Source organism: Tumebacillus flagellatus, from assembly GCF_000714935.1.
Taxonomy (GTDB): Bacteria; Bacillota; Bacilli; order Tumebacillales; family Tumebacillaceae; genus Tumebacillus; species Tumebacillus flagellatus.
Genome location: NZ_JMIR01000028.1, coordinates 1 through 54,680 on the forward strand (window position 1 = coordinate 1; position 54,680 = coordinate 54,680).

Genomic DNA, 54,680 nt, shown 5'->3' on the forward strand with positions numbered 1-54,680 from the left:
CCCCCTAAAATAGATTACCATTGAGGGGTCTTTTCTCAATGTCTATTTTAAGGGGTGCACATCATCGTGACGAGAGAGCTTTTTTGTTCAATTTTCGTTACGATGCAGAACTGGTTTTGCGTTTGTCGTCGAGCCACGCCGATTCGATGACGGCGCGCACTTCGGTGAGCGGGAGGTCTTGCATCCCGTACTTGGCTCCGGTGTCGAGCAGGTACTTGATCGCTTCGTTCATCTTCGCCGGGCCGTCGTAGTCGCGGTAGACCGTCTCCGCGTACGCGAACGCCTCGCGCCCAAACTGCGCCAACATCTGCCGCTCTTGCGCGCTGGTGTGCGTGGTATAGTACGTTTCGAGGCGTGTTTTCAGGTTTTTGAGGAACAGCAAAGCGGCGAGGACGGCAATTTGCAGCAGCACGGCAGCTCCTTGGTCGACAAGTTGCAGCCAGGCATCACTCATCCGGTCGCGCCTCCTCTGCGAATGAACTCATAGAGCTTCTCCAGCGCGACGGCCATCTCGGCGCGCGTGACCGCTCCATCCGGCTTCCACGTGCCGTCCGGGAATCCGATCATGATCCCGTTGTCGATCATGAACCGGATCGCCGTTCGCGCCCATTGCGGCCACGGTTCGGCGGGCGTGGGAGCATGCGGCGGCGTCGGTGCCGGAGTCGGCACGGGCGTGCCGGGTTGCCCGGACGGCACCGGAGCGTTGTACGGGATGTTGAAGATCCCGCAGATCGCCCGTGCCGCTCCTTCCGCCTCGCGCATCTGGAAGCTCGTGTCGGCGAGGTTCGCGGCTTCCGTGGGGTTCGTGATAAACCCGGACTCCACCAGCACGGCATCCATCGCGGTGTCGCGCAAAACAGCGAAGTCGCCGAGGTAGACGCCGCGGTTTTTCTGCCCCGTGTTGGCGGCGATCCCGTTTGCGATCGCCTGCGCCCACTGCTCGGTGCGCGTCCCCCGCGTGGACGGGTGAATCCACACCGCCACGCCATTGACGTCAGATGACGATGCCGAATCGACGTGCCATGCGACAAACAAGTCGGCTTTGTTTTGGTTCGCCAGTTGCGCCCGGTAGGCAAGATCGTCGGCGATCGAACCGCCCGGCAGCGGCAGCGTGTCGGACTCACGGGTCATGATCACTTGAAACCCGCAGCGGCGCAAGGCATCGCGCAGCAGCAAACTCGTCTGCAGCACGAGCATTTTTTCTTGATACCCGTTGCCGGCGGTACCGGGGTCGATCCCGCCGTGGCCGGGGTCAAGAACGACAATCGGCATACTCATCCCTCCTCGTGCTTCGTCTGAGGTTAAGATATGCACCAAGTGCCCAGTACGTGTAAAAAAGCGACCTCCCTCCGCAGAGGACAGGTCGCTTTTTGGTAAGGACGGAACCGAATGGTTGTTAGATCGACTGGACGACCGGGGTGACATGGAAGACGCGCACGCCGATGTGCTTGAGATCTTCCGTCAACGCCTCGATGTCAGTTTCCGGCGCCACTTTGAACGAGACGCGACGGTAGCCGAAATTGGTGTTGTCGTCGAGGACGAGCATCCCGAAGATGTTGGAGTAATCCTTGACCACTTCGGAGAATTTGCCGAGCACGCCCTTCATCTCCGGCATGGAGACGGTCAAGCGGATGCCCGGTTTGTGCATGCCCAGCGCGTCGCGCAGCATGTCAAACAGGGTGGATTTGAGCAGGATGCCGTTGAAGTGGCTCTCCCCGTCCAGCACCGCGAGGAACGGCACGTAGTCGATCTTCTTGAAGATCTCTTCCATGTTGCCCTCTTCGGAGATGGTCGCGTTCTTGTTGATGGTCACGGATTCGACTTTGGTTCCGGCCAGAAACGCCTGCTTGTCGAGCGCGGAGTCAAAAAACGCTTTGTAGACTTCGCTGTACCCGGCCATGCCGTAGAAAACACCGTCAGCTACGACGGGGATATGTTGATAGCCGCAACGCTCCAGAACTTCCAGCAGTTCCTTGAGGCTCGCTGTCGGTTCGATGGTGATGACTTTGTGTTCTTCCAATTTCAGCTGTTGAACGATCACGATAGACGCCCCTTTCTTCGTACCCTCTTCTACATATTCAACGGATAACAAAAGATTTCCTTTTTTCCGAGAACAGATACAAAGAAAAAGCCCCCGTCGTAAGGACAGAGGCTTTCTGCGGCAGCTCTTTTTATAAGAAACAGCTTACGCGCGTTCGGAGATCGGCACGAATTTCAAGTCGACCGGACCGACGTAATCGGCAACCGGACGGATGATGCGGTTGTTTGCGTACTGTTCGAGGATGTGCGCGGTCCAACCGGAGACGCGGGACATCACGAACAGCGGGGTGAACAGTTCGACCGGGATGTCCATCGCGTTGTAAAGCGAACCGGAGTAGAGGTCGACGTTGTATTTCAGGTCTTTGCCTTTGGCAGCGAAGTATTCGAGAACGACGCGTTCTGCGATCTCGGTCATCTCGTACCACTTGGTGTTGCCCTTCTTGGCGGTCAGATCCTTCGCGTAACGCTTCAGCACGAGGCCGCGCGGGTCGTAGGAACGGTACACGCGGTGACCGAAGCCCGGAACTTTCACGCCGTTTGCGAGCAGGTCTTTGATGCCTGCTTCTGCGCCTTCGACCGAGTCGATCTTCATCAGCATGCGCAGAACGTCTTCGTTCGCGCCGCCGTGCAGCGGGCCTTTGAGAGCGCCGATTGCGGAAGTGACGCCGGAGTAGACGTCGGAGAGCGTTGCCACGGTGCAGCGGGCGGTGAAGGTGGAAGCGTTGAACTCGTGGTCCGCATGGAGGATGAGCGCCACGTCAAACGCTTCGACAGCCAATTCGTCCGCTTCTTGGCCGTTGAGCATATAGAGGAAGTTCGCCGCATGGCCGAGGTCGGTGCGCGGTGCGACGTAGTCCTTGCCTGCTTTGAGGCGGCCGTACGCAGCGGTTGCCGACGCCATCAGCGAAACGAGTTTCGCGGATTGCTTGAGGTGAGTGTCGCGGTTCATGGATTTGTCTGCGTCGACAGCGCCCGCGTAAGAAGCGACCGTGCGCAGAACTTCCATGCCGGACGGGTTCGCCGGGTTGTTGACGAGGCCTTGGATGAGCGCCATCACGTCAGCCGGGATCTCGCGGTTTTTCTTCAGTTCCGCGTCGAGTTCGTTCAGTTCGGATTGGTTCGGCAGTTTGCCGTGCCAGAGCAGGTAGATCACTTCTTCAAAAGAAGCTTTGCCCACCAGATCGTTGATATCATATCCGTGATAGACCAAACGGCCTTGCTTGCCGTCGACCAGGCAAATCGAAGACTCGCCGGCTACGATGTCTTGCAGACCAGCTTTTGCTTTCGTTTCAGACATTGAAGACACCTCCAAGATGTATATCGCATGAAATATGCAACTAACTTGTCAATATTATGTCGATGTTACTTATTATACAGGAATTAGTCTGGTCGGTCGAACGCTTCTGAATGGTTTCTCATTCATTTTCTCCGCATATACTCCGATATCCGGTACACTTTCACGGGATAGGTCACGAAAACGCTTGCTTGAAGTCAGTTTCGCTATGGATTAGGGTGTGACAGACGTTGATTTTTATGTCCTCGTCTGTCGAAAAATATTTTTTTCCAGTGGAAGAAGTCGAATCGTGGAAAATGTGGATAAGTTTATACCCAGTATTCCACGGGGCTGTGAGTGGGGTAGGAAGCATTTTCCACAGTTCGTCCACAAGGTACCCACAAGCTATACACAGGGTAGTGTGGATAAGTAGAACGCTTGTTCGCTTCTGCTTCTCATGTTATAGTCAGTACACAACCAAACTCGCGCGAGGATTGGTAGAGTACGAGACTAGACTGTGGGGTGAACCGATATGCATTTGCTTAACGATGAATATCTTCTCGAGGCCTATCAGAATGCGGTGAAGCAGAAACTTGACAAGCAGTTTATCGAGCTGCTGCATCAAGAGCTTCACGCTCGCGGCCTCGCAGTCTCCGTCACGATTGCATCGTAACCTACCGTCCGCAACCCTTTTGAATTCAGTCGTTCCTAGCACAGAGAAGACCCGTCCTCCGGAAGACGGGTCTTTTCTCTTTATCTTTTGCGAAGGTGGAGCGTGAGTTCTTCGCGGTTGTGGAAGAGTTGTTTCGCTTGGATGAGCTCCAGTTTGCCCTCGAAGGTTTGCATCGTTTCTTTCACCGTTTGGAACGGTTTGCCGTGCATGAGTTTGACGGTGATGACCGCCGTGCCCGAGGGCTTCAAGCTGTAGAGCAGATCGGCGACGAGTTTGCTCATCTGTTTCGGGCTCCAGCTCATGTCGCACACCAGCAAGTCGAACTCCTCCTCGCCAAACTGCACGTCGCCGGCGTTTTTTTTCAGATGGGTCAACTTCGGATGCTTCGCCAACTCCGCGTCCATGTGGCCGGGGTCGACCGCCGTCACCTGCAGCCCGCGCTCCAAGAGCAACGAACTCCACCCGCCGGGCGCCGCCCCGATATCAAGCGCCCGCTCAAACGACGCGAAATCCAACCCGAACCGCTCCTCCGCTTCGAGCAGCTTGAACTTCGCCCGCGACACTTGCCCTTCCTCCTGCTTGTAGCGCACCGCGCCTCCCGACCAATCCGACAGGTTGTCCTCCGGCCGCGAGATCCCCCAATACAGCGCCTCTTTGCCCAAGTAGATCGAAATCACGCGGTCCTCGCCGCGCACGACCGGCTCCACCCCGTGCGCTTGCACGAGAATCGGGTCGAGCGCTTCCTTGACCCCGTACGGCGTGTACTCCGGCTTCACCCCCGCCGTCTTGCGCACTTGCACGGCGATCTTCTCACCCGGCGCAAACACGCCGCCAAGACCCTGCACAAACTCGATCAGTTCCTCCAAATCGGCGCGCGTCTTCGTGATCGGAAACTCCTCCGTCACCGGCTGCACATGCCGCAGGAAGATCGGTTCCTGCCCGCGCAGCTTCTCCTGCATTTCTACTATAGAAATATCCGTATGTATCAAAAACACTTCCCCCGGCTCCAAAACACTGAATTTCACGCCGGGAACCAAGCGTCGAATCTCCTCTTGCGCGTACTGCGCGAACCCGTGATTCGTGGTGCCGATCAAGCGATTCGTCATGTCGTCCTCCTGTGCGGTAGTTGTTCATTCCTCCTAGTATAACAAATTCGGAAGAAAAAGGTTGCAACGCGCCCCTTCCTCCGCTATGCTTTTTTCGAAGGAGTGTTGCGAATGCAACGTTACGTATTGGAACCGGTGCTGTTCGCGATCTTCGTCGAGCTGTTGTACCCGAGCGAACCTGTCGAATACCTCATCCCGTATTCGACGGTCATGGAACTCTACGAACTGCTCGAATCTGACCAGATCGTCACCGACCCCCTGCAGAACGAACTGGTCAAACAGAACGTTCGCGGGTTGATCGAGTTTTTCGAACAGCCGCTAGTCAAGAAGAAAATGGAAAAAATCCTCCGCGTGCCGTGGACCAAGTCCTCGCCGATCCTTTTTTCTGAACATGTCACCTTCACAGTGGTCTTCTCGATCGACAACGCCGAGTACGGCGAGACGTTCGATCCGGTCGAAACCGAGCTGCTGTTGCTCGCCCGCCGCGAAGGGGTGCCGATCATCTCCGACCAGTTGGAATTTGAACAGCGCGTGGTCTCGTCGAAGGCTCCCGTGACGGTCGTCGATGTGGCGGACTTCGGTTTTTTGATCGAGGACGCTCCGGAATTGGACGGCTTGGGAGGCGGCTTTGACAGCGAAGCACTGCCGGACGCAGAGCCGCTGCGGATCGCAGAAGAGCCGGTGCAGAGCTATGAAGCCGAGGAGGGCGCGGCCGCCCAATCCGCTCCGCCTGAGAAGAAAAAAGAGAACAGCTTGCTTCCCTACATCTTGGGCGGCCTGCTCGTCATCTTGGCAGGCTCTTTGCTCTCGTTGCTCTGGCGCTAGGGAGACACCCCGCTCACGGGGTGTTTTTTTCATGGGCTTGTGTTACAATAACCCACAAACAACTGAGAACCCGTACATAGGGAGGAGTATCCTCAATGGCACAAACCCGAGATCGAATTCTGTTCAGCCGGGAACAAATCCAACAGCGCGTGGCGGAACTTGGCAAGCAGTTGTCTGCCGAATACAAGGACGGCGAAGTCGTCGTCGTATCGCTTCTGCGCGGCAGCTTTATCTTCACCGCAGACTTGGTGCGCGAAATGGACATGCCGGTCAACGTCGACTTCATGACGACTTCCAGCTACGGTCATGATGAAACTTCTTCCGGCCGCGTCGAGATCGTTCACGATGTCCGCACCGACATCGAAGGCAAGGATGTGCTCGTCGTCGACGACATCCTCGACACCGGGATCACGATGCGCGGCGTCGTGGAGCACTTGAAGCAGAAGAACCCGCGCACGCTGAAAACCTGCACCTTCCTCGACAAGCCGTCGCGCCGCAAAGTGGACGTGCAACTCGACTACACGGGCTACACCATCGAAGACCTGTTCGTGGCCGGCTACGGCCTTAACCTCGGGGACTACGCCCGCAACCTCCCCTACATCTTCGTCCGCGAAACAGTTGAAGAGTAGTCGCCAAGCAAAACAACCCCTCCGCCGCCGCGGGGGGTTTCTTCGTAGTTCTCGTACTTCGGCGCTTTGAAAAAACATCCCCTCGCCATCGGCGGGGGGATTCGTTCGTTAGTCGGCCTCTTGTTCCGAGATCAAGCCTTTGCCTTCCAGCCCGCGTCCGTACGAGTCGCGGTTGACGGTGGCGTTTTGGACCATGCCGTCGTTGCCGGGCTCTTGGATGTTCACCGTCATCGGCAGTTCGGCGAGCGAGTCGTACCCTTCATCCTCGCGGCTGGCGGTCAGACGGTCGAGCTCGTAGTCATCCACGCTGCCACGGGTGGTGGCGTCGATGGCGTCGCCGCGCAGGAAGTTGTGCTCGAAGTCCTCGTGAGTCAGTTCGCGGACTTCGTTGTAGTGAACGTCCTTCGCCATGACTTTCAACTGGTTCTCGCGGTTCTGGTTGTCTCGGTTCTGGTTGTCCATGTGCATCCCTCCCTCTCGCTAGTGTCCGACGAGAGAGCGCGCCCTATGCTGGAAATGCTCAGGGCGCGTAGAGCTTCTTGTACTTCTCATAGTTGAAGAACACGCGCTGCACGTAATGGCGCGTCTCGCCTACGGGGATCTTGTCCGACGTGTCGAGAGTTCCGTCCCACTCACCGTCTTGCATCCACCCCTGCACGCGCGCGGGACCGCCGTTATACGCTGCCACAGCGGCGACCCAGTTGCCGTCGAACTGCTTCTTGAGATACGCCAGGTACCACGACCCCAGTTCGATGTTGCGCTGCGGATCGGCGAGGTCTGTCGGCCCGTCATAGGGCAAACCGCTCTGCTCGGCTGCCCACGTCGCCGTCTCCGGCATCAACTGCATCAAGCCGACCGCCCCCACGTGCGAGACGTTCTCCGTTTTAAACTTGCTTTCCACGTTAATGAGCGCCGCGACCATCAACGGGTCCACCCCGTTCTTCGCCGCTGCCGTCCGAATGTACTCCTCATGGTGCAACGGGTAGAGAAACCGCCAGAACGTGTTCGAACTGACCACCACGACCACGAGAAGCAACAGCAAGCCCAAGATGCTGATCTTCCTCTTCGCTTTCGGTGTCAACGCCCACGAGATGCGCGGCCAGATCACTCTGCCAACTCCTCCCAGATCTTGCGGACTTGCTCTTCCGTTTCCGCCAGCGTCCCCCGGTTGTCGATCAAGTAGTCGGCGTACTGCTTCTTCTCCTCGATCGGCATCTGAGAGGCGATCCGCTGTTTCGCCGCTTCTTCGGAAAGCTCGTCCCGCGACAAGAGACGCGAGAACTGCGTCTCTGCGTCCACGTACACCACGATGACTTTGTCCACTTGGTTGTGCATCCCCGTCTCGATCAGCAGCGGAATGTCCCAGATGATCACGGCACGGGGGTTTTGCTTCAGAGCTTCCTGCGTTTGGCGGTCGCGTTCTTCGCGAACGCGCGGGTGTACAATCCCGTTGAGCTTCTGGCGGTTGGCATCGTTGCCGAACACCAACGCGCCCAACTTCGCGCGGTCCAAAGCCCCGTCGGGAAGCAAAATCTCCTCCCCAAACGCTTCTACAATATCTTCATAGGCCCGTTGCCCCGGTTGTTGCACCTGACGCACGATCTTATCAGCATCGATGATCACGGCGCCAAGTGCTTCAAAGAGGGCGGAGACGGTGCTTTTGCCCGTTGCTATCGATCCGGTCAACCCTGCGATCATCACGTAACGTTCCTCCAAGCAGCTGCAAGTATAGTGGCTAGAAAAATTTGCTGATGCCGATCACAATCAACATCACCCCCGGCAGAAACGCCATCCGCTGCAAAAAACGCACATCGGCGTACCGGGTGCCGATCTTGATCCCCGAGTAGATGAACAGCAAGCCCATGCCCGCGATCGTCAGCGCCGTCGAAGTCGATTGAAACCCGACCAGCGACGCGCCGATCCCCGCGCCGAATCCGTCCATCGACAGGGCGAATCCCAGCACCAGCGCTTCCTTCACAGAAATGTCCCCCGAACGGTCCACGTCGGCTGAAGAAGGAGTGCGCAAGATCTGAATGACCAAGCCGAGCTTCTTCAACTCCAGACGAAGCACCGTCTTTTTCTCCGGTATTTCACCTTCAGCGGGAGAGACGACACTGACTCCATTCTCCTCCACGGGTTCTTTTTCCTTCTGTGTCACAAGGTTGTAAATTGCGAACGAGCCGACCCCGATCAAAATCACGGCGCCGAGGTCTTTGGCAACCTGCGGCGAGACGTACTGCAACAGCACGCCGCCGACCTGCATCGCAATCAAAATCATCGTGGCGGAGCACGCCGTCACGATGAGCAAGGACCACAGAGGAAACCGAATCTTGCGCAATCCATACGTCACGCCGACGCCAAAGCCGTCCAGCGAGACCGCAAACGCGAGAACCAACAGGGAAACCACGTGAAACACGCTGTCTCCTCCTTCCCTCGACTTATGCAACCACGATATGCATCCGAGAGAGAAAGGGTGTTCCACCTTCGGGGGACAACAACCGGGGAATCAGTCCGGTTGCGGCTGGCACGTCGGGCAGAAGTGCGTGCCCCGGCCCGCCACACGGGATTTCACAATCTCCGTGCCGCAGACCGGGCACGGCTCTCCCTCATGTCCGTACACGCGCAGTTCGTGCTGCATCTGCCCTTCGCTTCCGTAGCCGTTCACGTAGGACTTGATCGACGACCCGCCGAGGTTGACCGAATGGGTCAACACATCAACGATCGCCCGTTGCAGCTTGCCGATCTGTTCGTCCGTAAGTCTCGTCACGTTCGCCTCCGGATGGATGCCCGAAACAAAAAGCACCTCATCCACATAGATATTGCCAAGGCCCGCCACAAATGTCTGGTCGAGCAGCAGCGCTTTGATCTTGCCGCTGCGCCTCTTGTGCACCTGCTTGCGAAGCACGTCCGGCGTAAACGACTCGTCGAGCGGCTCCGGTCCCAACTCATGCAAACCGGGCAGTTCGGAAAAATCTTCGCGCGGCAGGACGTCCATCGTACCGAATTGGCGGACGTCCTTGTACCGCAGCTCCGTGCCGTCGGTGAAGTGGAAGATCACGTGCGTGTGCTTCTCCACCTCTTCATCCGCCCTGTAGAGCCCGTAGCGGCCCTCCATGCGCAGGTGCGAGACCAGCGTGTAGGGGCCGACGCCAAACAGCAGGTATTTGCCGCGGCGCTTGACTTCCTCGATCGTCAAGCCTTGCAGGATCAGTTTGAACTCCTCGATGTCATCCGGCTTGCGGATGATGCGTCCGAGCGTGACGGTCACGCGCTCGATCGTCTTGCCGACGACGAGCGCTTCCAAGCCGCGCCGAACGGTTTCGACTTCTGGCAATTCCGGCATGGTGCTGACTTCCTTTCCAGGTGACTGACTCTGCTTGGTCTTTACTTGGCTTCATACCACGTGTCGCCGACGTTGAGGTCCGCTTTAAGCGGGACTTTGAGATCGGGCAGCACGCTTTCCATTTCGCGGCGCACCAGCGCCGAGAGCGCTTCGATCTCTTCTTCCGGCACTTCAAAAATCAATTCGTCGTGCACCTGCAAGAGCATCGTTGCCGAGAGCTGTTCCCGTTTCAGAGCTTCGTCGACGGAGACCATCGCTTTTTTGATGATGTCGGCGGCGGTGCCTTGGATCGGGGTGTTCATCGCCGTGCGTTCCGCAAACGAGCGGACGTTGAAGTTCGACGCGTTGATGTCGGGCAGTTGGCGAATGCGGCCCAGTTTGGTTTTTACATAGCCGTCTTGGCGCGCTTGCTCGACGATCTCGTCCATCCAGCGTTTCACGCCGGAGAATTTCGCGAAGTAGTTCTCGATGAACTGGCCCGCGTCTTTGCGCGAGATGTTCAAATTCTGCGAGAGGCCGAAATCGGAGATGCCGTAGACGATCCCGAAGTTGACCGCTTTCGCTGCCCGGCGCATGTTCGCGTCAACTTCCTCCGGCGCCACTTCAAATACGTCGGACGCCGTGCGGGTGTGGATGTCCATGTCCTTGACGAACGCGTCGATCATGTTTTCATCGCCCGCGATGTCCGCGAGGATGCGCAGTTCGATCTGCGAGTAGTCGGCGGCGAGGATCTTCCAGCCGGGCTTCGACGGCACGAACACATGGCGCAGACGACGGCCCTCTTCCGTGCGGATCGGAATGTTTTGCAAGTTCGGCTCCGTGGAGGAGAGGCGGCCCGTTGCGGTCAGCGCTTGGTTGAACTGCGTGTGCACGCGGTAATGGCTCTCTCCCTGCTGGCGAGCGGCGTTCAGCAGGCCCTCTACATAGGTGGAGTTCAACTTGCCGAGATGGCGGAACTCGAGAATCTTCGCGACGACCGGAGAGAACGGCGCGAGTTTTTCCAGCACGTCGGCTGCGGTGGAGTAGCCGGTCTTGGTTTTCTTGGAACCTTTGAGGCCGAGTTTTTCAAACAGGATTTCGCCGAGTTGCTTCGGAGAGTTCAAGTTGAACTCTTCCCCTGCGAGCTCCCAGATTTCCGCTTGCAGGAGTTCGATGCGCTGCTTCAAATCGTCGCCGATGGCGCGCAACTCGTCGGTGTCGATGCGCACGCCGACCGCTTCCATGCCGGCGAGAACATACGTGAGCGGCAGTTCGAGATCTTGATAGAGCGGGAGCAGTTCTTTGTCGCGCAGAGCTTCGACGAGGCGATCTTGCATCAGCGCGTTGGCGGCGGCCGCAGCTCCTGCGTGCGCGGCGCGGTCAGCTGTGCTTACTTCGATTTTTTTCTTCGCGGTGCCGGTCGGGAGCGCCGAGAGCTTCCAGCCGACATGGCGGTCGATGATGTCATAGAGGTCCGGTGCCCCGTCAGACGGGTTCAGCAGATAGGAGCCGAGCAACGTGCAGAACGCTTTGCAGTTCAACTCCACACCATGCGAACGCAGCGCGACAAGTGCCGCTTTCAGGTCAAAAAACACCAACTGCTTGTCCGTATTCGCCAAAAAATCACGAACGGCCGTCGGGATGATGGAGCGCACTTCGCCCGTACGGTCGGTGGAAGGTTCAACAGACGTCCCCGCTCCGTCCGCTTCAGCGAGCGGCAAGTACCACGCTTTCTCCTTCGTGGCAAACGCGATGCCGTGAAGATCGCCCAATTGGTAGTTGCCGGTGAGATCAAGCCACACGCCGACTTCGCTCGGCAGTTCCGCGAGCACTTGTCCCACGCGTTCTTCCGTGATCACTTCCGCTTCCACGAGCGGTTGCGCCTGTACCGCCGGTTCGTCCGACTCGCTTTCCGCACCGCCTGCGGGCAGACGATCCAGCAGGGACTTGAATTCAAGCGCTTTGAACTTGTCGCGAACTTTGCCCGCGTCATAGCCGCTGAACGCATAGCTCTCCAGATCGACGTCCCCAAGCGGGGCTTCGCGCAGAATCGTCGCGAGTTTCTTGGAAAGAAGCGCCGAGTCGGCATGCTCTTTCAACTTCTCTTGCAGTTTCTTGCCCGGCGCTTCGTCGGCATGAGCGAGCACTTCTTCGACCGACGGGTACTGGGCCAACAGTTTGAGCGCGGTCTTCTCGCCAACGCCCGGAATCCCCGGAATGTTGTCGGACGTATCCCCCATCAACCCTTTGAGGTCGATGATCTGCTGCGGCGTCAAACCGTAGCGTTCATGGACTTGCGGGATGCCGTACTTCTCCGTTTCGGTGATCCCTTTGCGCGTAAGCATCGTGGTGACGTGATCGGAGACGATCTGAAGCAAGTCTTTATCGCCCGTGACCACCAGCGAATCGTACCCTTCCGCTTCCGCTTGTTTGGTCAGCGTACCGATGATGTCGTCCGCTTCGTATCCATCAATTTCAACATACGGGATGTCGAAGGATTGCAATATTTCCCGGACAATAGGAAATTGCTCACGGAGTTCACCCGGTGTTTTTTCACGGGTGCCTTTGTATTCTGAGAACACTTCATGTCGGAAATTCGCTTTGCCTTTGTCAAATGCGACGACCAAGTGTGTCGGTTTTTCGTCTTGCAACAGACGCAACAACATCTGCGTAAAACCAAACGCTGCATTGGTGAACTGCCCTTTGCTGTTGGAAAGCGGCGGGAGTGCAAAAAACGCGCGGTATGTAATCGAATTGCCGTCGATCAAGATCAGTTTTTTCTCTTGGCTCATGATTCCACCTCGTCCAGTCCATAGATAATAACTATTGTAACATAAAAAAAAGCACACCGCTGTGGGTGTGCTTTCTTCCGGTCTTCACTTTGACTTAGTTGTTGTACAACAAGCAAGCAACGAAGTGGTTCGGTTCTACTTCCTTGAGTTCCGGGGTCACGTTTGCGCATTCCGGCATTGCCTTCGGGCAACGGGTACGGAAACGGCAACCGGACGGCGGGTTCACCGGAGACGGAACGTCGCCTTCGAGGATGATGCGCTCACGGGTACGCTCAATTTCCGGGTCCGGAATCGGAATCGCAGAAAGCAGAGCTTCGGTGTACGGATGCATCGGCTTACGATACAGTTCGTTCGCTTCCGCAACTTCCACCAGAGCGCCGAGGTACATAACCCCGATGCGGTCGGAGATGTGCTTGACCATCGCCAAGTCATGGGCGATGAACAGGTAGGTCAGACCGCGTTCGTCTTGCAGGCGTTTCATCAAGTTGACGACCTGTGCTTGGATGGATACGTCCAGCGCAGAGATCGGTTCGTCGGCGATGATGAATTCCGGCTCGATCGCGAGGGAACGCGCGATGCCGATACGTTGACGCTGACCGCCGGAGAATTCGTGCGGGAAGCGGGACGCATGCTCGGAGTTCAGACCAACGGTTTCGAGCAGTTCGTAGATGCGCTCTTGGCGTTGACGACCGGACATCAGGTTGTGGATGTCGATGCCTTCGCCGATGATGTCGCCGACCGTCATACGCGGGTTGAGGGACGCGTACGGGTCTTGGAAGATCATCTGCATCTTGCGGTTGAATTGCTTCAGATCACGGCCTTGCAACTTGTGCACGTTCTTGCCGTTGAAGAGGACTTCGCCTTCGGTCGCGTTGTACAGGTTGATGATCGTACGACCGGTGGTGGACTTGCCGCAACCGGACTCGCCAACCAGACCGAACGTTTCACCGCGCTTGATCGAGAAGGAGACGTTGTCGACTGCCTTCAGAATTGCACCACGGCCGAGGTCGAAGTATTTTTTGAGGTTTTTAACTTCAAGAATTGTATCTGCGTTCGGGATATTAGCCATTGTGGTGCCCCCCCACTTCTACAGGACGTTCAACTTTCGGAGCGTTCGGGTGGAGAAGCCAGCACGATGCGCTGTGCCCAGAGTTGATCTTGGTAATGTCCGGATCTGCTTCCAGGCAAACTTCCATCGCGTACGGGCAACGCGCTGCGAACGCGCAACCTTTCGGCGGTGCAATCAGGTCCGGCGGGGTACCTTCGATCGGGATCAGCTCTTGCTTCTCATCGTTGTCGAGACGCGGAACCGAACGCATCAGACCCCAGGTGTACGGATGTTGCGGGTTGTAGAAGATATCATCTACAGAACCCTGTTCCACAACTTTGCCGGCGTACATAACGACGACGCGTTGTGCCAAGTCTGCCACGACGCCAAGGTCATGGGTGATCAAGATGATCGATGCGCCGGTTTTTTCTTGCAGGTCGCGCATCAAGTCGAGAATCTGCGCCTGAATCGTAACGTCGAGCGCGGTGGTCGGCTCGTCGGCGATCAGGAGCTTCGGGTTACAAGCCAGTGCGATTGCGATCATGACGCGCTGACGCATACCGCCGGAGAATTGGTGCGGGTATTGATCCACACGGCCTTCCGGGTTCGGGATGCCGACCAGACGCAGCATTTCGATGGCGCGCTCGCGAGCCGCTTGCTTGGAGAGACCTTGGTGCTTGATCAGACCTTCGGCGATTTGCTTGCCGATCTTCATGGTCGGGTTCAAGGAGGTCATCGGGTCTTGGAAGATCATCCCCATCTCGGAACCGCGGAGATTCTCCATTTCTTTGTCGCTCAGTTTGACGATGTCGGTCTTGCCGTCAAACAGGATGGACGAGGTGGACTTGATCTCGCCCGGCGGGGTTGCGATCAAACGCATGATCGCTTGGGAGGTTACGGATTTCCCGCAACCGGATTCCCCTACGATCGCCAGTGCTTCACCTTTTTTCAGGTTGAAGGTTACGCCGCGAACCGCGTGTACCTCACCTGCATAGGTGTGGAACGAGACCTTGAGGTCTTTGACTTCAAGAATGTTGTTCGACATGTGCGTACCTCCTTACTATTTACGAAGTCTCGGGTCGAGTGCGTCGCGCAGGCCGTCGCCGAGCAGGTTGAACGACAACATGATAAGCGAGAAGACGATGGACGGGCAGAGCAGACGCCACGGGAAGTTACGCATGACTGCTACGCCGTCGGATACGAGCGAACCGAGGGATGCCATCGGCGGCTTGATCCCCAAACCGATAAAGGAAAGGAAGGACTCCGCGAAGATCGCGCCCGGAACGGTGAAGGTTACGTTGATGATGATGATCCCGAGTGCGTTCGGCACCAAGTGACGCAGGATGATGCGCCAAGAGGAAGCACCGAGGGTGCGCGCTGCGAGAACGTATTCTTGTTCTTTCAGAGAGAGCATCTGACCGCGAACGAGACGAGCCATACCGACCCAACCGGTTGCTGCCAGCGCGATGATGATCGAGAAAATCCCCGGCCCCATTACCATCATCAAGAGGATGACGATGATCATGAAGGGCAAGCCGTAGATGATTTCGATGATACGCTGCATGATATCGTCGACGCGGCCGCCGAAGTATGCGGAGATGCCGCCGTACAGGACGCCGATGGTGAAGTCGAGCACCGCTGCGATGATACCGATGAACAGCGAGATCCGAACGCCCCACCAGACGCGAACCCATTGGTCGCGGCCGAGGTCGTCGGTGCCGAACCAGTGCGAGCCGGACGGCGCGAAGTTACGAGCTGCGTAGTCTTGCGTTTGGTAATCGTACGGTTGAAGGAACGGCCCGATGAGCGCGAGGATCGTCAGGGCGGCAAGAACGATCAAACCGAACATTGCAAGTTTGTTTTTCTTGAGTCGGCGCCACGCGTCAGCCCAGTAGGAGAGGGATTGACGAACGACGCGCTCGTTGTTGCCGGTTTTGACAACGGGTTTGAATTTGTCTTGGGTAACGGTTTGCATCGTTACTTCCCTCCTTTCGCCAGACGGATACGCGGGTCAACCACACCGTACATAACGTCGGTGACCATGATCGCGACAATCAAGAGGGCTGCATAGAAGATCGTCATCCCCATGATCATCGTGTAGTCATTGGTAGAGATGGACTGGACGAAGAACTTACCCATCCCCGGAACTGCGAATATTTGCTCGACCACGAAAGCGCCGGTGGTGATGTTGACGAGAGCGACGCCGAGGATCGTAATAATCGGGAGCATAGCGTTACGGATGGTGTGCTTGACAACAACCGCAAAACGCGAGAGACCTTTGGATTTAGCAGTTTTGACGTAGTCTTGCGAGACGACGTCAAGCATTGAGGTACGCATCATCCGCGCCATTGTGGCCAGCGTACCAAACGCCAGTGTGATGGTCGGAAGAATTTTGTACTCAGGGCTTTTCCACAGTGCCGGCGGCAACCAGCCGAGCTTAACGCCGATGAAGTAGGAGAGCAACGGCCCAATTACGAAGGCCGGAGCGGATACCCCGATGATAGCGGTCAGCATGGCGACATAGTCCCAACCTTTGTTGTGGTTCAGAGCAGCTACGATCCCGAGAGTGAGACCGATGATTACAGCGATGATAATCGCGTACATCCCGAGTTCAGCAGAGGTCGGGAAGGTTTGCTTCAGAACATCATTGACGGAACGGGTCGGATAGTTAAACGATACACCGAAATCGAACGTTGCGATTTTCTTCAGGTAAGAACCGTACTGAACCCAGATCGGTTGGTCAAGACCATAGGTTTTCATGAGGGTCGCTTTCGCCTCAGGGCTCAACTTTTGCGAGTTTGCGAACGGATCTCCCGGAAGGTTATGCATCAGGATGAAGGTCAGGGTGATCAAAACCCACAGGGTGATGATCCCGTAGATCAATCGACGGAGGATAAACCTAAGCACAACCACACCTCCCAAATCATTAGTTTTTTGGACGTTTTAGATTCAGCTTTTAGTCTACTTTTTTCTTTCTGTGAATGCTAGTGCGATTTGTTGGCAAAGCTAGAGACGGTGTCGCAAATTCCGATGGCGGCACGCTTTTACGGCGTCATGTAAAAAATGGAAGCGCTGTCATGGCCGGTTTCGCGCACGCCGTTTTCCCCTCCTCCCCCTTAAGATGAAAGGTGAAACCTTGTGTGTGAGTGTATGGTAAGGCTCAGCCTAATACCCGGAGTCAATTGTGCGACTTTTCAAGTAAATCAAAATTCGCGTTGTAGGACACGTCCCTCTATCCCTATGGAGAGACGGAGATTTTATGCAACAAAAGATTCCGACAACGCTGATTACTAGAGAAACAGCCACAAGTTATACAATAACACAAACATCTGATTGATGCGAGAGATTTGTGACCGATTTCGTCACGAATCTAGAATATTTCTTAGAAGATTCGCCATAAATCTACACGAAACGACTCCTTCTCTCCTCTCTGCGAGAACACTTGTGCATCCGTTGTATACCTTTAGACACAAAAAGACCCCGGGGGTTACACCCTGGGGTCAATTTTTTTGAAAATTAGGAAACGACTTTGATGACGTTGCGGACAGACTCCGCCGACTTGTCGAGAGCCGTTTTCTCTTCAGCAGTCAATTCCAATTCATACACTTTCTCGATGCCGTTTGCGCCAAGCAGTGTCGGAACGCCCATGAAGAGGTTGTCATAGCCGTATTCGCCTTCGAGCAGGACGATCGACGGCAAGATGCGTTTCTTGTCCTTGAGGATCGCTTCCGCCATCTGGACGAGCGATGCTGCCGGAGCGTAGTACGCAGAGCCGTTGCCGAGCAACTGCACGATTTCGCCGCCGCCAACGCGTGCGCGTTGCACGATCTCAGCCAGACGCTCAGCCGGGATCAGCTTCTCCAGCGGGATGCCGCCCGCATAGGAGTAGCGAACGAGCGGAACCATGTCGTCGCCGTGGCCGCCGAGGACGAAGCCGGTGACGTCTTCCACCGAAACGCCCAGTTCCATCGCGATGAAGGAACGGAAACGCGCGGTGTCGAGCACGCCGGATTGGCCGATGACGCGCTGTTTCGGGAAGCCGGACGCTTTGTACGCCACATAGGTCATCGCGTCGACCGGGTTGGAGAGAATCAACAAGATGGTGTTCGGGGAATACTTTACGACTTGCTCAGTAACGGATTTCACGATGCCGGCGTTGGTGTTGACGAGGTCGTCACGGGACATGCCCGGTTTGCGAGCCACGCCGGCGGTGATGATCACCAGGTCGGAGTCTGCGGTGTCTTCGTAGTTCGAGGTGCCGATGATGTTGGCATCCACACCCAGAACCGGGGTTGCTTCAAACATGTCGAGAGCTTTCCCCTTGGTCGGGTTCTCCAGTTGCGGGATGTCGAGCAGGACGACATCGCCGAGTTCCTTTTGAGCCAAGAACAGTGCAGTGGTTGCGCCGGTGAAACCAGCGCCGACAACGGTGATTTTTTTACGCTTCAGAGTCATGTTGTAGTACCCCACTTTCGTCTTGTCTATAGTTAATAATAGTGTGCCTACAGGTTTTTAATGATCGCGTCTGCGAATTCGGAGCACTTCACTTCGTTTGCGCCTTCCATGAGACGTGCGAAGTCATAGGTGACCGTCTTCTGATCGATCGCTTTCTCAAGCGCTGCGACGATGGAATCAGCCGCTTCTTGCCAGCCGAGGAATTCCAGCATCATGACGCCGGAGAGGATGACGGAACCCGGGTTGACTTTGTCGAGGTTCGCGTACTTCGGCGCGGTGCCGTGGGTAGCTTCGAACACAGCATGACCGGTTACGTAGTTGATGTTCGCGCCCGGAGCGATGCCGATGCCGCCGACTTGCGCAGCCAGTGCGTCGGAGATGTAGTCGCCGTTGAGGTTGAGGGTCGCGATGACATCGTACTCAGCCGGACGGGTCAAGATCTGTTGCAGGAACGCATCGGCGATGACGTCCTTCACGATGATCTTGCCAGCCGCTTCCGCTGCCGCTTGCGCTTTGTTCGCAGCGTCGGTGCCTTCCGCGTCCTTGATTCGGTCATATTGTGCCCAAGTGAAGACTTTATCTGCATATTCGCGCTCAGCGACTTCATAACCCCAAGTTTTGAACGCGCCTTCGGTGAATTTCATGATGTTGCCTTTGTGCACGAGAGTCAGGGACTTGCGGTTTTGCGCGATCGCGTAGTCCAGCGCGGAACGCACGAGACGCTCGGTGCCTTCCTTGGAAACCGGCTTGATGCCGATGCCGGAAGTTTCCGGGAAGCGGATCTTCTTCACAGCCAGTTCGTTGCGCAGGAAGTCGATGACTTTCTTCACTTCCGGGGTGCCTTCTGCGTACTCGATGCCTGCGTAGATGTCTTCGGAGTTCTCGCGGAAGATGACCATGTCCACCAGTTCCGGATGCTTGACCGGGGACGGAACGCCGTTGAAGTAGCGAACCGGACGAACGCATGCAAACAGGTCGAGCTCTTGACGGAGCGCGACGTTCAGAGAACGGATGCCGCCGCCGACCGGAGTGGTGAGCGGGCCTTTGATCCCGACGAGGTATTCGCGGAATGCGGTAAGGGTATCGTTCGGAAGCCATTCGCCAGTTTGATTGAACGCTTTTTCACCTGCGAGAACTTCGAACCATTCGATTTTCTTCTCGCCGTTGTAAGCTTTCTGAACAGCCGCGTCAAACACGCGAACGGACGCATTCCAGATGTCCGGACCGGTGCCGTCCCCTTCGATAAACGGGATGATCGGGTTGTTCGGTACTTGCAGTTTGCCATTCTCAATGGCGATCTTCTCACCTTGAGTCGGAGCGGTGTACTTTTCAAACATGAAACAATGACCTCCTTCGCCTATGTACAGATACATGAGTGGGTAAGGAGGCATTCAGCAGTCCCCTTACCCACTTATCTGGAAAAAATAACGCATTGCGTTGTGGTTTCATCATACCATACGTCAACTTCGTGCAACAACAACTAATTTCCATTGCTCGAACCTGAGTTTCAACAGGTGAAACTCACTGGATTTTTTTAGAGGAGCTGAGAAACAGCCAGATGCCGCTCAAAATCACGGCACCGCCTACCCATTGCGCCGCCGCCACCGATTCGCCGAGCAACAAAAACGCAAGGATCGTCGCGCCGATCGGCTCTCCGAGGATCCCCATCGAGATCGTCGCCGCGTTGACGTATTTCAACAGCCAGTTGAACAGCGTATGACCGAACACCGTCGGCACCACGGCAAGCAAGGCGAACAGCAACCATTCGTGCGCGTCGTACGCGACCAGTGAATAGCCTTCCCCCAAGCAGTAGAAAAACATCACGAGGATCGCAAAAATGTACACATACAGCGAGTACACCATCGACGACATGCCTTGCTGAGCGCTGCGCAGATATTGTCCGATCACCATATAACCGCTGACGGCGAGCGTCCCGAGCAGCGACAACAGATCGCCCCACAGCGCATCGCCGGAGACGCGGAAGTCGCCCCAGCCGATGCAGGTGCTCCCGATGATCGCGATGCCCGCCCCCGCCCACGTGCGCAAGGACGTGCGCTCACCGAGCGTGAAATACGCCAGCGCCATGACGAAGATCGGTTGCAGCGTGATCAAGATCGTGGACGACGCCACGGTGGTGTATTTCAAAGACCCGATCCAGAGAATGAAGTGAAACGCCAAACAAACCCCGGACGCCGCGACGAGCAGCCACGTTTTCAGCGTAAACGCGCGAACTTCGGCGCGGGACTTTTGCGTAAACAGCACGGGACAGAGCATGAGAAACGTGATCAAGAGTCGGTAGAGACCCAGCACGGTCGCCGGTGCGCTCGACCACTTGATGATGATGGCGGAGAACGAGACGGCGAGCACGCCGATCACCAAAAAAACAATCGGCGGCACAGGCAGTGATTTACTGTTCGGTTGCGGCGTTTGCAGTTGTAATTCAGACATTCCGATTTGCTCCTTCTCCCACTATCTGCGGTAATACGTGATTCGACCCTTCGACAACAAGCGCAACAGCAAGATCTTCAACACCGGTTTCAACACGTTGCGCACGCCCGGCACGAGCAGGATCAGCCCGAACACGTCGGTCAGAAAGCCCGGCGTCAAAAGCAATGTCCCTCCGACGAGGACACACACACCGTCGAGCAACGACGCTCCGGGGAGCATGCCCATCGAGAACTCGCGGCGAATCTGGTTCCATGTGCGCACGCCTTGCGTTTTCAAGAGATACGCGCCAAGCAACGAAGACAGCACGATCAGGAGAAACGTCGGCCAGCCGCCGATGGCGTGACCGACTCCGATGATCGTGAAAATCTCCAAGGCGGGGACGACGATCAGCACGAAAAGCAGCACGCGGCTCACGGCGTGGTTCCTGCTCGTTCGACGATCAGCGCATGCAGGTCCGGGTACGTCTTGTGCATGCGGACAACATGTCCGCTCTGTGCCTCTTGGAAGACGTGTTCCGTCTTGCCGCTGACCAGCTTCTCACCGTCCGACAGACGGTAGACCTCATAAGCGAACGTGAGACGTACTTTATTGTAGGAATCGATCCACGTCCGCACTTCCACCGCGTCGTCAAACAGCGCCGACGCATGATACTTGCAGGAGATTTCCGTCACGGGCAAGAACACGCCCGCCTCTTCAAGCGGCCGGTACGGAAACCCGCTTTGGCGCATGAACTCCACGCGCCCGACTTCAAACCAATGCAGATAGTTCGCATGATGGACGATCCCCATCTTGTCCGTTTCGTGATAGCGCACGGAGAACTCCGTGGTGACAACCGTCTTGTCTGCCATCTTCAAGCCCCCTTTGTTCATACGGTTTATTATAACGCAAAAAACGCTCCCCGGCTGAGGAGCGTTTTCGATAAAAAATGAACCAGCGCGCAGCTTACAGCACGTGCGCGACGCCTTCGTACACCAAGCCGGTGCGCGGGTCGACGGTGACGGTCGTGCCGGTTTGCAGCAGATCGGTCGCGCCTTGGACGCCGACGATTACCGGAATGCCCAGCGAGATGCCGACAACTGCCGCGTGCGAAGTGAGACCGCCCTCCACCGTGATGACGGCAGCCGCTTTCTCCATCGCCGGAACGATGTCGCGGTCGGTCGCGTGTGTGACGAGGATGTCGCCTTCTGCCATTTCCAGCAGCTCTTCGGTTTTGTTGCTGACGAAGAGGCGACCGGAAACCGCGTTGTGGCCGATGCCTTGGCCGCGTACCAAGATTTCGCCGATCGTGTGCACTTTGATCATGTTCGTGGTGCCCGGTTGTCCGACCGGAACACCTGCGGTGATCACGAGCAAGTTGCCGTGTTCCACGATTCCGGACGACAGCGCGCCTTCCACGGAGACGGAAAGCAGTTCGTCGGTCGTCTTCGCTTTTTGCGTCAACACCGGGTACACGCCCCAGGAAACGTGCAGGCGGCGCGCCACGTCGGCGTTGTTCGTCGTCGCGATGATCGGTGCGGACGGACGATGCTTCGATACCATGCGCGCGGTATGGCCGCTGGAAGTTGCCGTGACGATCGCGTGCGCTTTCAGATCCTTGGCAACGGTTGCCACCGCGTGGGACATCGCATCGGTGACGGTGCCCGTCTCGGCGATCAAACCGTTGGAACGGACCGAGACGAGGTGACCGAACAGCGCTTCTTCGGCGCGTTCCGCGATGCGCGCCATCGTGGCGACCGCTTCTGCCGGGTATTTGCCCGCTGCCGTTTCGCCGGAGAGCATGATCGCATCGGTGCCGTCAAAAATCGCGTTGGCCACGTCGCTCGCTTCCGCACGGGTCGGACGCGGGTTGCGCTCCATCGAGTCGAGCATCTGCGTCGCGGTGATGACCGGTTTGCCGAGCTTGTTGCATTTGGAGATCAGCATCTTCTGTGCGAGCGGCACTTCTTCAGTCGGGATTTCCACGCCGAGGTCGCCGCGCGCGACCATCAGGCCGTCGGTGACTTCCAGAATCTCGTCGATCAATTCCAGGCCTTCCTGGGTTTCGATCTTGGAGATGATCAGTTGGTTGGCGTTCTTCTCTTCGAGAATGCGGCGCACGTCGAGCACGTCGGACGCTTTGCGCACGAAGGAAGCGGCGATCAAGTCCACGCCTTGATCCACGCCGAAGCGGATGTCGGCGATGTCCTTCTCGGTGACCGATTCGATGCGCAGCTTCACGCCCGGCGCGTTGATGCCCTTGCGGTTTTTCAAGATGCCTCCGTTGGTGACGCGGCAATGGATGTCCTTGCCCTCGACTTTTTCCACGATGAGTCCGATCAAACCGTCGTCGATGCGCAGGTCGGAGCCGGCGGTAACGTCTTCCGGCAGCCCTTCATAAGAAATCGAGATGCGGTTCTCATCGCCGAGTTCGATCTGTTCGGTGGTGAGGATGATCTTCGCATCGTTGTGCAGTTCAACAGCGCCGTCTCGCACCATGCCGGTGCGGATCTTCGGGCCTTTGATGTCGAGCATGATCGCGACGTCCTTGCCCAGTTCTTCAGACGCTTGGCGGATGTTGCGAATGCGTGCTGCATGCTCGTCATATGTACCGTGCGAGAAGTTGAGTCGGGCGACGTTCATCCCGTTTTGGATCAATTGCTTCAACATGTCGACCGATTCAGACGCCGGTCCAATTGTACAAACGATTTTCGTTCTGCGCATGTGCGCTCCCCCTTGAGCCTCTTAGATGTATCCAAGTGTATCAAAAAAGTGTGGTCATTTCATGAAAATTTATGAAGAGATTAGATCGACAAAACGCCGGCCAGTTCGTACAGCGACATATCCGGCGTGCGCGGCGTGCACAGCGCGTCGTTGATATCCGTTCCGACGATCTTGCCGCCCTGCACCCCGATCATCATCGCTTTTTGACCTTCAAGCAACAGATCGACCGCGTGCGCGCCCATCTTCGACGCCAGCATCCGGTCAAACGCCGTCGGAGAACCGCCGCGTTGAATGTGACCGAGGACGGTGACGCGGGTGTCCCAACCGGTCAACTCGCGAATCACTTCACCGATCGCAAAGCCTTTGCCCGCGCCTTCCGCGACGAGGATCAGCGAATGCTTTTTGCCGCGCGCGGCTCCGCGTTGGAGTTTCTCCACGATGGCGGCGATGTCATACTTGGCTTCCGGCACGAGCACGTTTTCCGCGCCGCACGCCACGCCTGCCAGCAGCGCGATGTCGCCCGCGTTGCGGCCCATGACTTCGATGACGTACGTGCGCTCATGCGACGTTGCCGTGTCACGAATCTTGTCAACCGCGTCGATGACCGTGTTGACCGCCGTATCGAAGCCGATCGTGTAATCGGTGCAGGGAATGTCATTGTCGATCGTGCCGGGAATCCCGATGGTCGGAATGCCTTTTTCCGAAAGCAGTTGCGCACCTCGAAACGAACCGTCGCCGCCGATGACGACGAGTCCGTCAATGCCGTGTTCCTTCAGTTTCGCAATCGCTTTCTCGCGTCCTGCTTCCGACTTGAACTCTTCACAGCGCGCCGTCTGCAAAATCGTGCCGCCGCGGTGAATGATATCGCCAACCGACCCCAAATCCATCGGGACGATGTCGCCGGAAATCAAACCGGTGTAGCCGCGCTTGATCCCTGCCACTTCCAACCCGTGAAAAATCGCTTTCCGAACGACCGCACGGATGGCAGCGTTCATGCCCGGCGCGTCGCCTCCGCTGGTAAGTACCCCAATTTTCCGCATCGCTCTCTCCAACTCCTGTCTCCATTCATCTCTAGACGAGCGCGTGACGCAAAACGTCCCTAGGGACACAATTCGTCCCGCTAATTCACAAAGGATGCGAACACCGCTCCTCTGCAAATTCTATGCAGATAGGTTCAGTGTTCGCTCCCGTACCAGCCCCTATGCATCAACCGTTCGCGTAGTGGCCCATGTTCTTGAACTTTTGGTAGCGCTGTTCGACCAGCACGTCTGTCGGAATCTCCAGCAGTTCGCGCAACGCGGTGACGATCGTCTCGCGCACGTTGGCGATCGTCGCTTCGTTGTCTTTGTGAGCGCCGCCTTCCGGTTCTTTGATCACGCCGTCCACAACGCCAAACGAGTGGATGTGGTCGGCGGAGATCTTCATCGTATCGGCTGCGCGCTGTGCCTGTCCGGAATCCTTCCAGAGCAGAGCAGCTGCCCCCTCCGGCGAGATGACGCCGTAGATGGAGTTCTCCAGCATGTAGACGCGGTCGCCGATGCCCAGCGCCAACGCCCCGCCGGAGCCGCCTTCGCCGGTGACGACGCAGATGATCGGCGTCTTCAGAGCGGCCATCTCCAACAGGTTGCGGGCGATCGCTTCGCCGATGCCGCGCTCCTCGGAAGCGATGCCCGGATACGCGCCGGACGTATCGATGAAGCAGATCACCGGACGGCGGAACTTCTCCGCTTGCTTCATGAGACGAAGCGTCTTGCGGTAGCCTTCCGGTTGTGCCATCCCCCAGCGGCGGGCGATGTTCTCCTTGGTGTCACGGCCCTTCTGGTGGCCCATGATCGTCACCGGGATGCCGTCGAGCTTGGCAATGCCCGCCACGATCGCCTGGTCGTCGCCAAACGCGCGGTCTCCGTGCAACTCGAGGAAATCGGTGCACATGCCCTTGATGTAATCCAAGGTGGTCGGGCGTTCGGAGTGGCGCGCCATCTGCGTGCGCTGCCACGGAGACAAATCATCGTAGAGATGAGAGGCCAAGGAATCGGCCTTCTCTTCCAGTTTGCGAATCTCTTCAGAAAAGTCGAGTCCGCTCTGCTCCGAGAACGAGCGCAACTCTTCAATCTTCTTCTGCAGTTCAACCAACGGTTTTTCAAACATCAGATCATTCGCCACGCGCGCCACCTCCGTGCAATTCCAAAACGGTCGCCAAGGTTTGCTTCATGTCCTTGCGCGGCACGACCATGTCGAGCATGCCGTTTTTGAGCAGAAACTCAGCGGTTTGGAAGTCATCCGGGAGCTTTTGACGGATCGTCTGTTCGATGATCCGGCGGCCGGCAAAGCCGATCAGCGCGCCCGGTTCGGCGATGTTCAAGTCGCCAAGCATTGCAAACGAAGCGGTAACACCGCCGGTCGTCGGGTACGTGTTCACCGCGATGTAGAGGATGCCCTCTTCATGCAGTTTTGCAAGCGCCGCGGAAGTTTTCGCCATCTGCATCAGCGAATAAATCCCCTCTTGCATGCGGGCACCGCCCGATGCGGTGAAGAGGATCAGCGGATAGCGCTTGGCGATCGCGCGCTCGATGGCGCGGGTGATCTTCTCCCCTGCGACGGAGCCAAGCGATCCCATGAAGAACGTCGAGTCCATGACGCCCAAGACGACCGGGAAGCCGCCGATGGTGCCTTCGCCGGTCACGACCGCTTCCTTGAGGCCGGATTTCTTCATTTCGCGCTCCAACTTGGCCGGATACTCCGGGAACCCGAGCGGGTCCATCGCGGTCATATCCGCATCGTATTCGAAGAATCGGCCCTCATCCAGCGTCATCAAGATGCGTTCCATCGCGTTCACCGTATAGTGATATCCGCAGTTCGGACAGACTTTGAGGTTCTTCTCCAATTCCTTGGTAAAAGTGGCCTCGCCGCAATGTTTGCACTTGGTCATCAGGCCTTCCGGTACCGATACTTCGACCGGGGCTGTGCGGGTGCGACCCAATCGCTCAGCCACATCTTGCGAAGTCAAGGTCGCATACCGTTGCTTTTTCTTATGGAAAAGATCCTTCAGCACGATCTCACCTCATTAATTTGGATAGCGATGCGAGGAGTGGAGGATGTCCTTGAGAACTTCCTGCACCTCGTCTAGCTCAGATTCCGGAACGAGAATCTCATACTGTTCCTTGGCGATGTTCGTCTGGCGGAGCTTGACCAGGAACCCTTCTTGCGTAAGCTTGTCCTGAATGCGCTCAGCCGTTTTGGCGTTCGGGGCAATATAGATAACTGTCCACATCGAAGAGCACCTTCCCTCAGCGAAAACGTCCGTAATTTTGGACTCATCATATCATACAGCCCACTATGCCGCAACAAAGCAACAAACGCAACGGTGCAAAAAAGGAACTGGCGCGCACCCGCCCGACACCCGCAAATTTCACTCAGGCTTGCGGTGCGGCAACGGCGCTTTGCGCCCGGGTCTTGTCCGCCACGGAGGACGGATTGACCTGCACGCGGGCCACTCCGGTGTCCATCGCGGCTTTCGCAACCGCAGAAGCGACAGCCGGCGCAACGCGCGGGTCAAACGGCTTCGGAATGACGTAATCGGGCGTCAATTCCTCGTCGGTGATCAAGTTCGCGATCGCGTAGGCGGCCGCGATTTTCATCTCTTCATTGATCGTCTTCGCCCGCGTGTCGAGCGCGCCTCGGAAGATGCCCGGGAAGGCGAGGACGTTGTTGACTTGGTTCGGGTAGTCGGAGCGTCCCGTCCCGACGATCTTCGCTCCCGCTTCATACGCGAGAGCCGGCACGATTTCCGGATCGGGGTTCGCCATCGCGAACAGGATCGGATCTTGCGCCATGGAGCGCACCATCTCCGGGGTCACCGCGTTGGCGACCGACACGCCGATGAAGACGTCTGCGTCGACGATCACTTCTTCGAGCGAGCCTTGGAGGCGTTCACGGTTGGTGTTTTTCGCGATCAAGTCTTTGATCGGGTTCATGCCTTCGGTACGGCCTTCATAGATCGCACCCTTGGTGTCGCACATGATGACGTTTTTTACACCCATAGAAAGAAGAAGTTTGATGATGGCGATGCCCGCGGCGCCTGCGCCGTTGGCGACAACTTTGATTTCTTGCATGGTCTTGCCTGTCACTTTCAACGCATTGATCAGGCCGGCGAGAGTTACGATGGCGGTGCCGTGCTGATCGTCATGGAACACCGGGATGTCGAGCTCTTGCTTCAGGCGTTCCTCGACGGCAAAGCACGCCGGAGCCGCGATGTCTTCGAGATTGATCCCGCCGAACGTCGGCTCCAGCAGTTTGACCGTGCGGACGATCTCGTCGATGTCCGTCGTATCCAAACAGATCGGAACAGCATCCACACCTGCGAACGACTTGAACAGAACCGCTTTGCCTTCCATGACGGGCAGCGCCGCATGGGGACCGATATTGCCTAAGCCCAGCACCGCCGTTCCATCACTCACAACGGCCACGAGATTCCCTTTGGAAGTATAGTCATAGACGCGCTCCGTGGATTTGTGGATCTCCTTGCACGGCTCTGCGACGCCGGGGCTGTACGCGAGACTCAGATCGCGGGCGTTTGCGACCGGAACTTTTGAAACAACGCCCAACTTGCCTTGGTGTGTGCGATGCAATTCCAGCGCTTCTTCTCGCAACGACACGTGCCCTCACTCCTTTTGTGAAGCCCCATCCCGCACCGAAGATGACGAAACGGGGCGACTTCGGTACTTAATTATATCATGCCTGCGAGACGCATTTCTACTGACGGGTCATTAATTACATTAATATAACTATTACTTTTTACTCACTGTCTTGCCGGAACGATGCGCGATCCGGGCGGAGGCGGCGGCGGCGATTCCCGCGACCAAATCGTCGAGGAAGACATGCACGCCGTTTGCCTTATCGTTCAGTTTCGCGATGATGCCCATTTTCTCCTTGTCGAGATATCCAAATGATGTAAGTCCAATCGAACCGTAGACATTGGTGATGGAGAGCGCGAGAATCTCATCGACGCCGTAGAGCGATTCATCCGTTTCCAAGATCGTCTGCATCGGCTCGGGCAAGAGTTTTTGCTCAGCCAGCATGTCGAGCGCGACACCGGTGTAGAGCGCGTATTGCACTTCGCGTTTGACGAGCACCGCCAAGACGCTTTCCACGCACGGTTCGCGTTCGAGGTTCGGGTGATACGGTTTTTGCAGGGTGAAGACGATGTCCGCAATGTCGTCGACGGTGACGCCTCTTTGTTCGAGCAATTTGATGATTTCCGTGTTCATGGGATTCGCCTCCCTGATGGGTGAAGAGAAGATAGTACCACCATATGTGCGAACGCCCAGAAGGATGACATCATTTGCTCTTTTGTACAACCGCTCCCTCGCCGAACAGCGCTTCCACTTCTTTGACAAAAAACGAACTGGGCTTCACCGCATACTTTTCCGAGAGAGCCCGTGCCTGGCGGGTGGCGGTGTAAAACAACAGCACGGGCCACGGCCCGTGATGGCGGATGAGGATCGTCTGCAAGTCGTGCAGGCGGGCTTCGTCTTCCGGTCGGATTCGGATGTAGAGCACGCCGTGAGCGGGTTGCGCAGATTGCGCTGGTTGCATGGTTTGTGCTTGATTCGCTTGATTCGGCCCGGCGTTCTCCGTTGCCTCGATCCATTCACCCTCGTCATCAGGCTGGAGCACTTTCATCTGATCGGCGAGGAGTTTCAGTTCGTCATCGCGGTGTTGCAGACGGCCTTTGACTGCGACGACGGCGTCTCCTCCCGTTTGCTGGAGCAGTTCGGCGCAGCGTTTGTACGTTTCGGGGAACAGCACGACTTCAACCGCCCCGGTGGTGTCTTCCAATTGAAAGAACGCCATGCGCGCTCCCTTTTTCGTGTGAATTTGCTTGAGCTTTTGCATCATGCCCGCGACGGTGACCATCGCGCCGTCCGCCGTCTCCGTCAACTCGCTGACCCGCTTGTCTGCCAAGCGCGCCATCTGCCCGCGAAACGGAGTCAGCGGCGACCCGGTGATGTACAGCCCGATCAGTTCCTTCTCCATCTCCAACCGCTCGCGTTCCGGATAGTCGGCTGCAGGCGGCAACTGGAATCCCCGCGCTTGCTTTGGCGACTGATCTTCGATCATGCCGAACAAGTTCATCTGATTGTCATCGCGGTCCCGTTGACGCAACCGACCGCGCTCTGCCGTTTCTTCCAAAGACAACAGCATCGCCCGGCGATTGCCGTGCAGTCCGTCAAACGCTCCGGCGCGGATGAGCGACTCCAGCGCTTTTTTGTTGCAGGCGCGGGCGTCCACCCGCTCGCAGAAATTCCCCAAGTCGGAAAAAACGCCCCCTTCCCGCCGCGTTTGCACCAACGCTTGAATGCCGGAGAGCCCGACGTTTTTGATGGCGAGCAACCCGCAGCGAATCTTGCCGTTCTCCACCGAAAACCCAAACGAGCTGGCGTTCACGTCGGGCGGCAACACTTCGATGCCCATGCGGCGGCAGTCGTCGACGTATTGCGCGACTTTGTGGTGCGACATCATGACCGAAGTCAGCAACGCCGACATATAGGCGGCGGGATGGTTGGCTTTGAGATAACAGGTTTGGTACGCAAGCACCGCGTACGCGGCGGCGTGCGCCCGGTTGAAGCCGTAGTCGGCAAAGCGGACGACCAAATCGTAGACCTCATGAGCGAGCGGTTCGGCATAGCCTTTTTTCAAACAGCCTTCCACGAAGATCGCGCGTTGCTCGGCGAGCACTTCGCGTTTTTTCTTGCCGACGGCGCGGCGCAGGAGGTCCGCTTGCCCGAGCGAGAAACCCGCCATGACGGAGGCGATCTGCATGATTTGCTCTTGGTAGACGATGACGCCGTACGTGTCTTCGAGAATCCCTTGCAAGTCCGGGTGCGGATAGCGCACCGCCGTTTCGCCGTGCTTCGCTTTGATGAACGTCGGGATGTTCTCCATCGGCCCCGGACGGTACAGCGAGATCACGGCGATGATGTCTTCAAACGAAGAGGGCCGCAGCTCGCGCAAGACGTTTTTGCAGCCGCTGGATTCCAGTTGGAAACAGCCGTCGGTGTCGCCGCGCATCAGCAGTTCGTACGTGCGCGGGTCGTCCATGCCCATCTCGTCAAAGTGGATCTGCACGCCCTCGGTGCGGCGCACGATCTCGATCGTGCGGTCGATCAACGTCAAGTAGCGAAGTCCGAGGAAGTCCATTTTCAAGAGGCCGACGTCTTCGAGCACTTCCATGCTGTACTGCGTGACGACGCCGCCCTCCGCCCCGCGTTGCAAGGGCACGTATTCGGTCAGCGGTTCTCGGGAAATCACCACGCCTGCCGCGTGCAGGGAGGTGTGGCGCGGCAAGCCTTCGATGGCGCGCGCGGTGTTGATCAGTTTCTGGACGAGCGGGTCGCCCTCATAGAGTTGTTTGAGTTGCGGCTCCAGATCGAGCGCTTTGTCGATCGTGATCCCTAAGTGGCCGGGAATCAGCTTGGCGGCGCGGTCGATGACGTGCGCGGGCAAATCCAGCACGCGTCCGACGTCACGGATCGCCGCCCGCGCTGCCATCGTTCCAAACGTGACGATTTGCGCGACGCGGTCGGCGCCGTACTTCTGCGTCACATACTCGATCACTTCGCCGCGCCGTTCGTATTCGAAGTCGATGTCAATATCCGGCATCGAGACGCGCTCCGGATTCAAGAAGCGCTGGAACAGCAAGTTGTAGCGGATCGGGTCGACGTTGGTGATGCGCAGTACGTAGGAAACGAGCGACCCTGCCGCCGAGCCCCGTCCCGGTCCGGTGGAGATGCCGTTCTCGTGAGCAAAGCGCATGAAGTCCCAGACGATCAGGAAGTACCCGGCGAACCCCATCTGCGAGATGACGTCAATCTCGTAGTTCAGCCGCTCCAGGACCGGAGGCGTCTCTTCCCCGTAGCGTTCACGCACGCCTATGAGACAGAGATGGCGCAAGTAGGTGGTTTCCGTGAAGCCGGGCGGCAGGTCGAACGCGGGCAGATGGTGCACGCCAAGTTCCAGTTCCACATGGCAGCGGTCTGCGATGCGCCGCGTGTTTTCAAGGGCTTGCGGGACATGGCGGAACAGATCGGCCATCTCGTCGCCGGATTTCAGCCCGTACTCGGGAGACGCGAGGCGCACGCGGTCTTCGTCTTGGAGGGCGCGGCCTTCGCGGATGCAGGCGAGCACGTCTTGGCTCGGCGCGTCTTCTTGGCGCAAGTAGTGCACGTTGTTCGTGGCGACGAGCGGCAGTTGCAGGCGTTGCGCAAGTTGCAGCGTCAATTGGTTGACTTGTTTTTCGGGCATCAACCCGTGATCTTGCAATTCAAGGTAGAAACGATCCGCGCCGAACAGATCGGCGTATTCCTTCGCCGCCGCTTCGGCACCTTGCAGATCGCCGGTCAGCAGTTTTTGCCCGATTTCCCCGTCGAGACCGCCTGAGAGCGCGATCAGCCCTTCCCGATGGCGGAAGAGGGAGTTTTTATCGGTGCAGGGTTTGTCGAAGTGGTCGGCGAGTTGGGCTTGGGAGACGAGTTTGAGCAAGTTGCGGTAGCCTTGGAGAGTTTCCGCAAGCAAGATCAAATGCCACGGGTCTTCGCCGCGAGCGGGTCGTTCGTGGAGCGCGCGGCGGGCGACGTAGACTTGGCAGCCGAGGAGCGGCTTGAGGCCGGCGGACTTGGCTTTCTTATAAAACTCGACGGCTCCGTACATCGCGCCCGAGTCGGTCATCGCGACGGCGTCCATGCCGAGTTCCTGGGCGCGCGCGATCAACTCGTCGATGCGGCACATGCCTTCGAGCAAGCTGTACTCTGTATGTACATGCAGGTGGACGAAGGGTTGCAATCGTCCTCCCCCTTTCTATGCGAACAGATATTCTCCCCTATTATACTCTTTCATGAAAAAAAGCACCAAGTCCGTCGCGAGCGGTCTTGGCGCTTTTTTGGGTTATTTGCAGAGGTGGAACCATTTCAAAATCCAGCGCAGAGGCAAGGGGAGCCACCAGCGGGATTTTTTTTGTTCCTTGAGGAAGTTGACGTAGGATTCCATGACGCGGCGGTGTTGTTGGACTTTCTCTCGGTCGCCGCGCACCGTGATGCGGTAGCCGTCTTCGAGGTGTTCGATTTCGAGGCTGTGACCGCAGCAATCGGTGGTTTTGCAGGTGGAGTCGGAGCAGCAGGAGTCTGCTTGTTCGGTTTGTTCCGTTTGCTGGGTCTGTTCCTGGCGTTCGGTTTCGTTTTGATCGTGTTGGCTCATGTCTTGTCACCCTTTCGATTTTTGTGGAAGATTTATCGAAGTTCTTCAATCCAGCGCAAGTGTTTGACGGCGCTGTTTCGGTACCAGAGAAGCGCGATCACGCCGACCCCCGCTCCTCCCCAGAGCAGCCAGCGGTCGCCGAAGTAGTAGCCCAGGGCGGCGACGGCAAGCGAGAGCAAGACGGTGCAGAACGCATAGCGTTTGCGGGACGCGTAGACTTCGTGGAGAAATTGGTTTTTTTGCTTGACCTTCTCCCACTCGGTTCGCCTGCGCGGTTCATCCAACGCGTCTTGCAGTTGGCGCGGGAGTTTCAGCAGTTGGCGGCCGATGTCGAGCGCGTACTTCTGTACGGTCTTGAGGATCGTGGAGGTGCGGGAGGCGGATTCGCCGTCGCCGGTTGCGCCCGCGCCGTTGCGCTTCAGCCACTCGTTGACGATCGGCTTGCCGACTTCCACCAACTCGATCTCCGGGTCGAGGCCGTACAGCACGCCGATGAACGTCGAGAGCGCGCGCCCGAGAAAAATAAACTCGCTCGGCAACTGGATCGGCTGTTGGCGGATCACGCTCTGGATGTCCTCCATGATGTGCTGGACGGCGTCGTAGTCGACGTTTTTCAGGTCTTGCTCGTCGTAAAAGCGCATCGCCAACTCCATCACCCGCTCCAGTTCGCGGCGGTTGGCGTGCGGAAGGAGGAAGCGGAGTTTTTCCAGCGCGTCGATCACTTGCCCGTAGTCTTTGAGGACGAGGCCCATGACGAGGTCTTGGATTTGCTTGGCGTCTGCCGGCTTGATCGTGCCGACCATGCCGAAGTCGATCAAGACGATGCGGCCGTCCGGTTGGACCATGATGTTGCCCGGATGCGGGTCGGCGTGAAACTTTCCTTCAAAAAACAACTGTTCCGCCACCGCTTTGAACAACTTCTTGGCGAGTTCCGAGCGGTCGACGCCGTGCTGCGCCAAGTACCCGTAGTCGTTGATGCGGGCGCCTTCCATCCACTCCATGACCAGCACGCGGCGGGTGCAATAGGCGGGGAAGTACTTGGGGATGTAGAGGTCGGGGTTGTTTTGGTAGCGTTCGGCGAAGTATTCGCCGTTTTTGAGTTCTTGCTTGAAGTTCAGTTCGTCCCCGATGACGTACGCCATCTCGCGGTAGAGCGCGGGCAGGTCGGCTTGCTTGCCCATCTTGGTGAACTTGTCCGCCATCCACAAGACGATGCGAATGGCGCGGAAGTCTGCCCGGATGATTTTTTCGATGCCGGGGCGTTGGATTTTGACGGCGACTTCCGTGCCGTCGTGGAGAAACGCGTGGTAGACTTCACCGATGGAGGCGGAAGCGACCGGCTTCTCACTGATTTTATGCAGGATGCTGCCGTAAGGAGCCTCCCATTCGCTTTCGAGCACCGCTTTGGCCTCGTCCCACGGGACGGCGGGGACTTGGTCGACGAGGTCGGTCAGTTCTTGAATGACGACCGGTGGGACCACGTCGGCGCGGGCGCTGAGAAACTGGCCCAGTTTGATCAACAGCCCTTCGAGTCGGAGGGCTTTGCGTTTGTATTTCCATGCGACTTTGCGCAGCAGCGCTTCCCACTGCTGCGTGGTTTCCGCGCTCATCTTGCCGGGATGGCGCTTCTGAAACCAGAGGATGCGGAGAAAAAAGCCTGCCGCCATGAAGACGATGGCGAAGATGCGGTAGAGGGAATTTCGTTTCAAGAGGGACCCTACTCTCTTGGGTTGGTTTTGGTATATTATAGCATTTTGTAGTGGATGAATTGTTAAGAAAAAAAGTCCTTCGCGAGTGCGTGAGGACTTTTTAGAGGCATTGGAGCAGGTATTGTGCTTCGCCGTCAGAGTTGAGTTTGATTTTTTCATGGGAGAGATCGTTTTTGACCCAGAGGGTGAGTTGACCGTCCAGCCAGTCGAAATACGGCGGGCGTGTTTGCCCCGCTGGGAGAGTTTTTGCAAGGGCCATGCGGGACATGATTTCGTTTTCTAGTTCGTCATCGCGGTAGGCTGTGTAGAGTTTGAATTTGGTGACGTGGATGCCGACAGGGGCGAGGATTGCTGTGGCTCTTTGGATGGCTCCGAGGAATTGCTTTTTGACCCGAGCCCACTTGTTTTTATCAACGGTACGCTTGCATTCGATGATGTGCAGTTCCCACTCACCGTCTGGACGACGGAGCAACAGAATGCCGTCGGCACAATTTTGTCTTCTGAGGGTCGGGAAGGATTTCCCCTCCAATTGCAGTTCGAACGCTTCGTCGGTGGGGAGAGTGCAGGCAATTTCCGCGTAGCCATCGCTCTCTTTTTCTTGAATGGTCGCGGTAGTCGTTTCGATTTGATGAAATAACTCTTGAGGAATCCACTCTTGGAGCCGTTCCGTTAGTTCTCTATTCGTGATCATCGTCCGTGTCTACCTCGAAAGCAAGAGTTTGATTGGCTTGCTCTAAAATGCTGTTCGTAAAAGTCGGAAAGGCAAAGCCTCCAGACGTCAAGGGGAGTTTTTCGACTTTCGTGCCAGCATCGGTTGCAGTGAATTGATAGACGACTGCTTTGTCTGGACACAGGAAATCATCCGGTTCATATCCAAATTGTTTTGCGAGTTCTTGGCGGTTTGGGTGATTGTAGAGTTGGATGAGGTTATTCAGTTGTTGCGCCATTGTATCACTGTGCGTTGTGATCCAAACTGGGAGACCCTCATTCACCAAACGGACAATGGCTATTGCCATTTTCTTTTGCATTTCAAGATGGAGATGCGCCTCCGGTTCTTCAATAATCAGAGAAGTGAGCCGCTTGTATTTGAGAAAAATGACGATAGGGGTTAATTCCGTCACCAAAGAAGAAGTTACATAAAACGGAAATGATTGATGGCTGTTGTCAGGCTGATATTGATAGGTAGGTAATGGGGTTAACTTTTGCTCTCGTATTATCTGCCCTTTCAAGATATTCTGTTGCAAAAACTCCGCTATTTCCTCGTATTGAGGTGTAACGGAGTTCTTATCGTCGTTCGTGAGCTCTCTCAAAAATTGAAGCGTTGGACCTCCGAATTTGACGGTATTTGTGTTTTCAACAAAATTCCCATAAGTTTTGCTGAATGCATCGTTAACAAGAACTGGATACGATAACAAAAACCCAGTTCTTGAAGCAGGAAGATATGAAGTTCCCTTGACAAACATAAAGTAGTCTCTAAAAAGTAACATTGTAGATAAATGCCTAAGCAACTCAAACCTCATCTCTTCATCAAACGAACTGAATATCGCATAATTAGGTACGAAAAACTTTCCCCCTTCATCACCGCTGCTATATCCGAAAGACTCCTCATGATTTGTAATATGAATGTCAAACGGAGAGCCACATGAATAATCACTAAGAAACACCTTTCCAATAGAAATATCGAACCCGAACACAAATTTCATCAACTTTTCTTTATAACTGTCAAGCTCTTCATTGAACCAAGCTATAAATACTTGCACTCCTTCATCATCAAAAGAAAAAGGCGTGTCGTTGTGTTGTTTAAGTTTTGCCTCCAGCCAGTTTTGGCACTTTCGATAGGCATCGCTTGAAGTCGTTTGAAACACCCTCGTCCCCGAGTTAATAATCCCCCACAACAACGACATCAAATAACTCTTCCCGCTGTTGTTCTCCCCCGTAAAGATCATCAACGGAGCAATCTCAATACTCGCCTTCCCGATCTTCCCGAAGTTCTCCACATTCAATTTCCAAGTCTGTCTCATCCGCTGCGTCAGCCTCCTATCGCCTACCCTCTACTACCTCTCCAACACCTGCGCCGTAAACAGCGCCTTGCCCATTAAATCACTGCCGCTGTATATCTCCACGTCGACTTTGCCGAATTTGCGGCCGATGTCGATCACGTCTGCAAGGATCGTCACTTGGCTGTCGATCTGAATCGGCTTCAGGAAGTACACCGTCACATTCTCCACAACCATATCGGAGTTCTTCAACCGACGAATCGCCAATTCCCCGGCTTCGTTGATCAACGTCATCAACACCCCCGGATTGATCGACCCCAGCTGATTCGTCATGATCGGCGTCACCGTGCCCGACAGCCGAACACTCCGATCTTCCCGCACTTCTTCAAACCCGCTCAAGATCAAGTCCTGTATCGTCTGCCCTTGCGGCTGGTTTTGGTTGTACTGCAACGCACGCAGCACGTCTTGCCGCGAAATCACGCCGACCAGTTTGCGATGCTCCACAACCGGCAGCAGTTCAATTCCTTCCCACACCATCGTGTGCGCCGCCGACGCCACGGAAGTCCGGCCCGTCACCGTGCGCGGGCTCTTCGTCATCACGCGCTCCAGCGTTTGCTCGCCGGGCACTCCGGCGACGTCCTTGGATGTGACGATCCCGTGCACCCGCCCCTCCGGATCGACAATCGGAAACCGCGTGTGCCCCGTCTGCTCCATCAATCGTTGCCAATCTCCCACGGTGTCGCCGACTTGAAGCGTCACAGGCGGTTCCTTCTCGCGGTTGACCAAGTCCTCGACGAGCAAGATCTCCTTCTTGATCAGCCGATCGTCAATCGCGCGGTTGATCAGCGTGGCGATCGTGAACGTGTCATACGCCGACGAAATCAGCGGCAACGCCAGCGAATCAGCGAGCTCTTTCACTTCCTCCGACGTATCGAACCCGCCGGTGATCAGCACCGCCGCTCCGTGCTCCAGCGACGCTTGATGCACACTCTCGCGGTTGCCCACGATCAACAGCGAATCGCGGTCGACATACTTCAGCATCGCGTCGATCTTCATCGCGCCGATGACGAACTTCGAGAGCGTCTTATGCAGACCTTCGCGCCCGCCGAGCACCGTGCCTTCGACGATGTTCACCACTTCGGCAAACGTCAGGCGCTCGATGTTTTTCTTCTCCTGTTTCTCAATGCGCACCGTTCCGACGCGCTCGATGGTCGAGACGATGCCGCGCGCTTCGGCGTCCTTGATCGCCCGGTACGCCGTGCCTTCGCTGACATCCATCGCTTTGGCGATTTGACGCACGGAGATCTTGCTGCCAACCTCCAAACTCTCTATGTAAAAAAGGATCTGTTCGTGCTTCGTCGTCATCCAATGAACCTCCGACCTTATCTGCTACTTCTTATATTACAACAAAACGCAAAAACGCACTCGTCATTTCGGAGTGCGTTTTGACCGGGCGTATTATTTCATGTACTGACGCTTGCCTTTTTGCCCGGCTCTGGCCGGCAGCGGCTCGCGCACGTTGCGCAGCGTCCGGTACAGCCAATCGCTTTGGCGGCGCCGTTTCTGGCGTTCCTTGTCCACGCCGATCAGATGATAGAGGTTTGCGCCGATACACAACATCGCAAACGCCAACCAACAGATCGTGAACGCCCCGTGAAGATCCATCGTAACGTCCGGCACCCGCGGCAAGGCGTAAAACAACATCGCCAACCCCACCGTCAGATAGACAAACGCACGCATCGTCTGTTTCCGTTGCAAATGACTTCCCCCTCTTCCCTGTCTCCTCTGGTCATGGTACAAGATATGCGCTCGTCCAGACCCGTATGCAAAAAAAACGGTGACCTTGAAGGGGTCACTCGAAAAGGGGGTTATGTCGATGTAGTCTTATCATACAATAGCTATGTTACGGCACCATTACAGCAATCTTACAGCTCGTTATCGCTTCTGCGGTGCATAGCGCCTCCCCCTCCGAGGCATTCTATATTTCGTCAACACCATAGTCCAACACTTCGAAGGAGGGATCTCGATGTCCGTACTGAGCAACTTCGATCAATGGAAAGAATTCTTGGGTGACCGTGTTCAACAAGCAGTTGATACCGGCATGGCTCATGAAAAAGTCGACCAAGTCGCTTTCCGCGTCGGGGAATACCTCGCCGAAAAAGTTGACCCGAAAAACGAACAAGAACGCCTGCTCGCTGAAATGTGGCGTGTATCCGGCGATGAAGACCGTCACGCGCTGGCTCGCATGATGGTCAACCTCGTCACCCATCACTAAGATGAAAAAAAGAGCTCCCGGTGCGGGGCTCTTTTTTCATGTGCTTCATGCAGTTGGCTTAACCTTAGATTTCAACCGACGCGCCCGGCTCCAGCGCCGCACCCTTCAGTCCGAATTCAGACAGGCGGTTGACGAACGCCTGCGGATCTTGCTCAATCAACGGGAACGTGTTGAAGTGCATCGGCACGGTCACGCCGGCTTTCAACCAAGAAGCTGCCACCAGCGCGTCGTCCGGGCCCATCGTGAAGTTGTCGCCGATCGGCAACAGCGCCGCGTCGAGTTTGTTCATTTCGCCGATCAACTTCATGTCGCCAAACAGACCGGTATCCCCCGCATGGTAAATCGTTTTGCCGCCCATCGTCAGCAAGATGCCCGCCGGAGAGCCGCCGTACACGATGTCTTTACCCGGAATATCAAGCCCTGCGCCGTGGAACGCGAGGGTCAGCTTGACGCGGCCAAAGTCAAAGTTGAATCCGCCGCCGATGCTGAGGCCGTGCGATTTCACGCCATGTTTCGCGTAGTACTCCGACAACTCGAAGTTCGTGATGATCGGGCAATCGTTCGCTTTGGCGATCGGGAGCGCGTCGGCGATGTGGTCGAAATGCGCGTGGGAGAGCAAAACCGCGTCGACTTTCACGTCGGCCGGTTTCAGAGTTGCTTTCGGGTTGTGTTCAAGAAACGGGTCGATGATGACGCGCTTGCCGTCTGCTTCGACGAGGAACGTAGAATGTCCGAGGTAGGTCAGTTTCACGATGAAATCTCCTCTCTTATGTACAAGCTCATGAATGCAAAAAACGAAACGGTTTAGACGCCCTCCGGCGTGTTGATCACTTCGCGAACCGACTCGCCCAAAATCTTATGGATATCCGAGTACATCACGCTGAAGCGGTATTCGACTTCCAAATACTCGCGCACCGCGTCATGCAACTGAATGACTTCCTGCAACTTCTGCATGCTTCGCAGGTCATCCTCGGTGATTTCTTCGCCCATGATCCGGCGGGTCTCCATCTCCCATTGGCGTCGGCGGAAGTCGTCGAGTACCTTTTTCGCTTGCGGGTCGCTGTCGACCTTCTTTTTGCGCTCCGCCAACACTCGAAATTCCTCACTCTCACGAATCGCACGCGCCAATTCGTGCGCTTTGTCGTATGGATTCATTTCTTCGATCCTCCTGCCAAGAAATAGAATTCAGTTCCATCCTAGCAACGGAACAGTCGAGAATCAATGTATGCAAAGTTACAGTTCATTAGTCATTGTGTAAGGAATTTAGAGACGAGAGATCAATCCTTGGATCAACCCGATAACCGCGCCGAGAATCCCGCCTAAGTAGGTGATCATCTTGAGTTCTTTGTTCACCACGTTGCGAATCAGTTTCTCCATCGTGGAAATCGGGTAGGACGCCACTTGTTCTTGCACGATCCGGCGCACCGACAGCGCTTCGAGCAACTCCGGCAGCGAATCGAGCATCCGGTCGCGGACATAGATCCAGATGCGCGAAATCAGCCTGTCCACCGTCTCGGTATGCTCGACGTACAAGTGCCGCACGTCAAAGCCCGCCATGCCGTCGAAGATCCGGTGCAGCAAATCGCCGATGCGGTTCTCGTGCTCCCCCGCCAACAGTCCGCCGACGACGAGCGAGCGGAATTGCGCGCGCGTCGCTTCGTTGTCGCCGAGCACCCGGTCGAGGAGCGTGTGCAGGATTTTTTCCAAGAGGTCTTGGAAGTCGTCGGCGGAGATTTTGCCGAGGTAGCGGCCGACCGGCTGCTCCCAGAACCCGCCGAGCATGTTGTGGAGCTTGTCCCCGACGAGGCGATGCACCGAATCGGACTGCACCACCGCTTGCAGACGGGGAATGATGTCGGCCGACACACGATCCGGGGTCAGAAACCCCTTCGCCATCGCGCCGATCAACGGAATGTTCTCCACTTTCTCTGTGAGCATCCGCGCGACCGCTTCCACGAACGCAGGCTCTTGCATCCATTGCGCAAGTCCGTCCAAGAGCGGATCGATTTGCGCGCGCAGGCGCTCTTCGATCAACTCGCGGGCGCTCTCCGGCAACACTTGCTGCCAAGAGGTCGTCCCGGCGGTCAATTGCTGATGCAGAGGAACGGCAAATCCTCCGACGAGGTCGCGGCGCACAGCGTCGCCCGCAAGCGTATCGCGCAGATGGTCGAACAAACTGTCCGCCACGGCTTCGATCTTGGCGCGCCCTTCCCCGTCTTGCAAAAACTGCACAGCCCGCTCGACCAAAAACGTCTCGATCCGCTCTTGGGACTTTGCTCCAAACAGGCGGGCGAGCAGTTGCCCAAGCGTCGGCGCTTCATGCAAAGCGTTGCCGATCGCCGAGATCGCCGCCCGCTTGACGGCAAACTCCAGCGCCGGACGCCGCAGCGATTTTGCGACGCCCTCCGGCGTGAGCAGGTCTTCCTCCACGATCTCCCCCAGCTTTTCCGCCAGTTCACCTTGTCGGGACGGAATGAGGCCGGGTGTAAACGGGACCCGCATGCCGAATACTTTTTTCTCCGTCCACGGGCGGAACAACATCACAATCGCCAGCCAGTTCGTGAACAGCCCGATCACGGCGCCGACGATGACATTTAGTACGATCAATTTCACGCGATAACTCCTCCTTCACAACATACCAGTATACCCAAATTCAGTGAAACCACCAAGCCGCCGCCGGGAGACGGCAGCGAGGTTCATCGAGTTTCTACTTATTAATATAGGGTATGTTGAGAGTAGCCGCTCTGCTGCCCTTCCTGCTTGGTGAGTCGTTGCAACGTGCGGTACGCGTTCGGGTTGCGGGCGTCCAAGCCGAGGCGCTCGACCAAGCCTAAGAGACAGAGGTGAATCGTGACGGCGACCGCCATCGTGACGGACGGAAAGAGCAGCAAGCAAAGTGAAGCCAAGAAGAAGATGGGATACATAAAGAAGATCGATTGAAGGGTTTTCAACGTGTTCGGGTCGTCGCGGTGTTTGAACATGAGGACCAAGATGGGGCAGATAAAGAGGCTCCACAGCGGAATGAGTCCCACCTGCGGATCAAACAGTCCCAAGAAAAACGGGATGAAGAAAAAGAGCGGCGTTGACGTAATGCAGATCACCACGAACAAGACGGCGGCTTTCTTGGTGGAGAACATCGTGGCGGTCGTGCGGATGCCGGCGGCTTTGTCGCCATCGTAGTCTTGGAGGTTTTTGGCGGTGCCAAACAGCCCGAAGAAGATCGTGCACAACAGGCACAGCGACGTCCATTCGCTGTTCGGCCACACGCGGCCGCCCGTCTGCAGAAGCAGGGCAAAGCCGAACGGAAACGAAACCGCACAGGAGAAATTCACCAGCGAGAGAAACGGGTGCCGCTTCAATCGCAACGGCGGAAACGAATACTGGTTCATCAACCAAACCGCCAAAATCGTGATCAGGAAAAACGCCAGATTCCACGTCAGAGCACCAAGCAAAATCATCAGCACGGACATGACGGTATTGGCTGCCCATAAACGGCGCAGTCCGTAGAAGCGGGCGATCTGCACCCGATGCGGGAGGTTGACTTTATCCTCGCGAATGTCGGTGACGGTGTTGCCCAAGTTGACGACCGTCCCGGAGAGGAAACTGAGCAGCGAGCCTGTCGCAAACCACACCGGATGATGAACAAGCGAATGGTGAAAGCGTTCCTCGGGGTGCGTCGCCTGCCACCCGATCAAAAAAGCCAACGCGCCCGGGAATCCGGTCCTCAGGCGAGCCAAAGCCAACAAGCAGTACAAGCGGATGCCCCATGATGTAGTGTTTCGAGAAGGAAGCAACGGAAATCCCCCTGTCTAGTAGACGCGGCGGGTCTTCGGTTTGCGCGGCAATTTAATCAGCCCGAATTGCTCCAACGCCATCAAAAACACGCACGCTTCCTCGACGACGGCCATCAGCAACAGCCCTTTGACATCCCAGCCGTTTTGTTGGATAAACCGTGAAAACGTCGGCTGGTTGCGTTCAAAAAGGAAATGTCCGCACATCGCCGGAATGTACGTCACCGGAATCCACAACCAGAGAATCGGATGCCACGCGAACAAGCCGACCAGAAACAGAATCCAGGCGCCCGCCATCGAAATCACGTGCAACCAGCGGTTGACCTGATTCACGTGCATCTCCAAATACTCGTCAAATAAGTTACGGAAATCAAATTTCATGTCACTCACATCCTTTCACGCGATTCTCCGCTAAACTTATTTTCCTCTGAAATGATTGAATTGTCCAGCCGAAAAGCACGACTGCCCGCCGGAGATCAACCTTTGTTTTTATCCAACAAGTAGGCGGCGAACTCGGCGTGGAGTTCGAAGCACCGGATCTTCTGATCCGCATCCAGAATGTTGCGGCCGGGGCGGGCGTTGACGTCGAGCAACCAGAGTTTGCCGGACGTGTCGATGCCAAGATCCAGACCGAGAGTGGCGAGATGCGGTGCTTTGTCCGCATACGCGCATGCGATGCGTTGCGAGAGTTCTTCCACCTCGTGCTCGCCGGGCAACGAGATGCGGTGTTCCTGTGCCCACTCTTGCAACCACGCCCAGTCGTGCGCCGATCCGCCGGCATGGTAGTTGCTGACGATCGAATGCTGCCGGCCGCGCTTGACGATCAGAGCGACTTGCTCCCACTTCCCTTGGCGGTTGCGTTGCAAGGGCGTGCGCAGGTCGATTTTTCCGTCGTCGATGTGCAACAGCTCCACACCCTCTTGCAAGATGAACTTGCAGCGATTGCGCTCCCGCTGCAAGAGGCGTTTCAACTCAGACGCGGGGAGCTCCGCTTCATACGGCTGCTTGGTGTTGCCAAACTTCGCCGCCCGCACACAATAGCGCGCTGCGTCGGCGGGCCGGATTTCCAGAATCCCCTGCCCCGCGCTGCCGCTGATCGGTTTGAGGTAGAGCGATTCGCACTCCGCAAGCATTTGAAACACCTGCTCCTCCTGCGTGAAGGGCACCGTTTTCGGATGGTGCCGCCACAGGCTCGGATAGGCGCGCAACCATGCGGCCAGTTGTGTTTTGTTCCCGAGGCGCGGGTTGTACAGCGGTGTCCCCCGCTCCAGAAAAAAACGCCGTGCCCGCAACACATCCCGTTTGCCCGCTAGATGGACGAAGACGTTGTCGTACACGATGTCCGGCAGCGGGCCGAGTTTGCGCTTCCATGTGGCGCCGTCCTCGCTGAACATGCCCAAAACCTTCTTCGAAGAGGCCGAGAGGTCTTCCGGGCGAAACAAACAGACGGCGAGCCCCTGTTCGTGCGCCGCGCGGGCGAGGTGATTCCAGATCGCTTTCGGTTGAAACGTCGAACGGAAACGGCGCGACGTGTTGCGGGCAGGAACGATTGTGGTGAGCACTCCCAGCAAGGGTCGAGAGTTGGTTTCCAGCGCGCATCCCCCCCTGTATGTTTGGTATCAAGTTATTCGGACAGCAGGAAAAAGGCCCCTCGTTCCCGGGCGGGGACGAGGGGCCTCTCTCAGAGATGACCGTGAAGTTTGGCAAGCAGCAGCGCGGAGAGCAGCTCGGTGTCTTTCCACTCGTTGCGGCGGATGTGTTCGAACGCGTCCGCGAGCGGGACGAAGAGCACGTCGATGTCTTCGTCGTCGTCCAGATCTTGCGCTTCGGACGACAGAATTTCGTCGGTGAAGTAGAAATGGACTTGGCGGTTCAGCATGCACGCGTGGCTGTCGACAGCCCCCATCGGATGCAGAACGCCCGCGATCAGCCCGGTCTCTTCGCGAAGTTCGCGCCGTGCCGCTTCTTCCAGCGTCTCGTCTCCCTCCGTGCGGCCGCCGGGGAGTTCGAACGTGTCGCCCTCGACCGGGGCGCGGAATTGGCGGACGACGACGAGGTTGCCGTCCGAGATTGCCAAGACGGTGACGTAGTGCGGTCGGTATTCATGCAGGTACAGCCCGTCTCCGTCCTTGCCGCGGACTTCGAAGCGGGAGTTTTGGTAGAGTAGGTTGTCTGTTTTCATGCTGGTAACTTCTACCTTGCCGTGCGCAATACCTCTTTGATTTCCGTCAAATCTGCCGTGATCTCGTCATACTTTTCGCTCAAGCGGTCGATCACGTCGATCAGGCGGGCTTCCCGCTGCTGGTTTTCACGAAGCACCCAGAGAAAGAGCAAGACGAAGAGGAGCGCCCACGGTCCTTGGGTTTGAAAGAAGCTCAAGATGTTCGATTCCATGCTGTCCGTCACCTCCCGTCATTGAACTTCGACTCCGGAGATCGTGACGGTGATAGCTCCTGCAGTTCCTTGAGAAGCCACCAGAGAAGAACCGGGCATCAGCATGAGATTCAATCCGGTGAAAATCTTCGTGTCGTACGCGGCAATGGTGTAATTGGTCAAAAAGCTGGGGTCATACGTTGAGGCGCCGCTCGCGATTGAGTAGAGGCTCACGGTGGCCGCAGCAGATGTGGTATTGGTCAACACGATTTCTTTCACGTACGCGGTCGCGCTGGGGGATGTGACGTTCGCGCTGGAAGACGGTGCTGTGTACAAAAGACCGTTCAGTCCCGAGCTGCTCGTCGGTGCCAAAGGTCCTGAAACGGGTACTGTGGAGATGGTGTACGTTCCTGCAGATGTGACGCTTGTAGATCTCCTCATTGAACTTGAAGAAGTCCCAATGTAGATCATCGCCTTTGCCACTCCGAGTGGGAATGTTGGAATGGTGATCAAAATGTTTTGTGTCTGTTCCGGTACGACGATCAGTGATTGAACATTTCCCGATCCTACGTTAACGGTTTGATAAGGAGATGCGTTGGTTTCGTTCCCATCCGCATCCGCGAACGTATACGCAACATAGTAATACCCTGGCGACAAGGACCCATTACTGGTCACACCAACGTCCGGTGCCGGAAGCGCGGCGATCATGAATGAGGGCTGTCCCTGATAGAAAAGACACCCGCTCGCTGTTGCAGAAGCTAAGACGGCCATGATGGAATCCTCCTTCTATTGAATTTCTACTCCCGAGGCGGTCACGGTGATGGCATTGGAAACAAACTGCGCGGACTGCAGAGTGCTTGCCGGCGGCATCATCAGGTTCAATCCGTTGAGTACAGCGATATCATTCGCCTTCACTTGGTAATACGTCAGCACCTGATTGGAGGCGGAGGGAACTCCTCCGTTCGGAACCAGGTACAAGGCGATCTGCGCCGGATTGGATGTGGTATTGGTAAACAACAGCTCTTTGACATAGGCGGTCGCACTGGAGCCTGTTACGTTTGACGTGGCGGCCGGAGCACGGTACATGACAACCGGAGATACCGAGCTTGAGGTGGGAGCCAGTGGATTTGAGCTCTGTGCTGCCGAATTCACCGTGCGACTTCCTGTAAGATTGGATGCATACAGTTTCATCGTGGTACTGGAGGTGCCCCAATACAAGTTGTACGCCACCGCCCCCAACGGGAATGTCGGGGCAGCGATCGTGAAGGTCGTCGTTGTATTGGAAACGGTGACCGTTTGAATGGGGGACGGTCCAGATTCTTGGTTGTACGAATTCAGAAATGTGTAGACAAAGTAATAGGTTCCCGTCGCCAAGGATGAAGTGCCTGAATTCACAGTCACTTGCAGACTCACCTTGGGGTTCGGATTGGGAACGTATGCAGGCGGTTGCCCTTGGTACAGAAGACACCCGCTGGCCGTTGCGCTTGCTGTGAGAGCCATGGTTTTCCTCCCCTTTCTTGTTACTGAATCTCAACTCCAGAGATGATCATCAGGATCGCTTTAGACGAACCTTGCGAAGCTTGCAGCGTACAGTTTGCCGGCAACATGAGGTTGAGATTCGACAGCACCCGTACATCGTTCGCCGGGATGGAGAGCGAGGATAGAACTTGGTTTGACGCCGAGGGGCTGCTCCCGCCCGGCACCAGATGCAAAGATACCGTTGCCGCGGTGGAGCCCGTGTTGGCTGCCATGATCTCCTTCACGCAGGCGGTGGCGCTGGGGAGCGTGACATTGGGGCTCGGCGAGGGCGTCGTATAAATGACTTCCGGCATCGCTGTGGTATTCACCACCGGGGCCAATCTGTTGTTGCTTGAGGGAAGCGGGCCCAGCCAAGTGTGGGACACCGTATCCGTGAAGAAGGTTGAATATTTCATGGTAGAAGACGAAGTTCCGATGTAGACATTCGCTTTGGTGGCATTGGTCGGGAACGCGGGGAAGCGAAACGCGATGCCTTGCCCCGTCGTCACTGTAACTTGAACGGCTGGTGAAACAACGGTTTCTTCGCTCCAATCATTCCCCCATGTAAAACCAACAAAGTAGGTCCCTGCCGGAATCGACGAGCCGCTCGCTGTGGTTGCCGACACGGTCCACTGAGAACCGGTCGGGTCGGTGATTTTCGGTCCAAGTTTCTTGGGCATCCCTTGGTACAAGAGACGCGCGTCTGCTGCGGCGGATGCTAGAACTGCCATCGTCCATTCCTCCTTAACGAATCCATGCCATCGGCGTGGTCAAAAGATTGGCGGATGCAGCAGAAGCCTGGACATTGCCGAGTTGGCTTTTCGGAATGTTGCCGCTGCTGTCCAAAGTTGCCACTCCGTTGAATGCGCCTTTGTCTGTAGCTTTGATGAAGTCGGAAGCGTGCAGGCCTTCCAGCAGTTCGGCGTTGAGGTTGGCAACGACTGTGTTGCTGGCGACGATCAGCGGCGCCGTTCCGGCTGGAGTTTTCGATTCGATCTGCCCTTCGACCGTGGCTTTTTTGTCGCTGGTCAAACTGAGCACTTTCACGCCGTCGACGTTGAAGTCCATGCCGAAATCGTTCGTCGTGCTGGCATTCCAACGGACGTACGACGTATTGGCGCGGCTGGCGTCGAAGTAGAGCACCCCGACTCCCTTCTTGATCGTAAGGTTCCCCGTCGAGGTCATGCCCGCAAATTGCGGGGTATCCGCTTTAAGAACGCTTTGGTCCATCCCGTACGGCAATTGCGCGACAGGGATTTTTTTGTTGGCATCGAGCGTTGCGACACCGCTTGCTGCTCCGGCGGAAGAAGTCGGGATGTAGTCCAGCGGCGGAAGTTGTCCGGTCGGCACTTTGCCGTCCGAGCCCAATTGCGCGACTCCGTTGATCGCTCCCTTCTCCGTGGCGGCTACGAAGTCCGACGCGTGTTTGCCGTCTACCATGTCGGCGTTGAGGTTCGAGACCGGCGTCGTGCTCGTGATCGAAAACGGCGCCGTCCCCGTCGCGACCTTGGAAACGATCTGGCCTTGGAAGGTGGCTTTTTTGTCGCTGGTCAGGCCGAGCACGGGCGTGCCGTCGACGTTGAAGTCCATCCCCAGATCGCTCGTGGAGTTGGCGTTCCAGCGAATGTACGATTTGTTCGTTCTGCTGGCGTCCAAGTTCAGATACGGAATCGCTTTTTTGACGTTGATGTCGCCGGTGGAGGTCATTCCGGAAAATTGCGGCGCATCTGCTTTCGAGACGCTTTGATCCATGCCATACGGAAGTTGTCCCACCGGGATGTGCGCGTTGCCGTCCAGCGTGGCCACCCCGTTCGGCTGCCCGAGCGTGGTCGAGCGAACCGCTCCGTCGAACGCGATCTGCGAGCCCGTCACTTTCAGCGGTACGAGATTGCGGCGGTCGACAACATTCTCTGCAGTCAACTTCGTGGTGTTCGGATCGACCTTGATGGCAAACAGTTTCAGGAAATACGGGTCTGCGCCAGGTTCGATCAGCTTGCCGTCGGCGACTCCCTTTTTGACTTTCAAGACGGCGGACTTGCTGTTGTCGTCATGGCCGATCTGCACGATGTCCCAACGGCTGTTGGATTCCGGAGCTTCCACGTTCAACGAGATGACGTCTTCGCCGTCGTTGGAGATCCGATAGCCGTCCACCCATGCGGTGCCGGCCCCGATGGTGAAGTTCAGCCCCGTCGTCAGCAACAGCGGAAAATCGGTTGCCGCTACCACGCCGTTGCCAAAAAAGTCGCGGTCGCGGTTCATAAAGTCGTCCTTGGTGTACCGGACATGGTCATAAAACGTAATCCAGAGCGTCACTCAAATCCCCCCTTGGTGAATGATGGTTACTTTCGAGCGGGCCGGTTTGACCAGTTGGAGCACCATTTCTAGATCTTCCTTCCGGTATTCCTTCCCGCCCGGGTTTTGCACTTGCACTTCGAACGCAAACGTAGACTCTTTGTTAAACACGAAGTTTCCAATCGGCGTAGCACCCATGATGAAGCTCATCGGTCCGAATTCGAGGAGAATCGGGGGATGGCCGGTGAAGTTTTTGACGATGTCGGAGATCGCGCCGACGGTCGGTCCGTTGCTGTAGATCGGCAACATCGCTTGGATGCGCTTGCGGTAGTCCTCGTCCGATTCCCGGTCGCGGCGGGTCACACCCCAGTCCTTGCCGTGCAAGTCCAGCCAAGAGCCGGACGCGGACGACATCGTAAACTGCCGGTCCAACTCCGTTTTCGCCGGGTCGACCCGGTCGAGTTCCCCGCCGATGGCACCGAGCAGCTGCCCGAGCAAGGAGTTCTCGTCCTTGGTGAACAGGTTGGAGAGACGACGAAGCAGATTCTGTTGGTGGGTCAGGAGTTGCCGCGGGCGCTTCATGCCACTTTCACCTCGCCAGCTTGCGGGAGTTGGAACTCGCTGAATTTGATCACCGCGCCTTCATCGGTGCCGAGATCCACGCTTTTCACGTTGATGACTCCGGGAACTTCCAGCGCGACGCGGATCAGTTGGTTGACGTACAGCGAGCCAAGCGCCCCGCCGCCGATGCCAAGCGAGTTGATATACGCCTTCAGAGCGTCGGTCACATGGGTCTTGCACGTCTCAAAGACGGCATTCTTCTCCACTTCGATCTGCATATTCACTTGAATCGGGCGCATCGACGGTTTGAAGACGCGGGCATCGTCGGTGATGATGCGTCCGGCGTCGATTTCGGCTTGCGCAGCGGCAATCAAATCCAAAGACGGCTCGGTGTTGTTTGTGCCGACGATGTAGAGATCGACGGTGCCGATTCCGCGTCCGAGAGGCACCACTTTGACCGTTTGCACGCCCTCGACGGAGAGCAAGGTCTGTTCATACCAAGTGACCGTCCCTTGCGCTTTGGAGGCAAGCCCCTTGAGCAGTCGGCTTCGGTACGACTCGTCCAATTCCATGTCGAAGCCGGGCGTGCCGTACCGGACGTTCTCCTCCTCCAGCATGACCCCGTCGATGCCGGGCGTGGCGGAACCGATCAGAAGCGGCGTCCGCCACGAAATGTTGCCGATGGTGCCCGGCGTGACACAAGTGGCTTTGACGAAAACATACAAACTTCCGTCCGGCATGAACGTGTCTTCGTTGACTTTGAACACGATCGGGGCAACCCCTGGACGGGGCAACGTCGTGATGATCGTGTCTTTGGGAATCGGGATCTGGTTGGGAGAGGTTTGTTTTTTCGTGAAGGTGAACAACCAGACCGCCGGAGTCGGCTGCTTGCGCGGGACGCCGAGGTCTCGGCCCTTGGCGTCGAGGCCGTCGTCCGTGGCGGAATGGATGTACGCTTGCTTGGCGGCGTTGTCGATGGAAAAGGAAATCTGATCCACCACCGAAGACACCGCCGACAGAATTTGATAGACGACAGATGTCGGCGTGAAGTCGGTCAGTTTGCTTCCGATGGACTGCAGATAGCTCGTCATGGAAGCGAGGGTATCGCGAAATACTGGCATCGCCTTACCTCCCTATGCGAAATGGCAGCTGGACCGAGCCAAATGCTGCAACGACAGCATGCACGGTCACCTGCAGGGCTTTCGGGTCTGTGAGATCAAACTCAACCCCTTGCACGCCCAAGATGCGCGGGTCTTGTGAAATGGTCTCCACCACGAGGTTGCGGATCTGTTGCAAAACGCTCTCCGTCAGCGGCTGGTCGATGTACTCGCCCAATTTGCTGCCGACCGAAGTTCCCCAGAGGTAGGAGTACGTGTTCGTTTGCAGGTTGATCCGCGCTGCTTGGGCCGCATTCGCCACGCCTGTGACGAGCTCAAGCGACCCGGAGACGGTGGACGTCAAGTCTCCCGATTCATCGAGGTGTAGATCGGTGCCGAGCGGATCGTATGCGGGCAACGTTGTTGCCATGAGATCACCAACTTTGCGAATGGTCTGGACCTTGAATGGTCGTGGGGCCTTGAATTTTCACGGCCTTGCCTTTGATCGTCACCGTACCGTCCGGTCCGATCAGCAAGGAACTGCCGCTTTGGTGAACAAAGCCGGCCGAGCCGGACGGAATGTCCGGCGGGACGGTTTTGTCGTTGGGAACGTTGCCGATCACGGTGCCGTGCTTGATGTCGCCCAGGTCAAAAATCACTTTGACCGGCATCCCTTCTTCCGGCGGCGGCAGCACAAGCGAGACGCTTCCGCCGTGACAGGGAGTTGCCAAGCGCAGCCAGCCGGTTTCAATCTCATACGGCTGCAGCATCACTTTGACTTTGCACGGCGGTTTCGGGTCGACCGAGGTGACGAGTCCTTCGAGCACGAACGACTTGGCGTTGAGCATCTCGCGGACGATGAATTTGATTTGTTCGATCCAGTTCATCGACGGGTTGTACATGGGGTTCCTCCTTCGTCAGCACGCGCAATCTTGGCCGCCCTGCAAGAAGTTGGAGATCGTCAACTCCGTGCGGAAGCCGTCGGAGAGGCTGAATTTGTGCGAGGCTTTTTTGATGAAGTAAAAATCGGAGAGCAGCGTGCCCGTACCGTAGAGCGCAATGCGGCCGTCGACGTGCAGCTTTTCATTGCCGGAGACGTTCAGCGTGCCGGTCAATTCGTTTTGGCCGAGTTGGGTCAGGTACGACTTGGCCAGCAATTCGGCCTGCTCTTGGTTCAGTCCCGGAAAAAAGTGCCGCTCTCGATACTCGGTCGCATCGTCCGTTCCGAATAAGCGTTCCGCGGTGGCGAGCACATGTTCACCGCTCGCCGGGTTGTAAGAATGGACGTCGACGTAGAGATTTTTGCCCGCGTGCGGGTTGCGGGTGATCGTGAAATCCTCTACGTTCTGCCCCCACGTATAGTTGTAGATCTCCGAGCTCCAGCCGACGTCTTTTTGTTCGTCGAACGGGCCGAAAAACAGCGTGTCGCCGTACACGCGCACGATGTAGTCCTCCTGTTCGGCGAGATGAGTGAGCAGATCCCATTCCGATTGCGAGTCGTTGTTCATCTCGACGGAATCCTCATTGGCATAAGCGCCGACTTTGGTGTACGTCGGGAACACTTGAGATTTCAACTTGCGACGGGTCGCCAGCGTTTCGGCGATCTGGGAAGCGGTAAGGTTCGGGAATTTCTCGTTGGTTTTGTGATCGAGAAACGTGGCGACCATGTTGCGTCCTGTCAAGTTGATGACCTCGCCGGAACTGGAGCAGTTGATTTCAATCGAGTCGACCGTGCCGTACAGGATTCGGGTAAGGCTGGCCGCGTTGTACTTCTGCGGGTCGTCCGGGCGTCCGACGAAGATCTCGACGAGGATTTCGCTTTTCACCAAGAGATGCGACGGGTGCTCGATGGAGTTGACCAGAAACGACGGCGTTGCGTCGCGCATGATGCGAAACGGCAGTTCGATGGAAAAATCGTCTGCCTGCGAAGCCGAGTTCAAGTTGACCGTCCACGAGTTAAACCACACCTCCCGCCCGTCGATGCGCACGATGGAACGCGGTTGGGAGAACGCTTCCCGGTTGCCGTGGTCTGGAACGATGATCATTACGGAATCACCAACTTCTGCCCGACATCGATCCAATCGGGATTTGGAATGTTGTTGGCTTCGGCGATTTTGGTGTACAGCTCGCCGTTGCCGTAGAAGCGGAGCGCCAAGCCCCACAGGGTGTCACCGTAGACAACGGTGTACGTGCCCTGCGGGTAGGCAAACTCCTGGGTGAAGTTTGAGATGTTGGCTGCGGTGACCGGGTCCGTTTCCAAAAGCGAACGCGGCGATGTCACCAACTCCAACTCGATGTCATACGGGACTTCGAGTCTGGAGCGGTACAGCCAGTTGAACTTCTTGATCACGACGAGCCGACTCGGTTGGTCTTCGAGTTTAAACTCAAACACACCGCCGGTGCGGTACATCGCTTCGAGCGCTTGGGCTTTTTGCAGGGCGTCTTCGTAGTTGAGGACGCCCGACCATGCCGGGTTGCGGTCTTGCACGCCAAACGATTGAACTTCCTTGAATCCGCCGGGAAACAGGATCACGGAGAGCATCTGGTCTCCGCCCATCGTGATCTCGTCCGGCAAATCGTCTTGTTCAAAAATGAAGTTGCCGATCCGAAGTCGCGCCGACGCCAGATCGGAGGGTTGCGGGTCAACGATGAACACTGGTCAAATCCTCCTCTCTGCGGGTTAGACCGCGCCGATGTTGATGCGCGTGCCGGTGTTGAGCATGAGGCCGCGCGAAGAAGCGCCGAGTTTTTTCATGACTTCGTTTGCGATTTCTTCGGCGCGTTGGTTCGGATGCGGGTGGACGTGGATGTGCACGTCGCCTCCGCCTCTGCCCGTCGACGCTTGCAGGCTGCCTGCCAAGGCGTCGCGGCCGGGGCCGCTGACTTGGCCGGCGAGGTGTTGCGAAGCGCCTTTGACCATTTTGGCGTTGTCGGTGATGCCAAGCGCCAAGCCTTCGACGACGAAGCGGCCGTGTTCTTTCATGACGCGCGAAGGAGAGGCGATGCCGAGCGCTTTTTTGACCGGGCCGGGGATGAATTCGCCGATGAAGCCGAGGACTTTCTCCTTCAGCCAAGATCCCATGTTTTTAATCCCGTTCCAGAGGCCGTTGACGATGTCGGAACCGAACTGCAGCATTTTGTCCGGGAGGGCTTTGAACCAGTCAATCATCGATTTGAAGTGGTCCTTGATCCAACCGACGACCGCTTTGGTTTTTTCTTGGATGTTGCCGAAGTTGCTGTGCCAAGCGGCAACGAGCAGCGCTACGACGGCGATCACGCCGGCGATGATGAGACCGATCGGGCCGAGGCCGATCACCCAGGCGAGCGCCATGCGCGCTCCGGTGAGCAACGCTTGCAGCCCGGTCTTGCCGAGCACGCTGTGGAACGTTTGGAAGGCAGGCATCACGCTGCGTACTCCCTTGGTCAACTCGCCGAACGGAAGATGTTTGCTGACGGCGGAGATGGCGCCCCCGGCCGACTTGAAGTGAGTTTCGAGCGATTTGACGTCGGGGAGGATCTTCTTGATGTCTTTGAAGTTGGCGAACGGGTTGCCGACCGCCGGGAGTTTAGGCATCTGCGGCAGCGCGTTTTTCAGGCCGCTGAAGTGTTTGCCGATGTCCAGGTTTTTGACGAACGTCTTGGCGTCGGAGATGAGTTTGCCGAATTCCTTGACCGCGTCGCGGATGTGCTGCGGGATTTTGCCAAACTCCTTGAGCGTGTCTTTGGCGGCTTGCGGGATCTTCTTGAATTCCTTAACACCGCCGGCGGCGTGGTTCGGGATCTTGGTGAACTCTTTGACCGACTTGATGATCTCTTGCGGGATCTTGGCAAATTCCTTGACGACGTTGGTGGCCGCTTGGGGGATTTGCTCGAATTGCTTGATGACGTCCGCGATGGCTTGCGGAATTTTGCCGAACTCCTTGACGGTGTTGGCGGCGGTTTTCGGAATTTCGCCGAAATCGCGGATGACGCCGGAGATCGCTTTCGGAATTTGGCCGAACAGCTTGATCGATTCGGCGACCGCTTTGGGGATTTCGCCGAAGGAGCGGACGACGTCGGCCACCGCTTTCGGGATGGCGGCGAATTGCTTGACGGCGTCGGCGATCGCTTTCGGGATTTCGCCAAACCCTTTGACGACTTCCACCACCGCTTTCGGGATGGCTGCGAATTCTTTGACGGCGTCGGCGATCACTTTCGGGATTTCGCCGAAGCCTTTGACGACTTCCACGACTGCTTTCGGAATTTGGCCGAATTGCTTGACCACTTCCACAACCGCTTGCGGGATGGCGGCAAATTGCTTGACCGCGCTGGCGATGGCTTTCGGGATTTCGCCAAAGCCTTTGACCACTTCCACGACCGCTTTCGGGATCGCGCCGAACTGCTTCACAGCGTCGGCGATCGCTTTCGGAATCTGGCCGAACTGCTTGACCACTTCCACGACCGCCTTCGGGATCGCGCCGAACTGCTTCACGGCGTCGGCGATGGCTTTCGGGATCTGGCCGAA

The 54,680-nt window shown here is 56.8% G+C and carries 57 protein-coding genes; 4 read left to right on the top strand and 53 right to left on the bottom strand.

The features are described 5' to 3' along the window. Positions 1–97: 97 nt before the first annotated feature. The 4 genes from EL26_RS16330 to EL26_RS16345 all read right to left on the bottom strand — a co-directional run bounded on the left by EL26_RS16330 (position 98) and on the right by EL26_RS16345 (position 3,337). On the bottom strand, positions 98–454 hold the full coding sequence (locus EL26_RS16330; RefSeq protein ID WP_038091311.1) for a phage holin, LLH family: 357 nt from the start codon (positions 452–454) through the stop codon (positions 98–100). Then, positions 451–1,272, bottom strand: a complete 822-nt coding sequence (locus tag EL26_RS23980; RefSeq protein ID WP_052036493.1) for an N-acetylmuramoyl-L-alanine amidase — start codon at positions 1,270–1,272, stop codon at positions 451–453. The genes EL26_RS16330 and EL26_RS23980 overlap by 4 nt, the downstream gene beginning before the upstream one ends. Before the next feature lie 124 nt (positions 1,273–1,396). Beyond that, positions 1,397–2,041 carry a CBS domain-containing protein gene (locus EL26_RS16340; RefSeq protein WP_038091313.1) on the bottom strand — a complete coding sequence of 215 codons (645 nt, stop codon included), beginning with the start codon at positions 2,039–2,041 and terminating at the stop codon, positions 1,397–1,399. Between the two features lie 144 nt (positions 2,042–2,185). After that, the gene (locus tag EL26_RS16345) at positions 2,186–3,337 is read right to left on the bottom strand and encodes a citrate/2-methylcitrate synthase (RefSeq protein ID WP_038091315.1); all 1,152 of its coding nucleotides are present in this window, start codon (positions 3,335–3,337) and stop codon (positions 2,186–2,188) included. Positions 3,338–3,845: 508 nt separating this feature from the next. On the opposite strand from EL26_RS16345, the gene sda reads away from it, so the two are divergent. After that, positions 3,846–3,986 (top strand): sporulation histidine kinase inhibitor Sda, encoded by a 141-nt coding sequence (gene sda, locus EL26_RS24650; protein ID WP_081857274.1) that lies wholly within the window; start codon positions 3,846–3,848, stop codon positions 3,984–3,986. 80 nt (positions 3,987–4,066) lie between these two features. On the opposite strand, the gene EL26_RS16350 is transcribed toward sda, so the two are convergent. Then, positions 4,067–5,092: a 23S rRNA (cytidine(2498)-2'-O)-methyltransferase RlmM gene (locus tag EL26_RS16350; protein WP_038091317.1), complete on the bottom strand. Its 1,026-nt coding sequence runs from the start codon at positions 5,090–5,092 to the stop codon at positions 4,067–4,069. A 111-nt stretch (positions 5,093–5,203) separates the two neighbouring features. Between EL26_RS16350 and EL26_RS16355 the strand changes: the two genes are divergently transcribed. Then, on the top strand, positions 5,204–5,917 hold the full coding sequence (locus EL26_RS16355) for an ADP-heptose synthase (protein WP_193789839.1): 714 nt from the start codon (positions 5,204–5,206) through the stop codon (positions 5,915–5,917). A 95-nt stretch (positions 5,918–6,012) separates the two neighbouring features. Beyond that, positions 6,013–6,546, top strand: a complete 534-nt coding sequence (gene hpt, locus EL26_RS16360) for a hypoxanthine phosphoribosyltransferase (protein WP_038091319.1) — start codon at positions 6,013–6,015, stop codon at positions 6,544–6,546. Positions 6,547–6,654: 108 nt separating this feature from the next. On the opposite strand, the gene EL26_RS16365 is transcribed toward hpt, so the two are convergent. The 29 genes from EL26_RS16365 to EL26_RS23990 form a co-directional block, all read right to left on the bottom strand. Then, entirely contained in the window at positions 6,655–7,008 is a 354-nt protein-coding gene (locus EL26_RS16365; protein ID WP_038091321.1) for a hypothetical protein, read from the bottom strand. 58 nt (positions 7,009–7,066) lie between these two features. Beyond that, on the bottom strand, positions 7,067–7,654 hold the full coding sequence (locus tag EL26_RS16370; protein WP_238546136.1) for a lytic transglycosylase domain-containing protein: 588 nt from the start codon (positions 7,652–7,654) through the stop codon (positions 7,067–7,069). After that, entirely contained in the window at positions 7,651–8,244 is a 594-nt protein-coding gene (gene coaE, locus EL26_RS16375; RefSeq protein ID WP_038091324.1) for a dephospho-CoA kinase, read from the bottom strand. Before coaE ends, EL26_RS16370 begins: the two co-directional genes overlap by 4 nt. A 37-nt stretch (positions 8,245–8,281) precedes the next feature. Next, on the bottom strand, positions 8,282–8,962 hold the full coding sequence (gene ytaF / locus EL26_RS16380) for a sporulation membrane protein YtaF (protein ID WP_038091326.1): 681 nt from the start codon (positions 8,960–8,962) through the stop codon (positions 8,282–8,284). Between the two features lie 90 nt (positions 8,963–9,052). Next, entirely contained in the window at positions 9,053–9,889 is an 837-nt protein-coding gene (gene mutM / locus EL26_RS16385) for a DNA-formamidopyrimidine glycosylase (RefSeq protein ID WP_038091327.1), read from the bottom strand. Between the two features lie 41 nt (positions 9,890–9,930). Continuing rightward, on the bottom strand, positions 9,931–12,660 hold the full coding sequence (polA, locus tag EL26_RS16390; RefSeq protein WP_038091329.1) for a DNA polymerase I: 2,730 nt from the start codon (positions 12,658–12,660) through the stop codon (positions 9,931–9,933). A 94-nt stretch (positions 12,661–12,754) separates the two neighbouring features. Next, a complete protein-coding gene (locus EL26_RS16395) occupies positions 12,755–13,729 on the bottom strand; it encodes an ABC transporter ATP-binding protein (protein WP_038091330.1) in 975 nt (324 codons plus the stop codon). Then, the gene (locus EL26_RS16400) at positions 13,722–14,753 is read right to left on the bottom strand and encodes an ABC transporter ATP-binding protein (protein ID WP_038091332.1); all 1,032 of its coding nucleotides are present in this window, start codon (positions 14,751–14,753) and stop codon (positions 13,722–13,724) included. Before EL26_RS16400 ends, EL26_RS16395 begins: the two co-directional genes overlap by 8 nt. Positions 14,754–14,768: 15 nt before the next feature. After that, positions 14,769–15,683 carry an ABC transporter permease gene (locus EL26_RS16405; protein WP_038091334.1) on the bottom strand — a complete coding sequence of 305 codons (915 nt, stop codon included), beginning with the start codon at positions 15,681–15,683 and terminating at the stop codon, positions 14,769–14,771. A 2-nt stretch (positions 15,684–15,685) separates the two neighbouring features. Then, a complete protein-coding gene (locus EL26_RS16410; protein ID WP_038091335.1) occupies positions 15,686–16,615 on the bottom strand; it encodes an ABC transporter permease in 930 nt (309 codons plus the stop codon). 609 nt (positions 16,616–17,224) lie between these two features. After that, positions 17,225–18,163 (bottom strand): malate dehydrogenase, encoded by a 939-nt coding sequence (mdh, locus tag EL26_RS16415; RefSeq protein ID WP_038091337.1) that lies wholly within the window; start codon positions 18,161–18,163, stop codon positions 17,225–17,227. 47 nt (positions 18,164–18,210) lie between these two features. Further along, positions 18,211–19,500, bottom strand: a complete 1,290-nt coding sequence (gene icd, locus EL26_RS16420; RefSeq protein WP_038091339.1) for an NADP-dependent isocitrate dehydrogenase — start codon at positions 19,498–19,500, stop codon at positions 18,211–18,213. A 184-nt stretch (positions 19,501–19,684) separates the two neighbouring features. Then, on the bottom strand, positions 19,685–20,611 hold the full coding sequence (locus tag EL26_RS16425; protein WP_052036494.1) for a DMT family transporter: 927 nt from the start codon (positions 20,609–20,611) through the stop codon (positions 19,685–19,687). Positions 20,612–20,632: 21 nt separating this feature from the next. After that, positions 20,633–21,025 (bottom strand): FxsA family protein, encoded by a 393-nt coding sequence (locus tag EL26_RS16430; RefSeq protein WP_038091341.1) that lies wholly within the window; start codon positions 21,023–21,025, stop codon positions 20,633–20,635. Next, entirely contained in the window at positions 21,022–21,459 is a 438-nt protein-coding gene (locus EL26_RS16435) for an acyl-CoA thioesterase (protein WP_052036495.1), read from the bottom strand. The genes EL26_RS16430 and EL26_RS16435 overlap by 4 nt, the downstream gene beginning before the upstream one ends. Before the next feature lie 94 nt (positions 21,460–21,553). Further along, positions 21,554–23,311: a pyruvate kinase gene (gene pyk, locus EL26_RS16440; RefSeq protein ID WP_038091342.1), complete on the bottom strand. Its 1,758-nt coding sequence runs from the start codon at positions 23,309–23,311 to the stop codon at positions 21,554–21,556. Positions 23,312–23,391: 80 nt separating this feature from the next. Continuing rightward, positions 23,392–24,351, bottom strand: coding sequence for a 6-phosphofructokinase (pfkA, locus tag EL26_RS16445; protein WP_038091344.1), 960 nt, complete (start codon positions 24,349–24,351; stop codon positions 23,392–23,394). Positions 24,352–24,517: 166 nt separating this feature from the next. After that, positions 24,518–25,474, bottom strand: coding sequence for an acetyl-CoA carboxylase carboxyltransferase subunit alpha (locus EL26_RS16450; protein WP_038091346.1), 957 nt, complete (start codon positions 25,472–25,474; stop codon positions 24,518–24,520). Next, a complete protein-coding gene (gene accD, locus EL26_RS16455; protein WP_038091348.1) occupies positions 25,464–26,363 on the bottom strand; it encodes an acetyl-CoA carboxylase, carboxyltransferase subunit beta in 900 nt (299 codons plus the stop codon). Before accD ends, EL26_RS16450 begins: the two co-directional genes overlap by 11 nt. Before the next feature lie 12 nt (positions 26,364–26,375). Then, positions 26,376–26,582, bottom strand: a complete 207-nt coding sequence (locus EL26_RS16460; protein ID WP_038091351.1) for a glutamate decarboxylase — start codon at positions 26,580–26,582, stop codon at positions 26,376–26,378. Between the two features lie 142 nt (positions 26,583–26,724). Further along, positions 26,725–27,966 carry an NADP-dependent malic enzyme gene (ystJ, locus tag EL26_RS16465; RefSeq protein WP_038091353.1) on the bottom strand — a complete coding sequence of 414 codons (1,242 nt, stop codon included), beginning with the start codon at positions 27,964–27,966 and terminating at the stop codon, positions 26,725–26,727. A 132-nt stretch (positions 27,967–28,098) separates the two neighbouring features. Next, positions 28,099–28,578 (bottom strand): phosphatidylglycerophosphatase A family protein, encoded by a 480-nt coding sequence (locus EL26_RS16470; protein WP_038091355.1) that lies wholly within the window; start codon positions 28,576–28,578, stop codon positions 28,099–28,101. A 70-nt stretch (positions 28,579–28,648) separates the two neighbouring features. Continuing rightward, positions 28,649–32,152, bottom strand: coding sequence for a DNA polymerase III subunit alpha (locus EL26_RS16475; RefSeq protein ID WP_038091357.1), 3,504 nt, complete (start codon positions 32,150–32,152; stop codon positions 28,649–28,651). Positions 32,153–32,254: 102 nt separating this feature from the next. Continuing rightward, positions 32,255–32,563 carry a hypothetical protein gene (locus tag EL26_RS16480; RefSeq protein ID WP_038091359.1) on the bottom strand — a complete coding sequence of 103 codons (309 nt, stop codon included), beginning with the start codon at positions 32,561–32,563 and terminating at the stop codon, positions 32,255–32,257. 32 nt (positions 32,564–32,595) lie between these two features. After that, complete coding sequence (locus tag EL26_RS16485; RefSeq protein ID WP_038091361.1) at positions 32,596–34,272, bottom strand: ABC1 kinase family protein; 1,677 nt, start codon at positions 34,270–34,272, stop codon at positions 32,596–32,598. A gap of 100 nt (positions 34,273–34,372) precedes the next feature. After that, on the bottom strand, positions 34,373–34,963 hold the full coding sequence (locus EL26_RS23985; protein WP_052036496.1) for a hypothetical protein: 591 nt from the start codon (positions 34,961–34,963) through the stop codon (positions 34,373–34,375). Beyond that, on the bottom strand, positions 34,950–36,293 hold the full coding sequence (locus EL26_RS16495) for an AAA family ATPase (RefSeq protein WP_038091364.1): 1,344 nt from the start codon (positions 36,291–36,293) through the stop codon (positions 34,950–34,952). Before EL26_RS16495 ends, EL26_RS23985 begins: the two co-directional genes overlap by 14 nt. Before the next feature lie 33 nt (positions 36,294–36,326). After that, the gene (locus EL26_RS16500) at positions 36,327–37,634 is read right to left on the bottom strand and encodes a DRTGG domain-containing protein (RefSeq protein WP_038091366.1); all 1,308 of its coding nucleotides are present in this window, start codon (positions 37,632–37,634) and stop codon (positions 36,327–36,329) included. Between the two features lie 93 nt (positions 37,635–37,727). Continuing rightward, entirely contained in the window at positions 37,728–38,027 is a 300-nt protein-coding gene (locus EL26_RS23990; protein WP_052036497.1) for a hypothetical protein, read from the bottom strand. A gap of 268 nt (positions 38,028–38,295) precedes the next feature. Between EL26_RS23990 and EL26_RS16510 the strand changes: the two genes are divergently transcribed. Next, on the top strand, positions 38,296–38,544 hold the full coding sequence (locus tag EL26_RS16510) for a DUF3243 domain-containing protein (protein WP_038091369.1): 249 nt from the start codon (positions 38,296–38,298) through the stop codon (positions 38,542–38,544). Positions 38,545–38,608: 64 nt separating this feature from the next. On the opposite strand, the gene EL26_RS16515 is transcribed toward EL26_RS16510, so the two are convergent. The 19 genes from EL26_RS16515 to EL26_RS25565 all read right to left on the bottom strand — a co-directional run. Next, positions 38,609–39,295 (bottom strand): metal-dependent hydrolase, encoded by a 687-nt coding sequence (locus EL26_RS16515; protein WP_038091370.1) that lies wholly within the window; start codon positions 39,293–39,295, stop codon positions 38,609–38,611. Between the two features lie 53 nt (positions 39,296–39,348). Beyond that, positions 39,349–39,699 (bottom strand): YlbF/YmcA family competence regulator, encoded by a 351-nt coding sequence (locus EL26_RS16520; RefSeq protein ID WP_038091372.1) that lies wholly within the window; start codon positions 39,697–39,699, stop codon positions 39,349–39,351. Positions 39,700–39,807: 108 nt separating this feature from the next. Continuing rightward, on the bottom strand, positions 39,808–41,157 hold the full coding sequence (locus tag EL26_RS16525; protein WP_038091374.1) for a DUF445 family protein: 1,350 nt from the start codon (positions 41,155–41,157) through the stop codon (positions 39,808–39,810). A 101-nt stretch (positions 41,158–41,258) separates the two neighbouring features. Then, on the bottom strand, positions 41,259–42,338 hold the full coding sequence (locus tag EL26_RS16530) for a UbiA family prenyltransferase (protein WP_081857276.1): 1,080 nt from the start codon (positions 42,336–42,338) through the stop codon (positions 41,259–41,261). Positions 42,339–42,353: 15 nt separating this feature from the next. Continuing rightward, on the bottom strand, positions 42,354–42,716 hold the full coding sequence (locus EL26_RS16535; protein WP_038091377.1) for an Mpo1-like protein: 363 nt from the start codon (positions 42,714–42,716) through the stop codon (positions 42,354–42,356). A 95-nt stretch (positions 42,717–42,811) separates the two neighbouring features. Further along, positions 42,812–43,897 carry a YheC/YheD family endospore coat-associated protein gene (locus tag EL26_RS16540; protein ID WP_152559296.1) on the bottom strand — a complete coding sequence of 362 codons (1,086 nt, stop codon included), beginning with the start codon at positions 43,895–43,897 and terminating at the stop codon, positions 42,812–42,814. A gap of 119 nt (positions 43,898–44,016) precedes the next feature. After that, the gene (locus EL26_RS16545; RefSeq protein ID WP_038091383.1) at positions 44,017–44,517 is read right to left on the bottom strand and encodes an NUDIX hydrolase; all 501 of its coding nucleotides are present in this window, start codon (positions 44,515–44,517) and stop codon (positions 44,017–44,019) included. An 11-nt stretch (positions 44,518–44,528) separates the two neighbouring features. Then, positions 44,529–44,729 (bottom strand): BhlA/UviB family holin-like peptide, encoded by a 201-nt coding sequence (locus EL26_RS16550; RefSeq protein ID WP_038091386.1) that lies wholly within the window; start codon positions 44,727–44,729, stop codon positions 44,529–44,531. Positions 44,730–44,747: 18 nt separating this feature from the next. Next, a complete protein-coding gene (locus tag EL26_RS25020; RefSeq protein ID WP_152559297.1) occupies positions 44,748–45,479 on the bottom strand; it encodes a hypothetical protein in 732 nt (243 codons plus the stop codon). A 15-nt stretch (positions 45,480–45,494) separates the two neighbouring features. After that, positions 45,495–46,208 (bottom strand): hypothetical protein, encoded by a 714-nt coding sequence (locus tag EL26_RS25025; RefSeq protein WP_152559298.1) that lies wholly within the window; start codon positions 46,206–46,208, stop codon positions 45,495–45,497. A 20-nt stretch (positions 46,209–46,228) separates the two neighbouring features. Next, positions 46,229–46,957: a hypothetical protein gene (locus EL26_RS16570; RefSeq protein ID WP_038091391.1), complete on the bottom strand. Its 729-nt coding sequence runs from the start codon at positions 46,955–46,957 to the stop codon at positions 46,229–46,231. Positions 46,958–46,970: 13 nt separating this feature from the next. Next, positions 46,971–48,539, bottom strand: a complete 1,569-nt coding sequence (locus EL26_RS16575; RefSeq protein ID WP_038091393.1) for a hypothetical protein — start codon at positions 48,537–48,539, stop codon at positions 46,971–46,973. After that, positions 48,540–49,100, bottom strand: coding sequence for a hypothetical protein (locus EL26_RS16580; RefSeq protein ID WP_038091394.1), 561 nt, complete (start codon positions 49,098–49,100; stop codon positions 48,540–48,542). Further along, positions 49,097–50,200, bottom strand: a complete 1,104-nt coding sequence (locus EL26_RS16585) for a baseplate J/gp47 family protein (RefSeq protein WP_038091397.1) — start codon at positions 50,198–50,200, stop codon at positions 49,097–49,099. The genes EL26_RS16580 and EL26_RS16585 overlap by 4 nt, the downstream gene beginning before the upstream one ends. Positions 50,201–50,204: 4 nt before the next feature. After that, on the bottom strand, positions 50,205–50,606 hold the full coding sequence (locus tag EL26_RS16590; protein WP_038091399.1) for a contractile injection system sheath initiator: 402 nt from the start codon (positions 50,604–50,606) through the stop codon (positions 50,205–50,207). 4 nt (positions 50,607–50,610) lie between these two features. Continuing rightward, a complete protein-coding gene (locus EL26_RS16595; RefSeq protein WP_052036499.1) occupies positions 50,611–51,078 on the bottom strand; it encodes a phage baseplate assembly protein V in 468 nt (155 codons plus the stop codon). A gap of 15 nt (positions 51,079–51,093) precedes the next feature. Next, entirely contained in the window at positions 51,094–52,221 is a 1,128-nt protein-coding gene (locus EL26_RS16600) for a phage late control D family protein (RefSeq protein WP_038091402.1), read from the bottom strand. Then, positions 52,221–52,832: a LysM peptidoglycan-binding domain-containing protein gene (locus tag EL26_RS16605; RefSeq protein ID WP_038091404.1), complete on the bottom strand. Its 612-nt coding sequence runs from the start codon at positions 52,830–52,832 to the stop codon at positions 52,221–52,223. The genes EL26_RS16600 and EL26_RS16605 overlap by 1 nt, the downstream gene beginning before the upstream one ends. A gap of 24 nt (positions 52,833–52,856) precedes the next feature. Continuing rightward, on the bottom strand, positions 52,857–54,680 hold a 1,824-nt coding region (locus EL26_RS25565; RefSeq protein ID WP_420802070.1), incomplete at its 5' end, for a phage tail protein.

Excerpts from the sequence above, each read along its gene's own strand:
- EL26_RS16330 (WP_038091311.1), bottom strand. The coding sequence starts at position 454 with ATGAGTGATGCCTGGCTGCAACTTGTCGACCAAGGAGCTGCCGTGCTG.
- EL26_RS23980 (WP_052036493.1), bottom strand. The coding sequence starts at position 1,272 with ATGCCGATTGTCGTTCTTGACCCCGGCCACGGCGGGATCGACCCCGGT.
- EL26_RS16345 (WP_038091315.1), bottom strand. The coding sequence starts at position 3,337 with ATGTCTGAAACGAAAGCAAAAGCTGGTCTGCAAGACATCGTAGCCGGC.
- sda (WP_081857274.1), top strand. The coding sequence starts at position 3,846 with ATGCATTTGCTTAACGATGAATATCTTCTCGAGGCCTATCAGAATGCG.
- EL26_RS16350 (WP_038091317.1), bottom strand. The coding sequence starts at position 5,092 with ATGACGAATCGCTTGATCGGCACCACGAATCACGGGTTCGCGCAGTAC.
- EL26_RS16355 (WP_193789839.1), top strand. The coding sequence starts at position 5,204 with ATGCAACGTTACGTATTGGAACCGGTGCTGTTCGCGATCTTCGTCGAG.
- hpt (WP_038091319.1), top strand. The coding sequence starts at position 6,013 with ATGGCACAAACCCGAGATCGAATTCTGTTCAGCCGGGAACAAATCCAA.
- EL26_RS16365 (WP_038091321.1), bottom strand. The coding sequence starts at position 7,008 with ATGGACAACCAGAACCGAGACAACCAGAACCGCGAGAACCAGTTGAAA.
- coaE (WP_038091324.1), bottom strand. The coding sequence starts at position 8,244 with ATGATCGCAGGGTTGACCGGATCGATAGCAACGGGCAAAAGCACCGTC.
- mutM (WP_038091327.1), bottom strand. The coding sequence starts at position 9,889 with ATGCCGGAATTGCCAGAAGTCGAAACCGTTCGGCGCGGCTTGGAAGCG.
- polA (WP_038091329.1), bottom strand. The coding sequence starts at position 12,660 with ATGAGCCAAGAGAAAAAACTGATCTTGATCGACGGCAATTCGATTACA.
- EL26_RS16395 (WP_038091330.1), bottom strand. The coding sequence starts at position 13,729 with ATGGCTAATATCCCGAACGCAGATACAATTCTTGAAGTTAAAAACCTC.
- EL26_RS16400 (WP_038091332.1), bottom strand. The coding sequence starts at position 14,753 with ATGTCGAACAACATTCTTGAAGTCAAAGACCTCAAGGTCTCGTTCCAC.
- EL26_RS16405 (WP_038091334.1), bottom strand. The coding sequence starts at position 15,683 with ATGCAAACCGTTACCCAAGACAAATTCAAACCCGTTGTCAAAACCGGC.
- mdh (WP_038091337.1), bottom strand. The coding sequence starts at position 18,163 with ATGACTCTGAAGCGTAAAAAAATCACCGTTGTCGGCGCTGGTTTCACC.
- icd (WP_038091339.1), bottom strand. The coding sequence starts at position 19,500 with ATGTTTGAAAAGTACACCGCTCCGACTCAAGGTGAGAAGATCGCCATT.
- EL26_RS16425 (WP_052036494.1), bottom strand. The coding sequence starts at position 20,611 with ATGTCTGAATTACAACTGCAAACGCCGCAACCGAACAGTAAATCACTG.
- EL26_RS16435 (WP_052036495.1), bottom strand. The coding sequence starts at position 21,459 with ATGGCAGACAAGACGGTTGTCACCACGGAGTTCTCCGTGCGCTATCAC.
- pyk (WP_038091342.1), bottom strand. The coding sequence starts at position 23,311 with ATGCGCAGAACGAAAATCGTTTGTACAATTGGACCGGCGTCTGAATCG.
- pfkA (WP_038091344.1), bottom strand. The coding sequence starts at position 24,351 with ATGCGGAAAATTGGGGTACTTACCAGCGGAGGCGACGCGCCGGGCATG.
- EL26_RS16460 (WP_038091351.1), bottom strand. The coding sequence starts at position 26,582 with ATGTGGACAGTTATCTATATTGCCCCGAACGCCAAAACGGCTGAGCGC.
- EL26_RS16470 (WP_038091355.1), bottom strand. The coding sequence starts at position 28,578 with ATGAACACGGAAATCATCAAATTGCTCGAACAAAGAGGCGTCACCGTC.
- EL26_RS16480 (WP_038091359.1), bottom strand. The coding sequence starts at position 32,563 with ATGAGCCAACACGATCAAAACGAAACCGAACGCCAGGAACAGACCCAG.
- EL26_RS23985 (WP_052036496.1), bottom strand. The coding sequence starts at position 34,963 with ATGATCACGAATAGAGAACTAACGGAACGGCTCCAAGAGTGGATTCCT.
- EL26_RS16495 (WP_038091364.1), bottom strand. The coding sequence starts at position 36,293 with ATGAGACAGACTTGGAAATTGAATGTGGAGAACTTCGGGAAGATCGGG.
- EL26_RS16500 (WP_038091366.1), bottom strand. The coding sequence starts at position 37,634 with ATGACGACGAAGCACGAACAGATCCTTTTTTACATAGAGAGTTTGGAG.
- EL26_RS16510 (WP_038091369.1), top strand. The coding sequence starts at position 38,296 with ATGTCCGTACTGAGCAACTTCGATCAATGGAAAGAATTCTTGGGTGAC.
- EL26_RS16520 (WP_038091372.1), bottom strand. The coding sequence starts at position 39,699 with ATGAATCCATACGACAAAGCGCACGAATTGGCGCGTGCGATTCGTGAG.
- EL26_RS16535 (WP_038091377.1), bottom strand. The coding sequence starts at position 42,716 with ATGAAATTTGATTTCCGTAACTTATTTGACGAGTATTTGGAGATGCAC.
- EL26_RS16545 (WP_038091383.1), bottom strand. The coding sequence starts at position 44,517 with ATGAAAACAGACAACCTACTCTACCAAAACTCCCGCTTCGAAGTCCGC.
- EL26_RS16550 (WP_038091386.1), bottom strand. The coding sequence starts at position 44,729 with ATGGAATCGAACATCTTGAGCTTCTTTCAAACCCAAGGACCGTGGGCG.
- EL26_RS25020 (WP_152559297.1), bottom strand. The coding sequence starts at position 45,479 with ATGGCCGTCTTAGCTTCTGCAACAGCGAGCGGGTGTCTTTTCTATCAG.
- EL26_RS25025 (WP_152559298.1), bottom strand. The coding sequence starts at position 46,208 with ATGGCTCTCACAGCAAGCGCAACGGCCAGCGGGTGTCTTCTGTACCAA.
- EL26_RS16570 (WP_038091391.1), bottom strand. The coding sequence starts at position 46,957 with ATGGCAGTTCTAGCATCCGCCGCAGCAGACGCGCGTCTCTTGTACCAA.
- EL26_RS16580 (WP_038091394.1), bottom strand. The coding sequence starts at position 49,100 with ATGAAGCGCCCGCGGCAACTCCTGACCCACCAACAGAATCTGCTTCGT.
- EL26_RS16585 (WP_038091397.1), bottom strand. The coding sequence starts at position 50,200 with ATGCCAGTATTTCGCGATACCCTCGCTTCCATGACGAGCTATCTGCAG.
- EL26_RS16590 (WP_038091399.1), bottom strand. The coding sequence starts at position 50,606 with ATGGCAACAACGTTGCCCGCATACGATCCGCTCGGCACCGATCTACAC.
- EL26_RS16595 (WP_052036499.1), bottom strand. The coding sequence starts at position 51,078 with ATGTACAACCCGTCGATGAACTGGATCGAACAAATCAAATTCATCGTC.
- EL26_RS16600 (WP_038091402.1), bottom strand. The coding sequence starts at position 52,221 with ATGATCATCGTTCCAGACCACGGCAACCGGGAAGCGTTCTCCCAACCG.